Annotated in this window: 63 protein-coding genes and 1 other RNA gene (2 of these 64 only partly in view); 35 read left to right on the forward strand and 29 right to left on the reverse strand. The window is 36.7% G+C overall.

Features of this window, described 5'->3' with window-relative positions; all coding sequences use genetic code 11:
- The 3 genes in view from N9Y32_01955 to N9Y32_01965 are tightly spaced (each overlapping or abutting the next) and all read left to right on the forward strand, a layout consistent with a single transcriptional unit that may run on beyond the window.
- Positions 1-373, forward strand: the final stretch of a protein-coding gene (locus N9Y32_01955; protein ID MDB2589773.1) for a 2-isopropylmalate synthase. 1,160 nt of this gene lie to the left of the window's left edge; 373 of the gene's 1,533 nt are visible here — the last part of the coding sequence; its start codon lies off the left edge, out of view; the stop codon is at positions 371-373.
- The gene (locus N9Y32_01960) at positions 373-789 is read left to right on the forward strand and encodes a hypothetical protein (protein MDB2589774.1); all 417 of its coding nucleotides are present in this window, start codon (positions 373-375) and stop codon (positions 787-789) included. Before N9Y32_01955 ends, N9Y32_01960 begins: the two co-directional genes overlap by 1 nt.
- Positions 777-1,466 (forward strand): epoxyqueuosine reductase QueH, encoded by a 690-nt coding sequence (locus N9Y32_01965; protein ID MDB2589775.1) that lies wholly within the window; start codon positions 777-779, stop codon positions 1,464-1,466. The genes N9Y32_01960 and N9Y32_01965 overlap by 13 nt, the downstream gene beginning before the upstream one ends.
- A gap of 3 nt (positions 1,467-1,469) precedes the next feature.
- On the opposite strand, the gene argF is transcribed toward N9Y32_01965, so the two are convergent.
- From argF to N9Y32_01980, 3 genes are all read right to left on the reverse strand, one after another.
- Entirely contained in the window at positions 1,470-2,366 is an 897-nt protein-coding gene (gene argF, locus N9Y32_01970; protein ID MDB2589776.1) for an ornithine carbamoyltransferase, read from the reverse strand.
- Between the two features lie 16 nt (positions 2,367-2,382).
- Positions 2,383-3,540 (reverse strand): aspartate aminotransferase family protein, encoded by a 1,158-nt coding sequence (locus N9Y32_01975; protein ID MDB2589777.1) that lies wholly within the window; start codon positions 3,538-3,540, stop codon positions 2,383-2,385.
- A 65-nt stretch (positions 3,541-3,605) separates the two neighbouring features.
- On the reverse strand, positions 3,606-3,800 hold the full coding sequence (locus N9Y32_01980; GenBank protein ID MDB2589778.1) for a hypothetical protein: 195 nt from the start codon (positions 3,798-3,800) through the stop codon (positions 3,606-3,608).
- A 163-nt stretch (positions 3,801-3,963) separates the two neighbouring features.
- Here N9Y32_01980 and raiA point away from each other — a divergent pair, with 163 nt between their 5' ends.
- From raiA to N9Y32_01995, 3 genes are read left to right on the forward strand one after another with little or no spacing between them, the layout of a single operon-like run.
- A complete protein-coding gene (gene raiA / locus N9Y32_01985) occupies positions 3,964-4,260 on the forward strand; it encodes a ribosome-associated translation inhibitor RaiA (protein MDB2589779.1) in 297 nt (98 codons plus the stop codon).
- 58 nt (positions 4,261-4,318) lie between these two features.
- On the forward strand, positions 4,319-5,671 hold the full coding sequence (mgtE, locus tag N9Y32_01990) for a magnesium transporter (GenBank protein MDB2589780.1): 1,353 nt from the start codon (positions 4,319-4,321) through the stop codon (positions 5,669-5,671).
- 23 nt (positions 5,672-5,694) lie between these two features.
- On the forward strand, positions 5,695-6,585 hold the full coding sequence (locus N9Y32_01995) for an RluA family pseudouridine synthase (GenBank protein ID MDB2589781.1): 891 nt from the start codon (positions 5,695-5,697) through the stop codon (positions 6,583-6,585).
- A 181-nt stretch (positions 6,586-6,766) separates the two neighbouring features.
- Here N9Y32_01995 and N9Y32_02000 read toward each other — a convergent pair whose 3' ends face one another.
- A complete protein-coding gene (locus N9Y32_02000; protein MDB2589782.1) occupies positions 6,767-8,140 on the reverse strand; it encodes a phosphomannomutase/phosphoglucomutase in 1,374 nt (457 codons plus the stop codon).
- Between the two features lie 44 nt (positions 8,141-8,184).
- Between N9Y32_02000 and N9Y32_02005 the strand changes: the two genes are divergently transcribed.
- The 3 genes from N9Y32_02005 to N9Y32_02015 are packed head-to-tail and all read left to right on the forward strand — an operon-like array spanning position 8,185 to position 11,640.
- Positions 8,185-8,562 (forward strand): SoxR reducing system RseC family protein, encoded by a 378-nt coding sequence (locus tag N9Y32_02005; GenBank protein ID MDB2589783.1) that lies wholly within the window; start codon positions 8,185-8,187, stop codon positions 8,560-8,562.
- A gap of 57 nt (positions 8,563-8,619) precedes the next feature.
- Positions 8,620-11,268: a pyruvate dehydrogenase (acetyl-transferring), homodimeric type gene (gene aceE, locus N9Y32_02010; protein ID MDB2589784.1), complete on the forward strand. Its 2,649-nt coding sequence runs from the start codon at positions 8,620-8,622 to the stop codon at positions 11,266-11,268.
- Positions 11,269-11,301: 33 nt separating this feature from the next.
- A complete protein-coding gene (locus N9Y32_02015; GenBank protein MDB2589785.1) occupies positions 11,302-11,640 on the forward strand; it encodes a HopJ type III effector protein in 339 nt (112 codons plus the stop codon).
- Between the two features lie 4 nt (positions 11,641-11,644).
- Here N9Y32_02015 and N9Y32_02020 read toward each other — a convergent pair whose 3' ends face one another.
- The 3 genes from N9Y32_02020 to N9Y32_02030 all read right to left on the reverse strand — a co-directional run bounded on the left by N9Y32_02020 (position 11,645) and on the right by N9Y32_02030 (position 14,357).
- Positions 11,645-12,562 carry a DMT family transporter gene (locus N9Y32_02020; protein MDB2589786.1) on the reverse strand — a complete coding sequence of 306 codons (918 nt, stop codon included), beginning with the start codon at positions 12,560-12,562 and terminating at the stop codon, positions 11,645-11,647.
- Positions 12,552-13,640, reverse strand: a complete 1,089-nt coding sequence (locus tag N9Y32_02025) for a cupin domain-containing protein (protein ID MDB2589787.1) — start codon at positions 13,638-13,640, stop codon at positions 12,552-12,554. The genes N9Y32_02020 and N9Y32_02025 overlap by 11 nt, the downstream gene beginning before the upstream one ends.
- 90 nt (positions 13,641-13,730) lie before the next feature.
- Positions 13,731-14,357, reverse strand: a complete 627-nt coding sequence (locus tag N9Y32_02030; protein MDB2589788.1) for a 2OG-Fe(II) oxygenase — start codon at positions 14,355-14,357, stop codon at positions 13,731-13,733.
- Between the two features lie 343 nt (positions 14,358-14,700).
- Here N9Y32_02030 and N9Y32_02035 point away from each other — a divergent pair, with 343 nt between their 5' ends.
- On the forward strand, positions 14,701-15,480 hold the full coding sequence (locus tag N9Y32_02035) for a DUF3050 domain-containing protein (protein ID MDB2589789.1): 780 nt from the start codon (positions 14,701-14,703) through the stop codon (positions 15,478-15,480).
- A 48-nt stretch (positions 15,481-15,528) separates the two neighbouring features.
- On the opposite strand, the gene guaB is transcribed toward N9Y32_02035, so the two are convergent.
- The 3 genes from guaB to N9Y32_02050 are packed head-to-tail and all read right to left on the reverse strand — an operon-like array spanning position 15,529 to position 20,386.
- Entirely contained in the window at positions 15,529-16,989 is a 1,461-nt protein-coding gene (guaB, locus tag N9Y32_02040; protein ID MDB2589790.1) for an IMP dehydrogenase, read from the reverse strand.
- Complete coding sequence (locus N9Y32_02045; GenBank protein MDB2589791.1) at positions 16,990-17,637, reverse strand: TIGR04211 family SH3 domain-containing protein; 648 nt, start codon at positions 17,635-17,637, stop codon at positions 16,990-16,992.
- Between the two features lies 1 nt (position 17,638).
- Complete coding sequence (locus N9Y32_02050; GenBank protein ID MDB2589792.1) at positions 17,639-20,386, reverse strand: valine--tRNA ligase; 2,748 nt, start codon at positions 20,384-20,386, stop codon at positions 17,639-17,641.
- 54 nt (positions 20,387-20,440) lie between these two features.
- Between N9Y32_02050 and N9Y32_02055 the strand changes: the two genes are divergently transcribed.
- Together N9Y32_02055 and N9Y32_02060 are read left to right on the forward strand one after the other, a co-directional pair.
- The gene (locus tag N9Y32_02055) at positions 20,441-20,701 is read left to right on the forward strand and encodes a GIY-YIG nuclease family protein (protein MDB2589793.1); all 261 of its coding nucleotides are present in this window, start codon (positions 20,441-20,443) and stop codon (positions 20,699-20,701) included.
- Positions 20,698-20,913, forward strand: a complete 216-nt coding sequence (locus N9Y32_02060) for a transcriptional antiterminator, Rof (GenBank protein MDB2589794.1) — start codon at positions 20,698-20,700, stop codon at positions 20,911-20,913. The genes N9Y32_02055 and N9Y32_02060 overlap by 4 nt, the downstream gene beginning before the upstream one ends.
- 28 nt (positions 20,914-20,941) lie before the next feature.
- Here N9Y32_02060 and N9Y32_02065 read toward each other — a convergent pair whose 3' ends face one another.
- Positions 20,942-21,562, reverse strand: coding sequence for a class I SAM-dependent methyltransferase (locus N9Y32_02065; protein MDB2589795.1), 621 nt, complete (start codon positions 21,560-21,562; stop codon positions 20,942-20,944).
- 48 nt (positions 21,563-21,610) lie between these two features.
- Between N9Y32_02065 and gloA the strand changes: the two genes are divergently transcribed.
- A complete protein-coding gene (gloA, locus tag N9Y32_02070) occupies positions 21,611-21,997 on the forward strand; it encodes a lactoylglutathione lyase (GenBank protein MDB2589796.1) in 387 nt (128 codons plus the stop codon).
- Positions 21,998-22,018: 21 nt separating this feature from the next.
- Here gloA and recR read toward each other — a convergent pair whose 3' ends face one another.
- The 4 genes from recR to ffs form a co-directional block, all read right to left on the reverse strand.
- Positions 22,019-22,603 carry a recombination mediator RecR gene (recR, locus tag N9Y32_02075; GenBank protein MDB2589797.1) on the reverse strand — a complete coding sequence of 195 codons (585 nt, stop codon included), beginning with the start codon at positions 22,601-22,603 and terminating at the stop codon, positions 22,019-22,021.
- A 17-nt stretch (positions 22,604-22,620) separates the two neighbouring features.
- Entirely contained in the window at positions 22,621-22,944 is a 324-nt protein-coding gene (locus N9Y32_02080) for a YbaB/EbfC family nucleoid-associated protein (protein MDB2589798.1), read from the reverse strand.
- A gap of 15 nt (positions 22,945-22,959) precedes the next feature.
- Positions 22,960-24,564 (reverse strand): DNA polymerase III subunit gamma/tau, encoded by a 1,605-nt coding sequence (dnaX, locus tag N9Y32_02085; GenBank protein ID MDB2589799.1) that lies wholly within the window; start codon positions 24,562-24,564, stop codon positions 22,960-22,962.
- Between the two features lie 28 nt (positions 24,565-24,592).
- Positions 24,593-24,688: signal recognition particle sRNA small type (gene ffs, locus N9Y32_02090), an RNA gene on the reverse strand.
- 196 nt (positions 24,689-24,884) lie between these two features.
- On the opposite strand from ffs, the gene N9Y32_02095 reads away from it, so the two are divergent.
- Positions 24,885-25,505, forward strand: a complete 621-nt coding sequence (locus N9Y32_02095) for a LysE family transporter (GenBank protein ID MDB2589800.1) — start codon at positions 24,885-24,887, stop codon at positions 25,503-25,505.
- Between the two features lie 232 nt (positions 25,506-25,737).
- On the opposite strand, the gene N9Y32_02100 is transcribed toward N9Y32_02095, so the two are convergent.
- From N9Y32_02100 to N9Y32_02130, 7 genes are read right to left on the reverse strand one after another with little or no spacing between them, the layout of a single operon-like run.
- A complete protein-coding gene (locus N9Y32_02100; protein MDB2589801.1) occupies positions 25,738-26,400 on the reverse strand; it encodes a nucleotidyltransferase family protein in 663 nt (220 codons plus the stop codon).
- Positions 26,397-27,350 carry a phosphotransferase gene (locus N9Y32_02105; protein ID MDB2589802.1) on the reverse strand — a complete coding sequence of 318 codons (954 nt, stop codon included), beginning with the start codon at positions 27,348-27,350 and terminating at the stop codon, positions 26,397-26,399. The genes N9Y32_02100 and N9Y32_02105 overlap by 4 nt, the downstream gene beginning before the upstream one ends.
- Complete coding sequence (locus tag N9Y32_02110; GenBank protein ID MDB2589803.1) at positions 27,343-28,176, reverse strand: aminotransferase class IV; 834 nt, start codon at positions 28,174-28,176, stop codon at positions 27,343-27,345. The genes N9Y32_02105 and N9Y32_02110 overlap by 8 nt, the downstream gene beginning before the upstream one ends.
- A complete protein-coding gene (locus N9Y32_02115) occupies positions 28,176-29,303 on the reverse strand; it encodes a D-alanyl-D-alanine carboxypeptidase (protein MDB2589804.1) in 1,128 nt (375 codons plus the stop codon). The genes N9Y32_02110 and N9Y32_02115 overlap by 1 nt, the downstream gene beginning before the upstream one ends.
- Before the next feature lie 4 nt (positions 29,304-29,307).
- Positions 29,308-30,273 (reverse strand): lytic murein transglycosylase B, encoded by a 966-nt coding sequence (gene mltB / locus N9Y32_02120; protein MDB2589805.1) that lies wholly within the window; start codon positions 30,271-30,273, stop codon positions 29,308-29,310.
- A 29-nt stretch (positions 30,274-30,302) separates the two neighbouring features.
- Positions 30,303-31,442 carry a rod shape-determining protein RodA gene (gene rodA / locus N9Y32_02125; GenBank protein ID MDB2589806.1) on the reverse strand — a complete coding sequence of 380 codons (1,140 nt, stop codon included), beginning with the start codon at positions 31,440-31,442 and terminating at the stop codon, positions 30,303-30,305.
- Positions 31,439-31,801: an Mth938-like domain-containing protein gene (locus N9Y32_02130; GenBank protein ID MDB2589807.1), complete on the reverse strand. Its 363-nt coding sequence runs from the start codon at positions 31,799-31,801 to the stop codon at positions 31,439-31,441. Before N9Y32_02130 ends, rodA begins: the two co-directional genes overlap by 4 nt.
- 87 nt (positions 31,802-31,888) lie before the next feature.
- Here N9Y32_02130 and N9Y32_02135 point away from each other — a divergent pair, with 87 nt between their 5' ends.
- From N9Y32_02135 to N9Y32_02185, 11 genes are all read left to right on the forward strand, one after another.
- Positions 31,889-32,353 carry a sel1 repeat family protein gene (locus N9Y32_02135; GenBank protein ID MDB2589808.1) on the forward strand — a complete coding sequence of 155 codons (465 nt, stop codon included), beginning with the start codon at positions 31,889-31,891 and terminating at the stop codon, positions 32,351-32,353.
- A complete protein-coding gene (gltX, locus tag N9Y32_02140; GenBank protein ID MDB2589809.1) occupies positions 32,350-33,732 on the forward strand; it encodes a glutamate--tRNA ligase in 1,383 nt (460 codons plus the stop codon). Before N9Y32_02135 ends, gltX begins: the two co-directional genes overlap by 4 nt.
- Before the next feature lie 17 nt (positions 33,733-33,749).
- A complete protein-coding gene (glnD, locus tag N9Y32_02145) occupies positions 33,750-36,266 on the forward strand; it encodes a [protein-PII] uridylyltransferase (GenBank protein ID MDB2589810.1) in 2,517 nt (838 codons plus the stop codon).
- Between the two features lie 92 nt (positions 36,267-36,358).
- Positions 36,359-36,685 carry a thioredoxin TrxA gene (gene trxA / locus N9Y32_02150; protein MDB2589811.1) on the forward strand — a complete coding sequence of 109 codons (327 nt, stop codon included), beginning with the start codon at positions 36,359-36,361 and terminating at the stop codon, positions 36,683-36,685.
- Between the two features lie 111 nt (positions 36,686-36,796).
- Complete coding sequence (gene rho / locus N9Y32_02155; protein ID MDB2589812.1) at positions 36,797-38,059, forward strand: transcription termination factor Rho; 1,263 nt, start codon at positions 36,797-36,799, stop codon at positions 38,057-38,059.
- A 29-nt stretch (positions 38,060-38,088) separates the two neighbouring features.
- Positions 38,089-39,240: an LPS export ABC transporter permease LptF gene (gene lptF, locus N9Y32_02160; protein ID MDB2589813.1), complete on the forward strand. Its 1,152-nt coding sequence runs from the start codon at positions 38,089-38,091 to the stop codon at positions 39,238-39,240.
- A 63-nt stretch (positions 39,241-39,303) separates the two neighbouring features.
- A complete protein-coding gene (queF, locus tag N9Y32_02165) occupies positions 39,304-39,702 on the forward strand; it encodes a preQ(1) synthase (protein ID MDB2589814.1) in 399 nt (132 codons plus the stop codon).
- Positions 39,656-40,852, forward strand: coding sequence for a polynucleotide adenylyltransferase PcnB (gene pcnB, locus N9Y32_02170; GenBank protein ID MDB2589815.1), 1,197 nt, complete (start codon positions 39,656-39,658; stop codon positions 40,850-40,852). The genes queF and pcnB overlap by 47 nt, the downstream gene beginning before the upstream one ends.
- On the forward strand, positions 40,852-41,685 hold the full coding sequence (locus N9Y32_02175) for an SDR family NAD(P)-dependent oxidoreductase (protein MDB2589816.1): 834 nt from the start codon (positions 40,852-40,854) through the stop codon (positions 41,683-41,685). Before pcnB ends, N9Y32_02175 begins: the two co-directional genes overlap by 1 nt.
- 3 nt (positions 41,686-41,688) lie before the next feature.
- Positions 41,689-41,913: an exodeoxyribonuclease VII small subunit gene (locus N9Y32_02180; GenBank protein ID MDB2589817.1), complete on the forward strand. Its 225-nt coding sequence runs from the start codon at positions 41,689-41,691 to the stop codon at positions 41,911-41,913.
- Between the two features lie 9 nt (positions 41,914-41,922).
- The gene (locus tag N9Y32_02185) at positions 41,923-42,774 is read left to right on the forward strand and encodes a polyprenyl synthetase family protein (GenBank protein ID MDB2589818.1); all 852 of its coding nucleotides are present in this window, start codon (positions 41,923-41,925) and stop codon (positions 42,772-42,774) included.
- Here N9Y32_02185 and N9Y32_02190 read toward each other — a convergent pair.
- From N9Y32_02190 to N9Y32_02205, 4 genes are read right to left on the reverse strand one after another with little or no spacing between them, the layout of a single operon-like run.
- Positions 42,771-43,715 carry a ketoacyl-ACP synthase III gene (locus tag N9Y32_02190; GenBank protein MDB2589819.1) on the reverse strand — a complete coding sequence of 315 codons (945 nt, stop codon included), beginning with the start codon at positions 43,713-43,715 and terminating at the stop codon, positions 42,771-42,773. The two genes, N9Y32_02185 and N9Y32_02190, sit on opposite strands and share 4 nt — an antisense overlap.
- Positions 43,708-44,730, reverse strand: a complete 1,023-nt coding sequence (plsX, locus tag N9Y32_02195; protein ID MDB2589820.1) for a phosphate acyltransferase PlsX — start codon at positions 44,728-44,730, stop codon at positions 43,708-43,710. The genes N9Y32_02190 and plsX overlap by 8 nt, the downstream gene beginning before the upstream one ends.
- 6 nt (positions 44,731-44,736) lie before the next feature.
- Positions 44,737-44,931: a 50S ribosomal protein L32 gene (rpmF, locus tag N9Y32_02200; GenBank protein ID MDB2589821.1), complete on the reverse strand. Its 195-nt coding sequence runs from the start codon at positions 44,929-44,931 to the stop codon at positions 44,737-44,739.
- 3 nt (positions 44,932-44,934) lie between these two features.
- Positions 44,935-45,441 (reverse strand): YceD family protein, encoded by a 507-nt coding sequence (locus N9Y32_02205; protein ID MDB2589822.1) that lies wholly within the window; start codon positions 45,439-45,441, stop codon positions 44,935-44,937.
- A gap of 108 nt (positions 45,442-45,549) precedes the next feature.
- Here N9Y32_02205 and N9Y32_02210 point away from each other — a divergent pair, with 108 nt between their 5' ends.
- Positions 45,550-46,974 (forward strand): TolC family protein, encoded by a 1,425-nt coding sequence (locus N9Y32_02210; GenBank protein MDB2589823.1) that lies wholly within the window; start codon positions 45,550-45,552, stop codon positions 46,972-46,974.
- 5 nt (positions 46,975-46,979) lie between these two features.
- Here N9Y32_02210 and N9Y32_02215 read toward each other — a convergent pair whose 3' ends face one another.
- Positions 46,980-47,681, reverse strand: coding sequence for a 1-acyl-sn-glycerol-3-phosphate acyltransferase (locus N9Y32_02215; protein MDB2589824.1), 702 nt, complete (start codon positions 47,679-47,681; stop codon positions 46,980-46,982).
- Positions 47,682-47,737: 56 nt separating this feature from the next.
- Here N9Y32_02215 and N9Y32_02220 point away from each other — a divergent pair, with 56 nt between their 5' ends.
- From N9Y32_02220 to N9Y32_02230, 3 genes are read left to right on the forward strand one after another with little or no spacing between them, the layout of a single operon-like run.
- Entirely contained in the window at positions 47,738-48,373 is a 636-nt protein-coding gene (locus tag N9Y32_02220; GenBank protein ID MDB2589825.1) for an HAD-IA family hydrolase, read from the forward strand.
- Complete coding sequence (locus N9Y32_02225; GenBank protein ID MDB2589826.1) at positions 48,373-49,509, forward strand: DNA recombination protein RmuC; 1,137 nt, start codon at positions 48,373-48,375, stop codon at positions 49,507-49,509. The genes N9Y32_02220 and N9Y32_02225 overlap by 1 nt, the downstream gene beginning before the upstream one ends.
- Positions 49,509-50,258 (forward strand): YciK family oxidoreductase, encoded by a 750-nt coding sequence (locus tag N9Y32_02230; protein MDB2589827.1) that lies wholly within the window; start codon positions 49,509-49,511, stop codon positions 50,256-50,258. The genes N9Y32_02225 and N9Y32_02230 overlap by 1 nt, the downstream gene beginning before the upstream one ends.
- On the opposite strand, the gene N9Y32_02235 is transcribed toward N9Y32_02230, so the two are convergent.
- Entirely contained in the window at positions 50,255-51,058 is an 804-nt protein-coding gene (locus tag N9Y32_02235) for an inositol monophosphatase (GenBank protein MDB2589828.1), read from the reverse strand. The two genes, N9Y32_02230 and N9Y32_02235, sit on opposite strands and share 4 nt — an antisense overlap.
- 25 nt (positions 51,059-51,083) lie before the next feature.
- Between N9Y32_02235 and N9Y32_02240 the strand changes: the two genes are divergently transcribed.
- The gene (locus N9Y32_02240; GenBank protein MDB2589829.1) at positions 51,084-51,812 is read left to right on the forward strand and encodes an RNA methyltransferase; all 729 of its coding nucleotides are present in this window, start codon (positions 51,084-51,086) and stop codon (positions 51,810-51,812) included.
- A 188-nt stretch (positions 51,813-52,000) separates the two neighbouring features.
- Here the strand turns inward: N9Y32_02240 and htpG are convergent, their stop codons facing one another.
- The gene (gene htpG / locus N9Y32_02245; protein ID MDB2589830.1) at positions 52,001-53,854 is read right to left on the reverse strand and encodes a molecular chaperone HtpG; all 1,854 of its coding nucleotides are present in this window, start codon (positions 53,852-53,854) and stop codon (positions 52,001-52,003) included.
- A 63-nt stretch (positions 53,855-53,917) separates the two neighbouring features.
- Here htpG and N9Y32_02250 point away from each other — a divergent pair, with 63 nt between their 5' ends.
- The 5 genes from N9Y32_02250 to glnA all read left to right on the forward strand — a co-directional run.
- Positions 53,918-54,787, forward strand: a complete 870-nt coding sequence (locus N9Y32_02250) for a tyrosine recombinase XerC (protein MDB2589831.1) — start codon at positions 53,918-53,920, stop codon at positions 54,785-54,787.
- Positions 54,784-55,323 carry an L-threonylcarbamoyladenylate synthase gene (locus tag N9Y32_02255; GenBank protein MDB2589832.1) on the forward strand — a complete coding sequence of 180 codons (540 nt, stop codon included), beginning with the start codon at positions 54,784-54,786 and terminating at the stop codon, positions 55,321-55,323. Before N9Y32_02250 ends, N9Y32_02255 begins: the two co-directional genes overlap by 4 nt.
- On the forward strand, positions 55,320-56,228 hold the full coding sequence (hemF, locus tag N9Y32_02260; protein MDB2589833.1) for an oxygen-dependent coproporphyrinogen oxidase: 909 nt from the start codon (positions 55,320-55,322) through the stop codon (positions 56,226-56,228). The genes N9Y32_02255 and hemF overlap by 4 nt, the downstream gene beginning before the upstream one ends.
- Before the next feature lie 4 nt (positions 56,229-56,232).
- Positions 56,233-56,457: a sulfurtransferase TusA family protein gene (locus N9Y32_02265; protein ID MDB2589834.1), complete on the forward strand. Its 225-nt coding sequence runs from the start codon at positions 56,233-56,235 to the stop codon at positions 56,455-56,457.
- Positions 56,458-56,575: 118 nt separating this feature from the next.
- On the forward strand, positions 56,576-57,316 hold the 5' portion of the coding sequence (gene glnA, locus N9Y32_02270; GenBank protein MDB2589835.1) for a type I glutamate--ammonia ligase. It continues 675 nt past the right edge of the window; the window shows 741 of its 1,416 coding nt (coding positions 1-741); its start codon is at positions 56,576-56,578; the stop codon falls past the right edge of the window.

Genomic DNA, 57,316 nt, shown 5'->3' on the forward strand with positions numbered 1-57,316 from the left:
AAGCGAGCATATTAAATTAGTCTCATTAAAAGTAACATGTGAAACAGGTGAGAAAAATCAAGCAACGGTTGTATTGTCAGTTGATGGTAATGAAAAAAGCATGACAGCAGAAACTTCAGGCTCTGTTGACGCGACCTTTGGTGCAATTAATAAATTACTTGATATGCAAGTTAATCTTCAATTGTACTCTGTATCAAATGTCACTCAAGGAACAGATTCATTGGGTGAAGTTAATGTGCGTTTGGAGCATAATGGTAAGATTATTAATGGTCAAGGTGCAGACACAGATATTGTTATTGCAAGCGCCAAAGCTTATCTTCATGCACTTAATAAAGTTTTGGCTGATACAGATAGGGCTCACCCTCAAATCTAGTGTCAACACTTAGAGCGCGTTATCTAAATGCATTGGATATTCCTGAGTATTTATATACTCCTAAAAGAGTAGATACTGCAAATACTCAGTTAATCCAAACCCGTTGTTTGGTGGTTGAGACCCAATGCTCTAAGTCTATTTGTGAGCCTGGAGAGGTGCAAGATTTTTTATATAAAATGCTTTCAGCAGTAGGGTTAGCAAAAAAATATGTTGTTTGTATTAAGTCTAAACCTGATGCAGTATTACAAGAAATTAGCAAATATAATGCCCAAACTATTTTATTATTAGATACTAAGGTTTCTTTAGTAAAAGATAAGGTTTTTTCTATGCAACATCCTAGTAATATTTTAAAAAACGAACAACTTAAGCGTGAAGCGTGGGAAGTTTTAAAGCAAGTTAAAGTATGTCTAAAATAGATTACAGTCTTGGTGGTTTTGAACGCCCAAAATTACAAACACCCAATGGTGAAAAAAAATTGCTCATGCATTCTTGTTGCGCACCATGTGCTGGTGAAATTATGGAAGCTTTAGCGGCTTCTGAAATTGAAACAACTATCTTTTTTTACAATCCTAATATTCATCCTAGAGAAGAGTATGAGCTGCGCAAAGAAGAAAACATTCGCTTTGCACAAAAATTAGGCATGCCTTTTGTTGATGCGGACTATGATAAAGATGTTTGGTTTGATCGAATTAAAGGCCAGGAAGATGAACCAGAACGAGGAGCGCGCTGCACAACGTGTTTTGATATGCGTTTTGAAGTGACTGCTCAATATGCAAAAGCACAGGGGTTTGATTTAATTTCTTCAACATTGGGTATTTCTCGCTGGAAAGACATGGGTCAAATTAATGGTTGTGGTGCTCGCGCAACAAATCCCTATGAGGGAATTTCATATTGGGATTTTAATTGGCGTAAACAGGGTGGCTCATCAAGAATGTTGGAGCTATCAAAGCGTGAAGAATTCTATCAGCAAGAGTATTGCGGATGTGTGTACTCTTTAAGAGATACTAATCGTTGGAGAGAATCTCGCGGTCGAGATAAGATTGAGCGCGGGGTAAATTTTTATCAAGAAGCCATGAAAAGTCTTGATAAATAAAGCCTAGTCTAATAAATATAGTAGTAAAGATTTCTGAGCATGTAAACGGTTTTCAGCCTCATCCCACACCAAGCTTTGCTCACCATCAATCACCTCAGCCGCTACTTCTTCTCCGCGGTGAGCAGGTAAACAATGCATAAAACTCGCATCAGCATCAGCATTTTTCATTAGATTTTGATCAACTTGAAATTCTTTAAAGGCAAGCTTACGTTTGTTTTGCTCTGCTTCTTGGCCCATGGAGGCCCATACGTCAGTAACGACTAAATCAGCTTTATTACAAGCTTTTTCAGCATCGTTAAACAACGAGATATGATCTGCATAATTATCGATAAATACTTGATTAGGTTCATAGCCTTTTGGCGTTGCAATATTAAGCTTAAATTTAAAGGCTTTGGCAGCTTGAATATAAGTATGGCACATATTATTACCATCACCAATCCAAGCGACAGTTTTACCTTGTATCGAGCCTTTATGCTCCTTATAAGTCATCATATCAGCCAATAGTTGGCATGGATGAGACTCGTCACTAAGTGCATTGATAATTGGCACAGAGCCATTCTTTGCAAAGGTATTAATATCTTCATGAGAAGAGACTCTCATCATAATAGCATCAACCATAGAACTAATCACAATAGCCGTATCTTTAATAGGTTCACCACGTCCAAGTTGAATATCTCGATCTGATAAAAATAAAGCATGACCACCTAATTGGGTCATGCCTGTTTCAAAAGATACGCGAGTTCGTGTTGAAGATTTATCAAAAATCATAGCTAGAGTTTTATTCTTTAGCATTTGATTAATCTCCCCAGCCTTATGTTGTTTCTTTAAGCCAATAGCAGTGTCAATAATGCCATTTAAATCTTGGGTTGATAGGTCGTCTAAATTAATAAAATGCTTCATTGTTATTCTCCAGAGCCTAAAGTTGGCCCACTATTTCGCAAATGATATCAATCATTTCATCCGCTTGCTCTTTGTTAATAATAAGCGGTGGCAATAATCGAATAGATTGGCCAGTAATATTTATTAATAGTTTTTTATCCAATGCTTGTTGTAATAGTTGAGTGCACGCTTTGTTTAGTTCAATGGCAATCATTAAACCTTTTGCGCGAATTTCAACTACGGTATCAATAGTTTTTAATTTTTTTGTAAAGCTAGAAACAATGTAATCACTCATGACATTAACATTGTTTAAGAGGTCATCTTGTTTAATAACTTCCAATACTGTTGAGGCTACACGACAGACTAGTGGATTACCACCAAAGGTTGAGCCATGAGTACCAGGTGTCAATAGTTTGGCAGCATTACCTTTGGCGATACAAGCGCCAATTGGAACCCCATTACCTAGGCCTTTAGCAAGTGTTAAGACATCAGGTGTTATCTGGTTATATTGATGTGCAAACATCTTGCCAGTTCGACCAATGCCAGTTTGAACTTCATCAAGTATTAGTAGCCAATTATTTTTTTGACAAATTTCTTGAACATGATTTAGATAATCAGCATCTGGCACTATTACACCACTCTCTCCTTGAATAGGTTCAAGCATTACAGCTACAATTTGAGGATTATTTTCGTGTTTTTGAATAGCCTCAACATCGTTAAAGTTCACATGAATAAACTCACTAACGAGTGGTGAAAAACCTGCCTGAACTTTTGCATTACCTGTTGCTGACAGCGTTGCCATGGTACGACCATGGAAACCTTGCTGGGCAGTTAAGATTATAGGTTCATTGATTTGGTTGGCATGTGCATGAAGCCTAGCTATCTTGATGGCTGCCTCATTCGCCTCAGCACCTGAATTACAAAAAAATACAGCATCCATATCAGCAAGCTTGCACAGTGTTTCTGCAAGTGTTTCTTGGTGCTGTATATGGTACCAATTACTGGTATGCAAGAGCTGCTGAGCTTGTGATTGAATAGCTTCAGAGATTTTTGGATGAGAATGCCCAAGTCCAGTGACTGCTACACCACAAAGGGCATCTAAATAAACTAGACCATTATTGTCTGTTAAATAGCAGCCATTACCTTTTGTAAAGGTAACTGGAAGTGGCGCATAATTTGACATTAAATAAGACATGATGATTTTTCCTTTAAAAGCAAAAAAGCCCCTAGCGGGGCTTTTGTACCAATCAGAAATTTAAATTACGACTGGTATTGTAGTGGTGGAGCCATTTCGTTATCAACTTCAGCTAAATCTTTCTTGTAGCTTTCGTAGAAAGATCCTGCTGGTGGATTAATCCATTCTTCATATGAAAAACCATTTACTGCTGTATGCTGCTTAAAGTTTTCCTGTAAAGCGATTTTTTTTGCAACTAATTCATTAGTCTGTTCATCCATTTTGATCTCCTAAATATTTAAATATGTAAAACATAATATTATATATGAAAAAGTGATTCTGTAAGCCTTTTTATTTACCTATAAAACTAATAAATATACCAATACCATTGGGAAAGTTGTGACACAATATGAGTGCATTTTATAACTAAATAAAGGAGTACACATGCAATTGAACATTTCTGGCCACCATCTTGATATAACTGATGCGATCAAGCAACATTCTGAAGAAAAGCTCGCTAAAATTAAACATCATTTTGATCATGTTATTAACATTAATATGATTTTAGGTGTTGAAAAAGACGTGCAAAAAGCAGAAGCAACTCTTCATGTTAGTGGGGCAGATATATTTGCAAAAGCAGAAAGCGACAACCTATACATTTCAATTGATCAGATGGTAAATAAGCTTGATGCCCAAATCGTAAAACACAAAGATAAATTAAATAATCATAGGAAAAACTAAAAAATTTGATACTCAAAGTGTAATGCTTTAGATTTAATAAATAAGGAATATAAGGTCAATGTCAGAAGTTGAAAAGACTTCTTTTGAAGAGTGCCTCCAAAGATTGATGATATCTTTGGAGGCTTCTTTGTATGAAGAAGCTACCTCCCAATTATCCGAATTACATTCAGCTGAAATTGCTCGTCTATTGGAAAGTGTTCCGCCAAAAGACAGGATTAAGCTTTGGTTAAATATTGACAGTGCAACTCAAGGCGATATTTTAAAAGACTTAAATGAAGATGTCTTATCTCAATTATTCAGTGAAATGAGTGTTGAAGGTATTGTTAAGGCTACTGAAGGTCTAGACATGGATGACTTGGCAGATATTGTGCCCGAGCTGCCCGAATCCGCATTACATAATTTGTTGCTAACGCTTGATCATAAGCATCGAAAAAATCTTAGACATGTTTTGTCTTATCCTGAAGATTCAGCTGGCGGACTTATGAATATCGATATGATCACTGTTCGTGATGATGTTAATGTTCGAACAGTCATTAGATATTTACGCCTTCTTAAAGAAATGCCAATTGACACAGATCAGATTTTTGTGGTGGATAGGGCGTACAAATACATTGGCTCTATTTATATCTCTACTTTGTTGACCAATGAGGCTGAACAAAGTATCAAACCTTTGATAAATACTGATCATAAGCCAGTTTTAGCAAGCTCATCTGATAGTGATGTTGCTAGTTTATTTGAACAACGAGATCTCATCTCTGCGCCTGTTGTTGATAGCCACAATCAGTTAATTGGTCGAATTACTATTGACGACGTGGTTGATGTTATTCGTGATGAAGCTGAGCACTCGGTTATGTCAATGGCTGGACTTGATGAAGAAGATGACGTCTTTGCACCGGTTATTAAAAGTACCAAAAGTCGTAGTATTTGGCTAGGCGTTAATCTGATTACTGTTTTTGTTGCGGTGTTTTTCATTGGACTGTTTGAAGCCACTTTGCAAGACAAAATTGCTCTAGCTATTTTGATGCCAGTGGTCGCTTCAATGGGTGGAATCGCTGGCACACAAACTCTTATTTTGGTTACTAGAGGTATTGCAACTGGCAGAGTAACTACGTCAAATCTTAAGGTTTTAATGAGTAAAGAAGTTGCTATTGGGTTTTTAAATGGCATACTTTGGTCATCAGTAATCGGCCTAGCTACTTACGTTTGGTTCGAAGATTTAATATTAAGCTTAGTTATCTCTATCGCCATTGTCGTTAATCTAATATTTGCTGCTTTTTCTGGTGCATTCTTACCATCTTTATTAATAAGATTTAAGATCGACCCAGCATTAGCAGGTGGTGTAATCTTAACGACTATTACAGATGTGATTGGTTTTGTCGCGTTCTTGGGTTTGGCTTCATTGGTTATTTAAAAAACCATTGAAGCTGTATAAATATGCCCTTTGTACTTAAAAAATATCAGGCAATTCAAGGTAAAAAAATTCAACAATTTTTACTTGATGAGGCTGGATTATCCTCTTCTATTTCTCAAAAACTTTTATCCAAAAAAAGAGTTTTTGACGATCAGAATAACCCTCTGGAAAATGGCCATATCCTAAATTGTGAGTATGTGCAAGTTGCAGTTTTTGAAGGTCATACCAGAGGGTTAAACCCTGTTTTTGAAACCCAAGATTTTGCTGTGTTTGACAAGCCTTCTGGCGTAATGGTTCATCCCACTAGAAAAACAACCGCTTATTGCCTATTAGATGAAATTAGGTATCATTTTGGTGAGCAAGCAGATTTAGCGCATAGAATTGACGCCGAAACTTCTGGATTAGTCCTTGTGGCTAAAAATAAACCAGCCAGTACACTCTTAAAAACTATGTTTGAAAAAAGAGAGTTCGCCAAAGAATATCTGGCCTTAGTTAAGGGTCATGTGAAAGAATTGATTACTATTGATAAGTTAATATCTAAAGCGAACAGCACGATTGATGTCAAAATGACGTGTGAAAAACCACAAGGCAAAGTCTCTGTTACGCATATACAGCCTTTAAAATTTAACAAAAATAATAACACCACTCTGGTTAAAGCAGTTCCAGTAACAGGTAGGCAACATCAAATTCGAGTACATCTTGATTCAATAAATCATAATATTTTAGGAGATCCGATTTACGGGGTAGATGAGTCCGTTGCTAATGATTATTTATGTAAAAATTTATCAATTGAGAAAAGAGTGGAGCTAACAGGCGCTAATCGTTTAATGCTTCATGCAAATCATTTATCGTTTACTTATAAAGAGGTTAAATACAGCATTACTTCAAAATTATCAAAAGAAATTTTTGGATAATTTTGAGAATTAGCCATAAAAACTCTAATTAATTCTTATAAATCGAGTTTTTGTAAGTTTTAATGCCTAAAAATAGACAAAAATATGATTTTTAGAGTGAAAAAAAGCTATTTTTAGTTAATTATTAAGCTAAATCAGCTAATTTTTCGTAGTAATGTAAAAATTTAAGAAATAATGATAATTAAAAGTCTTTAGTTGAAATATCGTTACTTTCTAGCCAAATTCTAAATTTTTCTTGAATTTCTTTCAAGGTTTTTTCGTCATCTGCCTCAAATCGCAATACCAAACAAGGCGTTGTATTGGAAGGGCGAACCAAGCCCCAGCCATTAGGGTAATCGACACGTACACCGTCAATAGTCGTAATTTTGGCGCCATCAAAACTTACGTGTTTAGACAATTTATCCATTGCACTAAACTGCTGACCTTGCTCATCAAAGTGAATGTTAATCTCTGGCGTGTTAACACTATCAGGCAAATTAGAAAAAACTTGTTCACAAGTTTGATCTGTTTTTGATAATATTTCTAATAATCTTGCACCGGTATAAAGTGCATCATCAAAACCGTACCAGCGTTCTTTAAAGAAAACATGTCCACTCATTTCACCACCTAGCGCAGCACCAGTTTCTTTAAGTTTGGCTTTAATGAAGCTGTGCCCTGTGCGAGACATGATAGGCTCACCACCATGTTCACTAATATCTTTTGGTAGTAGTGATGAGCACTTGACGTCAAAGACGATTTTGGCGCCTGGGTTGCGCTTAAGTATATCTCTTGAATATAAAATCATTTGCCTATCAGCCCAGATCACATTGCCTTTATTGTCAATGAGTCCAAGTCTATCACCATCACCATCAAAGGCAAAACCCATATCTGCACCCGTATCAATAACCTCTTTGATAATATCTTCTAGGTTATGAAGCTTGGAGGGATCTGGATGGTGATTAGGGAAATTACCATCAATCAAACAAAACAATTTATTTACCTTAACACCTAATTGTTCAAATAATTTTGGTGCGATATTGCCAGCAACGCCATTGCCACAATCTACTACAATATTAAGTGGTTTGCTAAGTTTAATATCGGACTTAATACGATCAATATAATCACTTTCAATGTCAACCTTGGTAGAGGTTCCGTGTCCTGAGGTGAAATCGGCATTTTTAATGCGTTGATATAATTCTTGAATGCGTTCACCTGAAAGCGCCTCTCCAGCAATCATAATTTTAAAGCCATTGTATTCTGGCGGATTGTGAGAGCCAGTAATCATTACTCCAGAGGTGGCAGCTTTTGTGTATGTTGCAAAATAGACTAATGGTGTAGGAACCATGCCAATATCGACCACGTGACAACCACTCTGTTTAAGTCCTGCTTTTAAAGATTCCATGAGACTTGGACCGCTTAATCGTCCATCTCGACCAACTACAACGCCTCTCTCGCCTTTTTCAATAGATTCACTACCAATGGCAAGGCCAATCAATTTAACGATTTCAGGAGTTAATTCTTGCTCAACAATGCCGCGAATATCGTAAGCCTTGAAGATTGATGGTGAGATGCTCATAAGGGGCTAAAATAGTGAAAGTTAAGTTGTCTATTTTAAGCGCAATGAAAGAAAAATTTGAAGTAATCGAAATTGAAAATACAACCATGGTGCTCAAGATTAATCGATCTGGTGGGTGTCATAGTTGCTCTGCTAGTGCTGGATGTGGTACAGGTATTCTCGCGAATGCTTTTGGTCATGCCACGACATTTAATAAGCCACTAGAGAAAGGTGTCGCTGTTGGAGATTTTGTCACCATGCAAATTTCTTCTTCAGAATTATTCTACAGAGCGTTTCAATTATATATGCTTCCATTGTTGGCGCTTTTTATGGGTGCCTTGATTGGTGCAGAGCTATTTCCTAAGAATGAATTATGGCAAATTGGTTTTGGATCTATTGGCTTTATTGGTGCATTGTTGTTTACAAAGTATTTTCTAAAGTAAATTTTTACTGACATATAAGTTTGGGATAATTAATCAATTTTTAAAAAATATCATATTATGAATAATCAAGACATAGATCCAATTGAAACCCTAGAATGGTTAGAAGCCTTTAGATCTGTTGCCCGTTTTGAGGGGCAAGATAGAGCTAAGTTCATCCTTAATCAACTGACAGACATGGCACACCATGACGGCATGGAATTGCCAACAGGTGTTAACACAGCGTATTTAAACAGTATTGCTAAAGATAAAGAAATTGCTACAGATATTAAAGTAGATGTTGAGGCAAGAATCTCAGCTATGGTTCGATGGAATGCAATGGTAATGGTAGTTAAAGCTAATCAATTACCGTATGAATTAGGCGGACATCTTGCCTCATTTGCATCCAGTGCAACCTTATATGAAGTAGGCTTTAACCATTTTTATCGTGGTCCTGATGCAGAACAAGGCGCAGATTTAATCTTTTTCCAAGGACATATTTCTCCAGGTATTTATTCGCGTGCTTTTTTAGAGGGGCGCATTACTGAAGACCAAATGTTGAAGTTCCGTCAAGAGACTGGTGAAGGTGGATTGAGTTCTTACCCACACCCATGGTTAATGCCAGATTTCTGGCAATTCCCTACGGTTTCTATGGGTCTTGGGCCGATTATGGCAATCTATCAAGCGCGTTTTATGAAGTATTTACATCATCGTGAAATCAAGCAAACAGATAAACGTACCGTTTGGGCTTATTTGGGCGATGGTGAAACAGATGAGCCAGAGTCATTAGGCGCTATTTCTATGGCTGGTCGTGAAAAATTAGACAATCTTATTTTTGTTGTTAACTGTAATCTTCAACGCCTTGATGGACCGGTGCGTGGTAATGGCAAGATTATTCAAGAATTAGAAGGCATGTTCCGTGGCGCAGGTTGGAATGTTATTAAAGTAGTTTGGGGTGGTAGATGGGATGAATTGCTTGCTAAAGATACTGACGGACTTCTTAGAAAACGCATGGAAGAAGTGGTTGACGGAGAATATCAAGCTTATAAAGCAAAAGATGGCGCTTATGTACGTAAGCACTTTTTTGGAAAATATCCTGAGTTGTTAGCTATGGTAGAGCATATGACTGACGATGAGATTTATGGTCTTGATCGCGGTGGCCATGATCCATATAAAGTGTTCCAGGCTTATCATGCTGCTAAGGCTTGTAGTGACAAACCAACCGTTATTTTAGCTAAAACAGTCAAAGGTTATGGTATGGGCGAAGCTGGTGAAGGTCAAAACACAACCCACTCACAGAAAAAATTAGGCCTTAAGCAGGTTGAACGTTTTGCTCAGCGTTTTCATGTACCAGTCACAGAAGATGATGTTAAAGAGCTTAACTTTTATAAGCCAGCAGAAGATAGTGAAGAGATGCTGTATATGAAAGCAAGACGCCAGAAATTAGGTGGTTCTTTACCAGTAAGGTCTTTTAATTTAGAAGATATTAAAGCGCCAGAATTAAGTGCCTTTGATGCATTATTAAAATCTAGTGGCGATCGAGAGATGTCAACTACAATGGCACTAAATCGTATCATGACTCTTTTAGTTCGTGACAAGCAACTAGGTCCTAAAATTGTACCAATTGTGCCAGATGAAGCGCGTACATTTGGCATGGAGGGTTTATTTAGACAGCTAGGTATTTATTCAGCTTCTGGGCAGTTGTATCAGCCAGAAGATTCTGACAAAGTTATGTGGTATAAGGAAGATAAAAAAGGCCAAGTGTTGCAAGAAGGTATTAATGAAGCGGGCGCAATCTCTGATTGGATCGCCGCTGCAACTTGTTATGCAACGCATGACGTTACGATGATTCCATTTTATATTTACTACTCTAAGTTTGGATTCCAGCGTGTCGGTGATTTGGCTTGGGCAGCAGGTGACATGCAAGCTAAGGGGTTCTTAATAGGTGGTACAGCAGGGCGTACAACACTAAATGGTGAAGGTTTGCAGCATCAAGATGGTGATTCTCACTTAGTGGCAAACACCATTCCAAACTGTGTTTCGTATGATCCTACTTATGCCTTCGAGCTTGCTGTTATTGTGCGTAGTGGCTTAGAAAGAATGTATGAAAAGAATGAAAATATTTTCTATTACATTACAACCATGAACGAGCTTTACACTCATCCTGAAATGCCAACAAACTCTGAACAAGGTATTATAAAAGGCATGTATGCACTTAAAACAGTGGGTACAGGGGATTTACAAGTTCAGCTAATGGGTTCTGGAACGATTTTGAGAGAAGTTGAAGCTGCTGCACAAATGTTGGCAGATGATTGGGGTGTGAAATCAGACGTTTGGTCAGTTACGAGCTTTAACGAACTCACTCGTGAAGCACAAGCCATTGATCGTGTTAATCGTTTTAGTACAGATACACCAAAAGTACCTTACATCACGCAATGTCTAGAAAATGCAAAAGGCCCAATTATTGTTGCAACTGATTACATGCGAAATTATGCTGAGCAAGTGCGTAAATATGTACCAAATCGCTATGAAGTTTTAGGCACAGATGGTTTTGGTCGTTCTGATTCCCGAGCAGCACTCAGAACCTTTTTTGAGGTAGATGCCAGTTATGTTGTGTTAGCATCTTTAAAGGCATTAGTTGATGAAGGTCAAATGAATGCTTCAGTTATTGCACAGGCAGTTGAAAAATACGGTATAAATATCAACAAGCCAAATCCAATGACGGTGTAATTAAAAAGGGCTAATTAAAAGAGGAGAGTAGGGGTGACACAAGAAGAATATTTAGAAGAGTTAAGATCTGGTGCAAGAATGAGGTTTGAAGATCTAATCAAGTTGATTGATGATGATTATGATTACACACCAGTAAGCTTTAGTAATGGTGAAACTGAAAATTCTGCTGATGAAAATCAAGGTAGTGCTAAATTGTTTTGTTTTGCCGCTATTCACCAATTATCCCAACTAGAAACGCTACATTGTTTTGGACAATATTATCAAGATGTCCTTAATACACCTGAAAGTAACTCTCATGCAAATATTCGAAACTTCATGACCTATGGTTGGGAGGGGTTGAAATTTGATTCACCCGTGTTAAGTCGCAAGTAAATTTTTATTTTATACCGCTTTTATAAGCGGTTTTTTTTAAAATTTTTTCGCCATATTCATAGATAGCAAGACCAAATAAAACCAGGCTAATGCCAATTATTTGGGCAATACTTAACTGCTCATTATTAAGTGATGAGCCTAGTAATAGCGCAAATATTGGTGTAATTAGAGGAACAATACCAACCACTCTAACACTGGCATTTTTAATTAAATAATAATAAGACATAAAACCAATAACGGAACCAAAAAAAGCTAAATATCCAATCGATAGTGCCGCTTTCAAGCTAGTTTCAGGAATTTCACCACCAAGTACAAGCCAACTAATAATAAACAGAGGTACGCTAACAATAAGTGCACCGGTTGTCGTTTCTAAAGCAGATATTTGTGAATTAATTTTTTTAAGTTTAACGGAAATAAATGCTTGAAAAGTCATTGCTAAAGTAACACTTATAAGACCGGTTAATAATGTTTCTGCAAAAACAAAGGAATGTTTAAAAATCATAAAAAGACCTGCAAGGCCTAATAAAAGACCGATCATTTTTCCCAATGAGAAAAAACTATCTTTAAGAAGTATTAGTGCAAATACGCCCGTAATAATGGGTGTTAGTCCAAAAACAACAGATATTAGCCCTGATGGAATACTAAGAGCTGAGTAATAAACCAGGCTCATGGTTATAAAAATACCCGCTCCGGCATAAAAGTAATTAGCCAGGGATTGTTTATCTAATGATAGTTTTTGTTGTTTGAAAAGTAATATCAGTATGCAAAATATCAAACCAAGAAGCATTCTACTGGCAACACTAAAACTAAAACTTGAGCCTATAGTTGACCACTGAATTGCTAACGGTGTGGTTGACCAAATAGCAACTACAGATATAAAGATGCCATAAACAGGCTTTATATATTTTTGTTTAAATTTCATACACCATGTTTAAATTAAATAGCTGCTGTGCTAATGTAGGAAGGCTTTTAGCACTTAGCGTTCTCTTGTTACAAAAATCAATTAAGCTTTTTACATCAGTTTCTCTGACATTGATTGGCAGACCATTTAGAAAGATTTGAATCTCTTTATCTGATAATAAATAAGCAATTTTGCATGCTGAATGTAGTTGATATATTTGACCAGGTTCGAATTCGATACCTTGCTGAGTATATTCAAATTGCTGCAAAATTTGAACATCTAAGGTATCAAGCTTGGTTACAAATTTAGCAAAATCAATGGCGCTAATTTCAGAAGTTTTATTAGCCATTTGTATAGCGGAATCTGGAATGAGTGCAGGGGTGTTAGTGTTGACCCATATTGGGTCTTGATAGTATTGATTGTGCGTATTATGAGTGTCAGAATGACCAAACATTTCCTGATTACTATAAGATCGATAGCCAAAAGAAAGCGTGATGCAGTCATCGCTCATGCTTTCGCCATGATGTGCTATTTTGGGCGGTACATATAAAACATCACCAGGCTCAGCGATAAGAATTTGCTCTGGCACGAACTTATCCATAATCCTTAGTGGCATACCTTCTAAGTAATTATCAAGTGTGCAAAACTGTGAGCTTAGTGCCCAGTGGCGCTGACCACTGCCTTGGAGTAGAAATACATCATAATAATCAAAATGAGGGCCGACACTCCCATCTTGAGCGGCGTAAGAGATCATGACATCATCAAAACGCCAACGTGGGATGAAATCAAAATGTTTAATCAAATCATGCACTTCATCAAGTTGACGATCAACTCCTTGAACTAGAAGCGTCCATTCTTTCTTTGGCAATGTTTCAAAAGTAGTTTCTGAAAATGGGCCTTGAGTTAGAGACCACTGCTGATTAATAGTAGATCCTGTAATGAGGCGTGATTCAAATTCCTCCTCTAGTGAGAGACCTGCTAACTCATCAGGTGAAATTGGAGAAATGAAATTTGGCAAAGCATGTTTAATAAGCAAAGGTTTTTTTTGCCAATAATCAGTTAAAAATTCTTGCTCAGATATTTTTCCAAAATGTATCAAGATGTTTTATTGTTAATCATAATGCTTGTAAATGGTTACATGTAATAACTAGGATTGTTAATTTTAAAAAATTAGATTATTTCAGCTTTATTAACGATCCAGACGTTTTAAGAAGTTATCACGAGACCCGGCATTGATCCAGCCAGTGGCAATCGTTTTGCTTAGTTCATTATTCACCCGTCCACGATGAATATGAGAGGGGGAGGCTGGAAAAATCAGAAGCTTTCCACGCTCTGCCAACTCATGATGCTTTTGCCAGTGAAATTCGGTACCAGCTTCTGTTACAGAGTCACAATATAGGATCCAGGCCAGTACTCGATGCTCTGGCTCAGTGACTTCGTCACTAATTGTCCAGTCGCAGTGCCACTGACGAAAACCCTCACCGGGAGCATAGCGCTGTAAGTTAAATATAGGCATTACAAATAATTCCTGGTCTGGACAAACCTGGCGAAAAAAAGGTCGTTCTTGTAAGTATCGCTCTAGTCCTGCTGACACGCCACGAACGATTAGATCTCCAAGTGCGAATGCCTCAGGGTCAGAGCGACTGATAGAAACGAGACTAATATCTGTTGAGACTTTAGCTGGCTCTGTGTCATTGCCACCTGCTCCAAAAACTACACCGGGACGCTGTAGATCTTTACGTCGATCAAAAAAGTCCATGATAGCGTCAGCAACAGCTTCGTAGCCAGAATTCTGGTAGTGTTCGATCAGTTGCATATTGAGACCAGCTGAGATTTTAAAAAGATGATTATACTTTGTTTTATATTATGCTGAATTTTACTAATAATCACTACCATCTCCATTCTTTGCCTAGATTAATTACTTATCATTTTATTATACTTCGCTTAAAGGCGTGAGTGTTAGACCCTTGGTTTTTCTAATAATATCACTTTAAATTAGCGGGTTAAAAAGAGATTAGGCTCATAAAAATCAAGGCAAAATAGAAAAAAATATGTTGATTGCTTGCATCTATAAATAAGCAGTATATTGGTGGTTTAATTTATAAATCTAGTCTTAGATTTTTTAGACCACTGTGTTTCATATTAACGATAAAAAACTTATGTCAAAAAAAATCAATAGCAATATCATCGCCTCTTTTAAAAGTCAGCTAGAAGATCATCCAATATATGATGCCGTTTCTACGATTGAAGATCTTCAATGCTTTATGGAGCATCATATTTATTCTGTTTGGGATTTTATGTCTCTTATAAAATATCTGCAATACACCATTGCACCTACTCAGTATCCATGGACTCCTAGAGGAGAGGGTGATGTTAGAAGGTTTATTAATGAATTGGTACTCGAAGAGGAGTCTGATGAAACTAATATTCCTGGTGAATACTCAAGCCATTTTGAGCTTTACCATAAAGCTATGGAGGAAATCGGTGCTGATACATCTGCCTCTAAAGCTTTTATTAAAACCGTTAGAGACAAAGGTGTTGATATAGCGCTTGAATCTCACGATATTCCAAAACCTTCTAAAATATTTACATCAACAACATTTCAATTTATACAAAGTGATAAGTCCCATCAAGTGGCGGCTGCTTTGGCATTAGGTAGAGAGCATATAATTCCTTGCATGTTTCGCTCAATTTTGGAAAAAATTGGCGTATCTGAGACTCAGGCGCCAATTTTTCATTATTATCTAAACAGGCATATTCATCTAGATGAAGATTTCCACGCACCACTTTCGTTAAGATTGCTTAATGGATTATGTGACAGCAATGAGGAGAAAGTGCAAGAGTCAATAGACGCTGCACAGGAAGCTGTAATAGCTAGAGTGGAATTTTGGGATGGTGTTTTAGAGGCAATAAAAACACCAAGTGACAAAACAGCATGATAAAGATTTTCTTTATCTAAAAATTCTTATTCTATAAATATCTAAGAATTATTGATGATAGTTTGGCGCTTCTTTAGTGATGCTCACATCATGAACATGTGATTCAACCATGCCTGCTGAAGTTACTTGTACAAAGGTAGAGTTAGTTCGCATTTTTTCAAGTGTTTCACAACCTGTATAACCCATAGAAGATCTAACACCACCAATCATTTGATGGATGATAGGGCGAATAGAGCCTTTAAATGCAACGCGTCCTTCAATACCTTCAGGAACTAGTTTATCTGCTTTAGAGTCTGATTGGAAGTAACGATCAGATGAGCCGTGTGCTTGATTCATGGCGCCAATAGAGCCCATACCGCGGTAAGATTTGTAAGCACGACCTTGGTAAAGTTCAATTTCACCTGGAGATTCTTCAGTACCTGCAAGCATTGAGCCAAGCATAACGCTATAAGCACCAGCAGCAAAAGCCTTGGCGATATCACCCGAGTAACGAATACCGCCATCAGCAATCAAAGGAATACCTGTGCCTTTAAGTGCGTCTGCAACATCAGAAATAGCTGTTATTTGTGGAACGCCAACACCCGATACAATTCTGGTTGTACAAATACTACCTGGGCCAATACCAACTTTAACACAGTCTGCGCCTGCTTTTACAAGATCAAGTGCAGCGGCACCCGTGGCAATATTACCCGCAATGATGTTTAAATTTGGGTGTTTGATCTTGGTTTTTTTAACGCGATCAAGTACACCTTGAGAATGGCCATGAGCCGTATCGATAACAATAACATCAACACCAGCTTCCACCAATGCATCGATACGAGAACCTGTGCCTGAAGCCACACCAACTGCAGCGCCAACACGTAATTGTTCTTGTTCATCTTTACAAGCATTTGGATGATCGGTTGAATTTTGAATGTCACGAACCGTGATCATACCTTGAAGATCAAAAGTATTGTTAGTGATAACAACGCGCTCAATACGATGTTGTTGCAGTAGTGCGCGAACTTCAGACATGTCCGTGCCTTCCGTAACTGTAACCAACTTGTCCTGAGGCGTCATTAAGTTGGCAACCGTTTCATTAAGGTTGGTTTCAAAACGAACATCACGACCTGTAATCATGCCGACAATCGTGTTGCCTTTAACAACAGGAAGGGCGGAGATTTTGTGTTTCTTTTGCTTGTCTAATACATCTCTAATACTCGCTTCAGCATTAATTGTAATTGGCTCACGAATAATGCCAGATTCAAAACGCTTGACCTTGCGAACCTCATTGGCTTGTTCTTCACTAGACATGTTCTTATGAATAATGCCAATACCACCTTCTTGAGCCATGGTGATAGCTAACTTTGCCTCGGTAACCGTATCCATTGCCGCTGATAAAATTGGCGTATTTAAGGTGATATTTTTAGTGAGCTTTGTTGACATGCTAACCTCTTTAGGCATAGTAGTCGAGTGTGCTGGTACTAACAATACATCGTCAAATGTTAGTGCGGTTTTTAATAAGTTCATTTAATATCTCCTGCGGTTGGCAAAGTTTGGAAAAATAAAGCCAATTAAGATTCCAAAAAATAAAACAAAGCTACCCACAATAAACCAGTTTCTAGAGCTGGAATCTTGCGTAGCAGTGTTGTTGTTTGTAAGTAATTGAATTTCAGATTTTAGCTGTAGATTTTTAGTAATCAGCTTTTCATTAGAATGTTCTAGCTTTAAGGCATCTTTATAGACTTCTTCAATATGCTCTTTTTCAGCTATAGATTTACTGGTTTTAATTGATAGCTTAGTATTTTCCACTTTTAATGATTGCACTTCAGACTCAAGCTCAGTTTTACTTTTAGAAAGCTTAATCAAGAGTAACTTATTAGCGTTATAAGTTTGTCTAAGTTTTTCTAATTGAGCTCTTGCAGGTGGATTATTAGACAAGTAGCGAGAGATAATCCAACCAGTTGACCCTTCAAATTTGACTTGAGTCCAACCATCTTCAGTCGCCTGAAGAATTGACATTTTAGATCCAGATGGAAGTGAACGCACAATGTTGTCACCAAAAACTTTCTCAGAGCGCATTGGGATATCCACCTGATCCGTAATATAAATAAATGACTGTGCACCCACTAGTGAACTTAGTAGTAATAAGGTGACGCTCAGATATTTAATTCTCATATTATAATTTTGATATTTTATCTAATTGTTCGTTTAAATCGCCAATAGCAACAAGTGTGGCGTTAAGTCTTTCACGTTCAACATCTACAATGGCTTTTGGCGCTCCAGAAACAAATTTTTCATTGTTTAATTTACCTTCAAACTGCACCTTTTGCTTTTCTAATTTTTCAATTTCTTTACTGAGTCGAATAATCTCTTGGTCTTTATCGATTAATCCGGCCAATGGGATTAAAATTTTCATTTCTCCTACTAATGCCGTTGCCGATTCTGGCGCCTCTTCATTAGTGTTAAGTTTATCAATACTTTGCATCTTAGCAAGAGCATTTAAGATATTTGCATTATTTTGTAAATATAGCTCATCAGATTGACTGAAATTTTGTACAAAACAAGGTAGTGGCTTAGAAGGTGGAATATTCATTTCACCACGAATTTTACGAATACCTAGAATGAAAGTTTGCAGCCATTTAATTTCTGCTTCAGAGTCTTTAGAGTTTAATGATTGATCAACTTCTGGATATGACTGCGTCATAAGACTGATACTGTCGCCACCTGAAATGGTATCGCACTGCTCAAAGATTTCTTCGGTAATAAATGGAATGATTGGGTGTAGTAAGGTAACCATTTCATCTAACACTTTGATCAAAGTTGCTTGTGTGCCAGCTTTAGTTTTATCATCTTGTAATAGTGGCTTAGATAACTCTAAATACCAATCACAATAATCATGCCAAACAAATTCATACAATTCTTGGCTCATTAAGTCAAGTCGATAACTATCTAGGTGTTTTTTAACATTAGCCTTGGTATCTTGCAAGCGAGATAAAATCCATTTATCGGCAGTTGAAAGTTGTGCTGATGGATTAATAGTTTCCCCTTCAAGATTCATTAAAACAAAACGAGAAGCATTCCAAAGCTTATTACAAAAGTTACGATATCCTTCAACTCGCTTTAAATCAAACTTAATATCACGGCCAAATGAAGCTAGTGCAGCAAATGTAAATCTAAGGGCATCGGTACCAAAAGCAGGAATTCCATCAGCAAATTCTTGCTGAGTTTGCTTCTTAATTTGTTTAGCCATCTTTGGCTGCATCATACCTTGGGTTCTTTTTGTTAGTAAATCTTCTAAAGAGATACCATCAATAAGATCAATTGGATCAAGCACGTTACCTTTAGATTTGGACATCTTTTGCCCTTGTCCATCTCGAATAAGACCAGTAATGTAAATATCTTTAAAAGGCACTTCGTCTGTAAATTTAAGCCCAAACATAATCATTCTGGCTACCCAGAAGAAGATAATGTCAAAGCCAGTGACTAATACATTGGTGGGATAAAATCTAGCAAGATCTGGTGTTTTTTCTGGCCATCCTAGCGTTGAAAAAGGCCAAAGTGCAGAAGAGAACCAAGTATCTAGTACATCGTTGTCCTGGGTAAGATTAACACCTTCTCCAGCTTGGGTTTGAGCCTCTTCTTCAGAGTTGGCAACAAAAATGTTACCGTCAGCATCATACCAAGCAGGGATGCGATGACCCCACCAAATTTGCCTAGAGATACACCAGTCTTGAATGTTATCCATCCAATTAAAATAGGTTTTATTCCAGTTTTCTGGAATGAAGCGAATGTCTCCGTTTTTAACCGCGTCAATAGCAGGTTTTGCTAATGGGGCTACCTTAACAAACCATTGGTCTGTCATATAAGGCTCAATCACTGCATTAGTTCTATCACCACGAGGTACCATAAGTTTATGTGGCTCGATTTTTTCCAATAAACCTTGCTCATCTAAATCTTTAATAATTTGCTTGCGTGCATCAAATCTATCCATGCCAATGTATGGCGTATCAACAGCATCGTTAATTTTGGCATCATCTGTTAGGATGTTGATAATTTCAAGATTATGGCGCTGACCCATTTCATAGTCATTAAAGTCATGAGCAGGGGTGATCTTTACACAACCCGTACCAAACTCCATGTCTACATAATCATCAGCAATAATACTAATTTTTCTATCAGTTAATGGCAGATCAATAGTCTGACCAATCAGATGTTTATAACGAGAGTCTTCTGGATGAACTGCTACAGCACTATCACCTAGCATGGTTTCCGGGCGAGTTGTTGCCACCACCATTGTTTCATCAGAGTTGGTAAGAGGGTAGCGCATATGCCATAAAGAGCCCTGCTCTTCAACACTAATAACTTCAAGATCAGAGACGGCAGTATGCAAAACAGGATCCCAATTTACCAGGCGCTTGCCTCGATAAATCAAACCTTCTTGATGCAGTTGTACAAATACCTTTTTAACAGCGTCAGATAGGCCTTCGTCCATGGTGAAACGTTCTTTTTCCCAATCAACTGATGAGCCGAGTCTGCGCATTTGAGAGGTAATAGTGTCACCAGACTGTTCTTTCCAGTCCCAGATTTTTTCAATAAATTTTTCACGACCTACATCGTGACGAGTAATATCTTTAGCAGCTAGTTGGCGTTCAACCACCATTTGTGTTGCAATGCCTGCATGATCTGTGCCAGGCTGCCAAAGGGTTTGCTCACCTTTGCCTCGATGGTATCGGGTGAGTACATCCATGATGGTGTGTTGAAAAGCGTGCCCCATGTGCAATGAGCCAGTAACATTTGGCGGCGGTAACATGATTGAATAGGCATTCTCACTGGTAGAATTTGCATCAGACGAGAATAGATTTTTATCTTCCCAAAGAGCTCGATATTTCGCTTCAATTTGTTCAGGGTTGTAGGTTTTTTCCATTAATTTATAAAGATGGATTAAACTTTGCAATTATACTATAAAGGGATTAATAAATTGGATAATAAAACTTGGTTGGTGTATTTATTAAAGTGTGCTAATAACTCGTTATATTGCGGAATTACCAACGATTTATCTAGGCGTTTACGCCAGCATAATGGCGATATTAAGGGTGGGGCGAAATACACTCGAGCCAACGCACCTTGTCGGCTGGTTTATCAAGAGGTAATGAAGGATAGGTCTGAGGCATCAAAACGCGAGTATGAAATCAAACAAATGGACAGAAGTGTCAAATTAGCACTGATCAAGTCAAAATGAGCATATATCAAAAAATCTCTTGTGAAGATCATAGTATTTTTGAGCTGGTTATTATGCGCGCTCAATCGATGATGGTTGTTATTGAAGGTAAATTAGTTAGAATCAAGCCGATTGATCTTGTTACTCAAAAAGGTGCTGAATTCTTAATATTTGTTGATGAATATGGTCAAAAGCAGCGGTTTCGAGCTGATTTAATCAATATTCAAAAATAAAAAAACATGCTGTATATAAATAAATTTATTATTTAATTACTTTTTTTTGCAATAAAAAATAATTAAATTTTTGAAAGCTGCCATTAGGATGAGGGTGTGATTCAGTAGTAGTTTTGATAAGTTTAAAACTTTGACCTAATAATTGTGTAATTTTCTTTTCATCATATTGCATAACCTTTAATTCAGAGCACTCTGTAGGCCCATCTAGAGAGAAGGTTGCTAGTAAGAAATAACCATCTTTTTGAAGATAATCATAAAGTTTTTGAATGTAAATCTGTTGATCATCTGGATTAGTTAGAAAATGAAAAACAGCTCGATCATGCCAAAGTTTAAATCGCTTTTTTGAAGAAAATTCCAAGATATCTTGATTATAAAAACTCACTTGGTCTTTTTCAGACTCCAATCTTTTTTGGATGGCCTCTATGGCATTTTTAGAAATCTCTAGCAATGATAGCTTACTATAACCTTCACTAAGTAAATTATCTGCCAATCTTGAAACGCCACACCCTATATCAATAATATCATCATCTTGCTGAGTGTATTTTAAAATCCAATCCAGTGAGATAGTTGAGCGATCTTGATGCCAACTAACCTGGTCGTGTTTTTTAGTGGTATAAACTTTGTCCCAGTGGGAGAAGCTGTCTGTCATTGATTTGGCGATTATAATAATGAGTCTTTGGATTATAAACGAGTTATTATGAGAATTTTGCACACAATGCTTAGAGTTGGCGATCTAGATAAATCAATTGGATTCTATACGCATGTTTTAGGCATGAGTTTGTTACGTCAAAAAGAATATTCCAAGGGAGAGTTTACATTGGCTTTTTTAGGTTACGGACCTGAATCTGTTCATCCTGCTCTTGAGCTAACATACAATTGGGGTAAGCATGATTATGAAATTGGTACTGGATTTGGCCATATTGCCATTAATGTTGATGATGTTTACGAAGCGGTAGCTAAAGCCAAAGAGCAGGGCGCAAAGGTTATTAGAGAAGCGGGGCCGATGAATGCAGGTGATACGATTGTAGGTTTTTTACAAGACCCAGACGGCTACGAAATCGAGCTACTATCTAAAAAATTCTAACAGGTATTAGATGAAATAAATTTAGTCGTAGTTTTTTCGACCAGATAAAGCATGGGCGATGGTATTAATATCCGCATATTCCAGCTCTCCACCAATAGGAATACCGTGAGCAATGCGTGTAATTTGCACATCAAATTGTTTAGCCATGTTGCTAATATAATGCGCGGTTACCTCGCCTTCAACGGTTGCATTGGTCGCTAAGATAATTTCCTCCACTTTTTGATCTTGTAATTTTTGTTCAAGTTCATTTAGGCCAAGCTCACTAGCACCAATACCGTCAATAGGGGAAAGATAGCCACTTAGTACAAAATACTTTCCCTTGTAAACGCCACTTTGTTCAATAGCATGGATATCAGCTGGAGTTTCCACCACGCAAAGCTGAGTATCATCACGCACTGTATTGGCACAGATATTACACAGAGTTTTTTCACTTAAAGTTCTGCAAGAATGACAATGCTGAACATGTTCCATTGCATCAACCAAAGCTTTAGCAAGCTCAAAGCCACCATCTCGATTGCGCTCTAATAGGTGGTAAACAAAACGCTGTGCAGTTTTACTTCCAACGCCTGGTAAGGCGCAAAAAGCTTTATTGAGGGATTCAATCATAAGTTAAGAATAAACCTTTAAAACGGCAAATTCATGCCACCAGGTAGATTCATTCCACCGGTTGCACCTTTCATTTTTGCCTCAGATGCACTAGAGATTTGTTGGGCGGCATCGTTCATTGCGGTCAGAATTAAATCCTCGAGCATATCTTTATCATCCATCACCATTTCATCAATTTTAATATTTGTAGCCGTATGTTCGCCATTTATCGTGATTTGAACTGCGCCGCCGGCTGCTTGCCCAGTTGCACTTAAGGTTTTAATTTCATCTTGTGCTTTTTGCATATTGTCCTGCATTTGCTGGGCTTTTTTCATCATTCCAGCCATTCCACCTTTAAACATAAGTAACTCCTTTGATTAGTGTTTGGTTATCTCTTTAATTGAATTAATGTCAACTTTTGCGTTAAACGCTTGCTCTAATTTTTGCACTATTTCGTTATTTAAAAACTCTTGCTGAATATTAGTTAAATATTGATTATGAGCTTGTGTTTCTTTTTGTGCAAGGGTTTGTTCTGTGAGCTTATTCAAGTCAATCGCTAAAGTTAGGCTTGGGTATTGAGCTTGAAGACTTGTAAGTATGTTTTTTTGTACGTGTTCGCTGAGTAGATTAGCAAACTGTTCGTCAAGTGCAAGTGTTAGTGTATTGTTGGCAAAAGAAGTAAACAAGGTGTTTTTAACTAACATTTTTGCACCACCAGAAAGATTAAGCGATTGACTAAGAGTCTCCCATTCTTGCTGATTGCTAATTTCGGAAATTTCACTAGAAGCTTTGGATTTTGAAGACTTTTCTTTGGTTATCGGAGTTACTAACGCTTCAGTGATGTTATTATCAGATTGGCGTTTAGGCTCGATTTTTAGAGTTTTTTTTTCTATAGGATTTTGGTTATCAATATCACTATGGAAAGCAATCATTCTTAAAAGAGTCATTTCAAAGCCAATTTGTTCGCTTGGTGCCAGAGGCATATTTTGTCCGCCATCAATGGCCATTTGATAAAAAATCTGTAAATCTTGATTAGAGATATGAGCAGCTAGCTCCTGAATGTCATCACTTACTCCGTCATTAATAATTTGGGCTAATGAGATTTGATGAAATAAAGAACTTAGATCTTTTAAAGCATTAGTTAGATTTTCACCACGATGAGCTAAATCTCTAATAAATTTAATCACCGCTTTTGCATCTTGATTAAACAAATGTTTGGCTAATGTAAGGATATCATCATGATGAACCAAGCCAAGCATTGCTTTAATGTCTTTGCTAGTTACTGTGCCATTTCCATATGAAATCGATTGATCAAGTAAGCTAAGTGCATCACGCATTGAGCCATTACCAAAATCAGCAATTTGATTAAGCGCAGCTTCTTCGAAACTCAAACCCTCAGTATTCATGATAAATTTTAGTTGACCTAAGATCTCATCATGGGTTAGTTGTTGTAGGGTAAATTGCAAGCAACGAGATAAAACAGTGACTGGAAGCTTTTGCGGGTCTGTTGTTGCTAGTAAGAATTTAACATGTTCTGGCGGCTCCTCAAGCGTTTTAAGTAGGGCGTTAAAACTACTTTTAGAGAGCATGTGAACCTCGTCGATCAAGTAAATCTTGTATCGATTTTTAGTTGGCATATATTGCGCATTTTCTAACAATTCGCGCATGTTATCGACACCAGTATGCGAAGCTGCATCCAGCTCGATTAAATCAACTGATTGACCTTTGTCAATTTCGATACAAGTTGCACATTGGCCACAAGGCGAAGAACTAACACCTACTTCACAATTGATGGATTTGGCAAAGATGCGTGCAATGGTAGTTTTTCCGACACCACGAGTACCAGTAAATAAAAAACCGTGGTGTAAGTTATTAGCATCTAGCGCGTTGACTAGGGTTTTTTTAGCATGAGTTTGCCCAACTAATTCGCCAAACGTATGCGGGCGGTATTTGCGGGCTAGGACTTGATAATGCTCACTCATGCTTAAAAGGATAATTTAAAAGTGGCAGCACCAAGAATAACATCCAACACCTGAAAAAATTATTACCGTTGCTTCCTTCCGGACCTGGCGGAGTTCATAACCATTCATTGTCGGCGCACCCTTAGTGCTACCAAAATTTATTTTACGCGAAATAAATGACTAGGTTTTTGATAAAAAGAGTGACGCCGTTATTTAATTTGAAAAGCGCTTTTATGAAAGAAACTTAACAACAATTTATCCAGTATGTTTTTGTTTTAAAATTAATCAAATTTTGATTATTTCACAAGCATGCAGCAATCTTTTAGAAGCGTTAAAAACATATGAGTATCGAAACTTGGGTTAGTCTAATCGTTGCATCCTTTTTTATCAGTCTTTCCCCAGGCCCTGGCGCTATTACAACCATTAATCAGAGTATTCGCTATGGCTTTAAAAAATCACTTTATACGATTATAGGTTTACAGATTGGCTATGGTGTGCAAATTGTATTTGTGTCAATCGGCATAGGGCTTTTCATTACTTCCAATGAGTTTTTATTTGCAGCGATTAAATGGGTAGGTGTTGTATATCTTGTAGTACTTGGACTTCAACAGTGGTTAGCTAAGCCTGAATATGTTGATTTGGCTTACAACCAAACGGGTGAAAAATTTACTGCTTATAAGCATTTTTTAAAAGCAAGCTTTATTAACTTGTTAAATCTTAAAGCGACCGTGTTTTTAATTATATTCATTCCTCTATTTATTCAGCCAGAGTTAGATCAATCCAGCCAAATCAGCATCATAGTTGTCACTTTACTGGTGGTTGATATATTTATTATGCTCGGTTATGCCACTTTATCAAACTATATTAGAAAGTGGGTTGATAACGATAAAGTTAAGTATTTAAATAGATTTACCGGAGCCGTGCTGATATTGGTTGGATTGTCTATTGGCTATCAGCTTTAGTAAGTCAAATTCATTTTTAAAATTTCCAAAATAATGCAAATGACTTAACAGCTGGCTAAATTCTACTATTTTTGTGATTTTGATCCTCTTTAAAAGACATTAAAAGCGGTTTTTTAGCTTAAATAGGACTAAAAACAACTTGTTCTATGAATTTTTTAAATACAAAAAGCGAGTTATTGAGATATTGATAAAAAATTTGGCAAATTTTCAAAACGCCGGATTTTTCTTAATTCTAGCGAAAATTAGCCTGCTCTAAGCGCTCTGGCGTTCCAATATCTTGCCAATGGCCATCATAATGCTCTGCACTGAGTTTATTGTTAGCAATAGCGTCCTTAAGCAATGGATAAAGCGCTAGCTGACCTGGAGTAGATGTATATGGTTTGAAAAAATTAGGATGATAGATGCCAACGCCAGAGAATGTCAGATCGTTAGATTGATTGATTGACACCTGGTGATCATCTGTTAGAGAAAAATCACCAGTTGTATTATGCTCAGGATTGTCTACTAATATCAAATGAGCAAGTGAATCAACTGGAAGGGCAAGTTTGGATAAATCATAATCACATAACACATCAGAATTAATAACAACAAACGGCTCTTTTCCTAATAGTGGCAATGCTTTGATAATGCCACCAGCAGTATCAAGTGCACCAGAAAATTCATCACTATAAGTAACCTTGACACCAAGCCTTGATCCATTACCAATATAAGCCTTAATTTGCCACCCCAAATAAGCAACATTTACAATAATATTGCTTATTTTAGCTTTTTTAAGTGCCATAATTGAGTGCTCGATTAACGTTAAGCCTCTAACTTTCAAAAGGGGCTTAGGGGTGGTTTTAGTGAGTGGCATCATGCGCTCACCTCTGCCTGCGGCTAAAATCATGGCTTTCATTGGTCTACCTTTGTTAAGTTGATAATGTCTTTTAAGTAAATAAAATTTGGATATTTGTCAGCTATCTGTAGGACATATTTTTCAATTAATGGAATGTCTTTTAAATATTGATGCTTGCCATCACGTATTGAGAGACGTTTGAAAATTCCTAAAATTTTCAAATGGCGCTGTAAGCCCATTAAGTCAAATTGCTTTTCAAATTCATTAAAGCTAATGGCGATTTTTGCCTGAGTATGATAGTCAGTCAGCAAAGTATGTAATTCACTAGTTTCAAGTTCATAATAAGCATCTTTTAATAAAGAAACTAGATCATAACTATTGGAGCCGACAACTGCATCTTGAAAATCAATAACTGAAAGTTTATTGTTAGTTATCATTAAATTTCTGCAATGATAGTCTCGATGAACAAAAACTTGCGGAGAATTGAGAGAATTTTGTACCAATTCATTAAATAGCTGATGTAATTGATTAAGCAAAGGTTGCTCAATATTTTTCGGCAAATACCATTCTACTAAAAGTTGTAATTCAGCTTTTAGTAGTGATTCATCATAATGATTAAGCGCTTGTTTATGCCAATCTATGGTTTGTAATTTGATAAGCTCATCAATTGCCATTCGATATAAATTAAGAGTATTTGACTTGTCGAGCGCTTGCAGAAAAGTTATAGAACCTAGATCTTCAATAAGTAAAAAACCTTGTTGTAAATCTTGATCAATAATTTTAGGCGCATAAATGCCGTTGAGTCTTAATAGTTTGGCAATTTTTACAAAAATCTCAGAGTTTTCCTTGTCTGGAGGCGCATCCATGGCAATAAATGATAGGTTGCTGCGCTCAATGCGAAAGTATCGACGAAAGCTCGCATCATCACTAGCTTTAGAGATGGTGAAATTAGCATCATCAAAGAAAATTTCCAACCAATCTTCAAGTTGATCTAAGCGCGTGTCAAACACTTTTAATAATTTGATAATGGTCGTAAACTTGTGACCAATGATGGCCAATTTTGCCTTTATTAATGGGTTTTGAATCTACATTGGTAATAGGCATAACTTCGCGAGTTGAGCTGGAAATCCAAACCTCATCAGCACTAAACAAGTCATCGATTTTCGTTGCAGCTTCTTTAATGTTTAACCCGCAATGATGAGCGCTTTCAATTACTAGATCTCGGGTAATGCCAGATAAAATATGCTGGCCAGTAGGGTGTGTAAATAACGTATTGCCTTTAACTGTAAAGACATTAGAGGTTGCACCTTCAGTCATAATTTGGTCACGATGTAGGATGACTTCCTCTACCTGACTTTGTTTTGCTTGGTGAGAGTATATGATATTCGCTAAAAGTGAGGTCGCCTTGATGTCACATCTTTCCCAGCGGAAATCTGGCTGAGTAATAGCGTGAAAACCATTCTCTAATTCAGTTTTTGTTCTTGGAGTTATAGGATTTAATTCTATGAATACAGTGGGTGTTAGCTCATTAAAACTATGCTTTCTAACCGTATCTGCGCCCCGAGTAATTTGCAAATAAATGGCTTGATTGGAGTTTGGTGATTGTTCAAGTAGCTGCTCAAAAATACTTTGATATTTCTCAGGCGTATAAGGATTACTAATTTGAATTGAATCTAGGCTGTTTTGTAAGCGGGCAAGATGATCAGATAAGCGAAAAATTTTGCCAGCATAAACAGGGATAACTTCATAAACACCGTCTCCAAATAAAAAGCCTCTATCCATAACAGAGATACAGGCTTGATCTTTAGGGGTGAATTCTCCGTTAAGAAAGACCATTAAAGCCCAACTTTCTCCAGCATGCGAGAGAAAAACCCAGCTTGCTCGGCATCTTCTAGAGCAACTAATGGAACACTTGCGATGGTTTTGCCTTCAAACTGAATTAACAATTTACCAATTGATTCACCCTTTTTGACGGGAGCTGATAGCTCGCTATTAAGCTGAATAACTTGGTCAGATAGTTTAAATTGACCACGTGCTAGGGTGAAGCTTGCTTGGCTAGTTGTGCCCACTTTAAGTGAATCTTTAGTAGCACTTTTAATAGGAACTTCTTTATTGATATCTTTTAGTCGCTGAGTTTCAAAGAAACGGAATCCATAATCCAGAATTTTTTGTGTTTGCGCTGTTCGCGCTTCGACACCTGTTGAGCCAAGCACAACTGAAATTAGACGCATTCCAACACGATTGGCACTTGCAACGAGATTGTAACCTGCTTTTTTAGTATGGCCAGTTTTAAGTCCATCAACCGTATGATCGCTCCAAAGTAGTTTGTTGCGATTACGTTGCTTAATACCATGATAGGTAAATTCCTTTTGAGAATACCATGGGTAGAATTGAGGGAAATCACGAATAATTGCAGCTGACAAAATCGCCATATCAGCAGCGGTAGTGTATTGATCTTTGTTAGGCAAACCCGAGGCATTTTCAAAACGAGAATTTTTCATACCTAGTTCGCGAGCATATTCGTTCATATAAGTTGCAAAAGTACCCTCTGTACCAGCAATATGTTCTGCCAATGCAACAGAAGAATCATTACCTGACTGGATAATCATGCCTTTTAAAAGAGTTTCTAGTTTAATATTTTTTCCAACTTCAATAAAACTTTTTGATCCACCTGTTTTCCAAGCTTTTTTGCTAATTCGAACCTCATCTTCAAGACTTGCACGTCCATCATTAATAAGCTGAAAAACGACATAAGAAGTCATCAGTTTAGTTAGACTAGCAGGTGAGCGCTTTACATCTGCATTATGACTAGCAAGTGTTTTTCCAGAGTTGAAATCTAATACTGTGTATGCAGCAGCACCAATATCTGGCGCTTTAGGTGTTATAAAAATTGCTGCTTGCGCATTAAATGCAAGACTAGCAACAGAAAGAATTAGAAGTTTTGATAAGTTTGGAAAGTGCATAATTTTATGGATTGGTTTGATTAAATCGTTGCGTTAGTTTGTCAGATAATTGGAAAGCAGTCATTGCATATCTATTGTCATGATTATAACGGGTTAATATATAAAAATTCCAAAAAGTCAACCAGGTTTCTGACTTATTGTCTTGTGGTAGTTTGATAAAGGAAATTTTGGTTTCATCGCCAATGTCGCCATCTATATCAAAGCCATTGCTACGCCAATATTGAGCATTTTTTTTAGGCTTATTAGTGCTAGATTTTGCATATTTTAATTGTGAATCTGTCAGTGTGATTGGACGAGCATAAGGGCCAAAATCATGCCAATGATGCTTGTCAAAATAATTAGCAATTGAACCGATCGCATCAACAGGATTGGAAAATAGATCTGTTTTTCCATCAAAATCAAAATCCACAGCATAATAACGATAAGAGCTAGAGATAAATTGTCCATAGCCCATGGCACCTGCATAAGAACCTTTGATTAAAAGTGGTGGTAGTGTATTTTCGCGTGACATTAATAAAAATTCTTTAAGTTCTCTTTGATAGAATTTTTTACGACGATGATTTCCAAAAGATAGTCTGGCCAAGGTTTCTAAGGCAAAATGCTGGCCTTGATTTTCACCATAGTTAGTTTCAATACCTAAAATAGCCACAATAATTTCTTGAGGAACGTTATATTTCTTTTCAGCTCGTTTTAAAGCTTTAAGATTATTTTTCCAAAATTCAACACCATTTTCTATACGACTATCAGTGATAAATAATGAGCGATATTTATCCCAAGACATAGTTTTAGCTTTAGGTTTTTTGATAGTGGATTTAGGTTTTTTTTCTGCAACGATTAAATTAACTTGAGAGAAAATTGAAACCAACTCAGTTTTACTAAAATGATGCTCTTTAACCATCTTGTTAATGAAATCATGTGTCACTTGAAAATTTGTAGCTGGTAGGGTTTTGGCAAAAATAGATTGCGACAAAAATACAAGAAATATTAAGAATATAGGCATTATCGCTGTAAGTATCTTGGAGTCTTATGTTTGCGAATAGACATAATAATGCCGAAGCTAGACATAAGAGTAATGAGTGATGAGCCACCATAGCTAATAAATGGTAATGGAACACCAACAACAGGTAGCAGTCCAGATACCATGCCAATATTGACAAAAATATAGGTAAAGAAGGTCAGAGTAAGGCTAGCACCTAAAAGCTTAGAAAAATTGTCTTCTGATTGAAATGAAATAACAAAAGCTCTGAAGATAATCAAACCATATAAGGTGAATAAAAATAGTACCCCCATTAGTCCTAACTCTTCAGCAATCACAGAAAAGATAAAGTCAGTGGAATGTTCTGGAAGGAAATCTAGCTGTGATTGCGAGCCTTGCTCAAAACCTTTACCAAAGATACCGCCAGAACCAATTGCGATTTTAGATTGTAAAATATGATAGCCCGACCCCAAAGGATCCGAGCTTGGATCGATTAATGTCATGATGCGTTTTTTTTGATATGCCAGTAATAAATAATTCCAGGCAATATAGCCAATACTAGCAATAAATGAGCTTATTACACCAAAATTAAGCCAATGATTTTTAAGAATTTGAATACGAATGCCAGAGAAAAAAAGTACATAAAATCCTGAGGCACCAATTAATAATGAAGTACCAAGGTCAGGCTGCTTTGCGATTAAAAAAACAATAACAAAAATAGAGGAGATAGATAAAAAAATTGGCAAAGGTTTCGGAGGTAGTGTTTTTTCACTAAGGATCGAGGCGATGGCAATAGGCACAATAACTTTCATAATTTCAGAAGGCTGAAAACGCATAAAACCAAGATCTAACCATCGTTGTGCGCCACCACTACTGGAGCCAAATAGTAAAACTAAAATTAATAAAAAAATACCAAATAGCATCAAATAGGGGGAGAAGCGCTGTAACAAATAAGGCGGAATTTGCGCAATAATAAGCATAGCGCTAAAAGCTAATGCAAAATGAAAAATTTGCTTGTAAAGAGTCGATATTGATTCAGAAGAGGCTGAATAAAGAATGACAAGACCAAAGCAGCTTAGTGCCATAATCATTAAGAATAAAGGTGTGTCCATTTTAAAGTAATGCCAATAATGACGCAATTGTGCAATACTAAAAAGCTTCATAATAACAATAAACCAATGTTTCTAGCATCTGACAATAGAAGATTAAAGCTTCTACAGGCTGATTCACTGTTCATACTTTCAGTGCCAATGTTCATTTGTTGAATATCGACCTGTTGTTTAGCTGTTAAAAATTTAGGAGATGCGCCTGTGCCAATAATCAATATATCGATATCATCTTGATTAGATAACGAAAAAAGTGAAATTTTATTAATATCTTCAATTGTGTTAATTTTTGTTTCAGTAAAAAAACTTCTAGAAATAAAACATGGTATTTTTATCTGTGTATGGCCTAGCTGAACTAACCCTTGTTCTATTGATATAACACTATTTTGATTGTTTTCTTGCTGGTTAAATTCCACGTAAAGAGTAGGTAGTTTTCTAATTATTAGCCATTATAACAACAGTCTCGGTGTAAAATTATTGTCTTTTTATATTAGAGAAAACTTGTGAAAAATTCTAATTCTGATTCTAATTCTACAGATATTTACGACGCAGATCTAACCAGTGGTGTTACAGCTTTTGACACTAAAAACTTTACTATGGCATACCAATTATTAGCACCACTTGCAACGCAAGGTAATGCTGAGAGCCAGTGGAGACTTGGGATGATGCAAATGAATGGTTTAGGTATGGTTGAAAACCAACCTTTAGGCTTTGAAAATTTCATGAAAGCAGCTGAACAAGGTCATAATTTTGCACATCATATGATTGGCGTAGCTTATATGATGGGTGAAGGTGTTGAGAAAGACATTAATAAGGCTGTTGAATGGTTTGAAAAAGCTGCTGAATTTGGTATTCCTGGCCCTATGTATACTTTAGGTATGCTGTTCGAGGATGGTAAAGAGGTTGAGAAAGATCTTGAAAAAGCCAAGCATTGGTATGATAAAGCGGCAGAAGTTAGCGAAGCATGAAGTCAAGATTTGCACCTTCGCCAACGGGCTACTTACATATAGGCGGTGCTAGAACAGCACTTTTTGCTTGGGCTTGGGCTAAAAAGCAAAAAGGACAGTTTGTACTTCGTATTGAAGATACAGATCGTGAGCGCTCAACTCAGGCATCAGTTGATGCTATATTAGATGGTATGGCATGGCTGGGATTGACGCATGATGAGGGGCCTTTTTATCAAACAGATCGCTTTAATCGTTATAAAGAAATTATTGAGCAATTATTAATTGAAGATAAAGCCTACTATTGCGAATGTTCAAAAGAGCGTTTACAAGTATTACGTGATGAACTCACTGAAAAAGGCGAAAAAGCTAAATATGATGGTTGTTGTCGAGATAAAAATCTTAGTGCTGGCGTGGTTCGCTTTAAGAATCCTTTAGAAGGTTTTGTGACTTTTGATGATGCAGTTAAAGGTCAAATTTCAATTGGAAATAAAGAGCTGGATGACTTGATTATTGCCCGGAGTGACACTACCCCAACTTACAATTTAACAGTTGTTGTAGATGATCATGATATGGATATTGATACAGTGATTCGTGGCGATGATCATATTAACAATACTCCTAGACAGATTAATTTATATAAAGCTCTAGGCTGGGATTTGCCAAAATTTGCACATTTACCTATGATTTTAGGTAGTGATGGTGCAAGGCTTTCAAAGCGCCATGGTGCCGTCAGTGTTATGGCTTATCGTGATGAAGGATTTTTACCAGAAGCATTATTGAACTATTTGGTACGCCTAGGCTGGTCATATGGCGACCAAGAGGTGTTCTCATTGAAAGAAATGGTAGAATTATTTGAGTTAAAAAATATCAATAAAGCGCCGGCTAGTTTTAATCAAGAAAAGCTTATTTGGCTCAATCAAGAGTATATTAAATCTTCCAGTATTAAGCATTTGCTTGAAAACTTAGCATGGCATTTGGAAAATCAGTCGGTTAATGTTTCAAATGGTCCGGCTATTGAGACAGTCGTTAAGCATTTGCAAGAGCGCTCAAAAACCTTGGTAGAAATGGTTGATGGGTTAAAAATGTTTTATCAAGACTTTGACAAATTTGATGAAAAATTATCCGCCAAGCAATTTAAAGATAGCCAATCTATTGAGTTATTATTGACAAAACTTAGCGCACTAGACGATTGGGTTGCTACTAATATTAAAGAGCAAATTAAACAGGTTTGTGATGAGCTTGATATCGGCTTTGGAAAAATAGGTCAACCGTTTCGCTTGGCTCTAAGTGGTAATGGTAATGCTGGTAATATTGATGTCGTGGCGCAACTAGTTGGCAAAAAGCGGACTTTGGTTAGGCTGCAAATGGCACTTGATTATATTACTCAAAATTCTCATTAATAAGTTATCATCTAACTATGAAGCTAGGTGATTATAAAACTCGATATCAAGACCTACAAAACTCTCTACAAGAGGGTTTTTTAAATTCTACCATTGCCGTTGAAGGTTTTGTTCTTGCAAGGGCAAACGGGGTTGATGAATTATTAAAAGATATTTGGCAAGGTTTTGATATGCCTAGTCAAATTTCATTGATTGCTGTTGGTGGTTATGGACGCAGTGAGCTACATTTATATTCAGATATCGATCTACTTATTTTAATTCCAAACGACTCACATCAAACTCATCAAGAGAAGATCTCTCAGTTTCTAACCTTTTTATGGGATGTTGGGCTTGAAGTGGGTCATGCAACAAGAGACATTAAAGATTGTGTGAGAGTTATAGATGACCTAACCATTGTCACCAATCTGTTAGAGTCTCGTCTAATTGTTGGTCTTGATAGCGCTTTAGATAAAATGAAAAGTGTCATCAAGGCGAGTGATTGGTCTTCGCAATCATTTTTAGTTGAAAAACAAAAAGAGCAACGAGCTAGACATGCCAAGTTTTCAGATACAGCTTACAATTTAGAGCCTAACATCAAAGAAAGCCCTGGAGGTTTGCGTGATATTCAAACCGTTGCTTGGGTTGCTAAATGGTATTTTGGCGTAAATACTTTATTTGATCTAGTTAAAGCAAAATATTTAAGCAATGACGAATATGAACTCTTAAAAACAACCCAGTTATTTTTATGGCGCGTGAGATTTGCACTGCATATTGTTGCTTCTCGTCGAGAAGATCGTTTGGCATTTCAATATCAAAAACAAGTAGCTGATATGCTTGGTTATATAGATGGCGACTCAATGGCAGTTGAGCGCTTTATGAAAGATTATTATCAAACGGTAACTAAAGTTTCCCGCTTGAATGATATTCTACTGCAACTTCTTGAAGATAAGGTGATTAATACGCAATATCTGAACAGTCAATTTAGAATTTCATATGGCTATATTCATGCTAACCATGACCAGGTGTTTAGTCAAAACCCTTCTGCATTTATTGAGGTGTTTTTGTTAATTGCTAAGCATAATTATGTTCGTGGCATTAGCGCCGGAACTTTAAGGCAAATGCAAGACAATCTTGATTTAATTGATCAAAACTATTATAAAAAACGTAACAACAATCGTCTTTTTATTGAGCTTTTGCAACAGAATCAAGGCGTTAATAAGGCACTCAAGCTCATGAACAGATTCGGCGTTCTTGAGCTTTATATTCCTGCATTTGGTAAGATTGTAGGCTTAATGCAATATGATTTATTTCATGCATTTACCGTTGATCAACATACATTGTTTGTCATTCGCAATTTGCGACGATTTTTTATCAATGAATTTGCTCATGAATTTAGCTTATGTAGTGAAATTTCAAATAATATTAAAAAGCCGGAGTTGCTGTTATTGGCAGGTCTTTTCCATGATATAGCCAAAGGAAGGGGTGGAGATCATGCAAAATTAGGCATGCAAGATGCGCAGGTTTTTTGCAAGAGCCATCAACTTAATATTGATGATACAAGCTTGGTTATAAATCTGGTGGAAAAACATCTATTGATGTCAAGTGTGGCACAAAAACAAGATATTGATGACCCATTGGTAATTAAAAACTTTTGTGATGAAGTTGGCTCTTTAGAATTTTTAGAGTATTTATATTTATTAACTGTGGCAGATATCCGAGCCACTAAAGATGATCTTTGGAATGACTGGAAAGACGCCTTATTAAAAAAGCTTTTTAGGCATTCCAAGCAATATTTGAATAGTGATACAGAAACTTTACTGAGTAATAGTCAGAGAGTTGACAATAACAAGCAGGCATTAATCGAAGCTTGTATTGCCCAAGGTTTTGAAATGAATTTTGTTCATAAAATACTAGAATGCCTCCCTAAGGATTATTATTTGCGTTATGAGCTTGACGATATGTTATGGCATTTATCCTTGCAATTTAGTAATAATGCGTCGTTAATTACCATTAGTTCAAAAATTTCAGAAAATAATGTCGTTGATATTTTTGTATTATGCGATGATTTTAAAGGTTTATTCTTTAACCTGGTAAGTGTGGTAGAGCGTGCTGGATTGGATATTGTTGATGCCAAAATACTAACCACCAAAGATAACAAGGCTTATAACACTATTAGTATTTTGCAAGATAAAAATTTGGAAGGACTAGACTTAAATGAACTTATTTCAAGAGCATTAAGAAATCCTGAAGTTGATGTTGCCAAGCCACAATCAAATTATTCGCATCGATACTTCGACAATAAAACTCATATTAATCTTAGTGAAAAGAAAAAATGGCATTTAACCAAATTAGAGATTAGCACTCTGGATAGAGTGGGTGTGCTGTCTAATATTGCTTATGTATTTTATGAGATGGACATTTCATTAATTAATGCAAGAGTTTCAACTATGGGTGAGCGTGTTGAAGATGTATTTTTTGTTAGTGATATTAATAACAAGCCTCTGGATAAATTACAGCAATCTAGCTTAAAAATAGCACTAGAAGAAAGACTATAAAAGCTTGTTTATCAAATAAATACTGATATAATATGTTGTATTGCAACAGTTCTGTTGTATCTTTTTCATTTCAAAATAATTTCAAAAAACTTATGAACGACAAAATTTTAGCAGTTACAGATGCCAGCTTTGAAGCTGACGTTATTAATTCATCGCAAGCCGTATTGGTTGATTTTTGGGCCGAATGGTGTGGACCTTGTAAAGCATTAGCGCCAGTATTGGATGAAATTGCCGATGAATATGATGGCAAAATTATTATTGCCAAAGTAAATGTTGATGAAAACGACCAAACGCCGCCTAAATATGGCATTAGAGGTATTCCAACAATGCTTTTATTTAAAGATGGGGCAGTTGCTGCAACTAAAATGGGCGCTTTATCAAAAGCAGAATTAAGTACATTTATTGATACTAATATTTAATCAGTTTGAATCAGCTATTTTTTCTTATTAAATGGCTTATATCTAAAATCACTTGCAATTTAATTGCAGCATCTATTTGGTAAATTCTTACCAAATCATAACGGAAATTCCATGAAATTATCAGAGTTAAAAAAATCCACCCCAGAAAAATTACTAGAGCTAGCCCAATCATTGGGTGCTGAAAATATCTCACGTGCAAAAAAGCAAACCCTTATTTTTATTATTCTTAAAGCTAAAGCAGCTAACAATGAAGAAGTAATCGGTGACGGCGTTTTAGATATTTTGCAAGATGGCTATGGATTTTTAAGATCTAGTGATGATTCTTATACTTCAGGTGCTGATGACATTTATATCTCTCCAAATCAAATTAAGCGTTTTAATCTATCAATAGGTGATTTGGTTGCAGGTAAGATTCGTGCACCTAAAAAAGGTGAGAAATATTTCGCTTTAGTTCAAGTGTCTGAAGTGAATGGTGAAAATCCTGAAAATGTTCGTAATCGAGTACCTTTCGCCTCATTAACGCCAATCCATCCAAATGAAAGACTTAGCTTGGAAGTGGGCAATGGTGGTACTGAGGATATTACAGCGAGAGTAATTGATCTAATTGCTCCTTTTGGAAAGGGCCAGAGGGGTTTATTAGTTGCACCGCCAAAAGCTGGTAAGACGATGATCATGCAAAATATTGCCTCTTCAATCTCTCACAACCATCCAGAGTGTGAATTGATTGTATTATTAATTGATGAGCGCCCAGAAGAGGTTACGGAAATGGCAAGGACTGTGCGTGGTGAAGTGGTTGCTTCAACTTTTGATGAGCCTGCTAAAAGACATGTTCAGGTAGCTGAAATAGTTATTCAAAAAGCAAAAAGGCGTGCAGAACAGGGTAAAGATGTCATTATTTTACTAGATTCTATCACTCGTCTTGCTAGGGCATACAATACTGTTGCCCCTTCTTCAGGCAAGGTTTTAACAGGTGGTGTGGATGCAAATGCTCTACAGCGACCTAAACGTTTTTTTGGTGCAGCTAGAAACATCGAAAATGGCGGCAGTATAACGATTATTGCAACTGCATTAATTGATACAGGCTCTAAGATGGATGAAGTGATTTATCAAGAATTCAAAGGTACAGGTAATATGGAGCTTCATTTAGAGAAGCGCCTAAGTGAAAAGCGTATTTTCCCTGCAATTAATATTAATGCCTCTGGTACGCGTCGTGAAGAGTTGATCACTGATGAAAAAGAACTACAGAAGCTATGGATTTTAAGGAAAATCCTACACCCTATGGATACTGTAGAGGCTGCAGAGTTCTTGATAGATAGATTAAAGCTAACCAAAACCAACGATGAATTCTTTGCCTCAATGTCACAAAAGAAGTAATCTTTCTTTGCTTTAAGTATACTTAAAGCATGCAAATGTCATCTGCCATTACACAGGCACTTAAACTACAAAACAGCATTCTTGCTAAATATTTAATACGTAATGTGTTAATGATAATGGCTGCTGTTTTTATAATTCTTGATTTAGTGATTTTTGGCAATCAATTAGTTTCAGTTATTAAGGAAAGTCTAGAAAAAGGAATTCCAATTGCTGATCTATTGCCATTAGTTGGTTTTAAAATGATTCGAGATGTACCCTTAGTACTATCTTTATCTTTATTTTTAGCAATTATTTTAGCAATCAGTAAGTCTTACAAAGATTCTGAAGCGGTCGTGATGAACTCGCTAGGTATTGGCGATAAGCATCTGATGGTTTTTATTCAGCCAGTCGTTATTGTTATTTTTATCTTTATTTTATTTTTGACCACGATTGCTGTTCCCTGGTCAAAACAACAGCGCAGTATGATAATGGATCGCAGTGAAAATTCATCAAAATTTTCTTTTATTAAAGAAGGTGAATTTCAAGAGTTTAAGGACGGTGATATTGTTTTTTATGCGTCAAAAGTAAAAAATATTGATGGTGAATCAACTCAAGATATGGAAGAAATTTTTATCTATACTTTGGTTGATAATCAGCCAATTATTACACTTGCTGCAAAGGCTCAAAAATATACTGACATTAATACTAAGAGTGTTTATTTACGCCTTAAAGACGGCAACAGATATCATGGATTCCCATCAGAAATGAACAAAAAAATTCTGAATTTCGGACAATATGATATGCAAATTATTGATGGTGAAAAACGTCAAAGCAATAATATTGAGACTAAAACTGAATCAAAATCAACACTAGATATTATATTTTCAAGTGATGCAAGAGAGATTGCAGAATGGCAATGGCGACTCTCTCAGCCTATAAGTGTGCTAATTTTATCTATTTTTGCGATTTTACTGGGAAAAACCTCACCACGTGGCGGTAAAAATCTGGGAGTTCTAGTGGGTGTTATAGTGTTTATTATTTACAATAATGCATTATTGATAGCTAAATCCAGTCTGGAGAGGGGTGATACGTTGCCAGTAATAGGGCTGTGGTGGGTGCATTTACTAGTCTTGCTAATTATTTTTGTTTTTTATGCTTATCGCCATGGAAAAATAGGTCAACTAATAAAAAAACCTTTTTAGCATCGCTATTTCAACAGTCTATATAGGCGTGTAAAATAACATAATTTTTAACATAGAGAAACCATGTCTTCACATCCTACTAAAGAACTTGAAGTTTTTGATAATCCTAATCCTGAGCGTGATTTTGTTATTCAAATCGATATGCCAGAATTTTCTTGTCTATGCCCTAAAACAGGTCAACCAGATTTCGCGACTCTGCATTTGGAATATATTGCGGATCAAGCTTGTGTTGAGCTTAAATCATTAAAAATGTATATTTGGTCATTTCGTGATGAAGGTGCTTTTCATGAGGCAGTCACTAATGAAATTTTAAATGATTTAGTGAAAGCAACTAATCCAAGATTCATGCGTTTAAAAGCTATTTTTAATGTGCGTGGCGGTGTTTATACAACTGTTGTTGCAGAACATCAAAAAAATGGGTGGAGTCCTAAGCCGATTGTCGATCTTCAACATATTTCGTAAAAAGAAAAATACTGCCATCGTTCGTCAGTCTGTTGATTTTGATCAAAGACTGCTTGATAGGGATGCAATTAAAGTAGTTCAGACTATTACCAAAGCTGGTTTTGAAGTTTACCTAGTTGGCGGTTGTGTACGTGATTTATTATTGGGGCTTAAGCCAAAAGATTTTGACATTGCTACCAACGCCAAACCTGAGCAAGTAAATAAGCTATTTAAACGTTCTCGTTTAATTGGTAGGCGTTTTCGCTTAGTACATGTCATGTTTTCTGCAAGAAAATTTTTAGAGGTAGCAACGTTTAGATCTGGTCAAGTTAAAACGGCTAAAAGCGGTGTCATTGTGCGTGATAACTGCTATGGAAAAATTGAAGAAGACGTGGTTCGTCGTGATTTTAGAGTTAACGCGCTATATTATGATATCAACACAAAAGAGGTGATTGATTATATTGGTGGCCTGCAAGATATTGAATCTCAGACTATTCATATCATTGGAGAACCAATGGTACGTTTTGAAGAGGATCCAGTTCGTATGATTAGAGCTGTTAGATTTCAAACAAAGCTTAATTTTCAATTGAGTGAAGAAATTAAAGACGCCATTCACCAGCAAGCCTCATTACTTAGCAATATTTCACCTGCCCGCTTATATGAAGAGTGTATTAAATTATTTCACAATGAATATGGTTTTTCAGTTTTTGAACGTTTAGAAAAATACGATCTTTTGAAGCATTTATTCAGACAAACACATAAGAATGAATTTATTAAAATCGCCCTTAATAATACTTCTAATAGAATCAAGAGAAATAAACCGGTAACACCTGCTTTTTTGTTTGCAGTGTTTTTGTGGCAAGCTCAAAATGAGCGTTTTGAAATCGTAAAGAAAAAGCAGAAAAGTACTTATTTGGCTATGAGCCAGGCCTCTGAGGAAGTGATTATTAATCAAATTAAGCAGGTCTCACTACCAAGATGGTTAACAGCTCGCATTAAAGATACATGGATGATGCAAAACCGTCTTGAGAAAATGGATCCTAAAAAAGTTGAAGATATTTTATTAGGTAAAGGTTTTCGAATGGCCTATGACTTCTTAGTGCTGCGTTCACAAAGCATTAATCCTGAGCTTAAATCTATTGCTGACTTTTGGACTAAAGCACAGAAATAATGCGTTCAGTCTTAATTACAGGCTGCTCTAGTGGGATTGGGCTTTGTCTTGCTCTTGGTTTAAAAAAAGCTGGATATCAAGTTTTTGCAACGGCTAGAAAGTTAAATGATGTGGAAAAGCTTAAGCAATTAGGGCTTAAATCTCATCAGCTAGATCTTACCTCTTCTGAATCTATTAAGCTTGCTATGAATCAGATTTACTCACAAACAGATACTTTATATGGATTGATACATAATGGTGCGTATGGACAAGTTGGCGCTTTAGAGGACATATCTAGAGAGGTGCTTGAGGATCAATTCCAGGCAAATTTTTTTGGTTGGCATGAATTAACTAATTTAGTCTTGCCAGTAATGAAAAAAAATAACTCTGGAAGAATTATTTACTTAAGCTCAGTATTGGGATTTGTGGCAATGCCTTTTAGAGGGCCGTATAATGCTTCAAAATTTGCTATAGAAGGTCTTGTAGATACTCTAAGGCTTGAGCTTATTAATACGAATATTCAATTATCTCTGATTCAACCAGGCCCTATTGATTCCCAGTTTAGAGCAAATGCTTATCTGGCATTTAAAGATAATGTTAATATGGAGAAAAGCGCATATCAGGTGAATTATCAAGGCATGATTAAACGATTAAAATCAAGTCAGTTAGCTACTTACACATTAGCACCTGAATCAATTCTTAGCTGTGCATTGCATGCTTTAGAAGCGCCTAGAGCAAAAATTCACTATCGAGTGACTTTTCCAACTAAATTATTCGCACTATTGAAAAGGATATTGCCTAGTCGAATAATGGATAAAATACTCTCTAAAGCAGGCGGCGGAGGCAAGCGATAAATTATGACTAAAAAATTCGATTTTAATAAAGGCTTAACTGAATTAGAGGACATTGTAAAAACCATGGAGTCTGGTGATTTAAGTTTAGAAGATTCTTTAGCTTTTTTTTCTAAAGGTGTTGAGCTAACTAAATCTTGTCAGTCGGCACTTAACGATGCTAGTCAAAAAATTTCAAAACTTACCGAACAAGATGGGTTTGTCAATGAAGTCCCACTAGATGATTCGTAACTAATTTATATGAAATTTGACCAATATGTCACTAGGGTTAATGCGAGACTTGATCAGTATTTAACAACCCAAGGTCAGCTAACTGAAGCAATGCGATATAGTGTTCTAGCAGGTGGTAAGCGCTTTAGACCTATACTTTCTTATTGTGTAGCTGATATGTTCGGCTCTAACTTAGATTTGGTGGATTCTAGTAGTTGCGCGGTGGAATTTATTCACGCATATTCACTCATCCATGATGATCTTCCAGCAATGGATGATGACGATATTCGCCATAACCAGCCATCTTGTCATAAGCGCTTTGATGAAGCTCAGGCAATCTTAGCAGGTGACGGGCTTCAAGCGCTTGCTTTTGAGGTACTGGTAAATGATCCTTTATTGGATAATCAAGTAAAAATAGACTTATTGTCATCTCTTACGCATGCTGCTTTTGAGATGGCTGAAGGGCAAGCAATTGACTTATCAATTGTTGATCAAACTGTTAGTATTGATTTACTTGAAAGCATGCATCGTAAAAAAACTGGAGAATTACTCAGTTGTGCAGTTGATCTAGGTGCGATAGTTGCTCAGTGCAGTGAGCAAGATCGAGCTACGTTAAAGATATTTTCCCAAGCTATTGGTTTGGCCTATCAAATACAAGACGATGTGCTCGACATTGAGATACCAGTTGGCATTTTAGGTAAGCGACAACATTCAGACAGTGAAAAAAATAAACCAACTTATCCTGCTATTATTGGGTTACAAGAATCCAAAGATGCTTATCAAGCATTGTATTTACAAGCTAATGATTGTTTGAGTGATTTGAGTTTAGATGCTCAGGTGTTGCAGCGACTTATTGAAAAGCTGCAAACTAGAGAGTTTTAGAATTTTACTAAAACACTGCCCCAACTAAAGCCTCCGCCAATACCTTCCATTAAAAGGTTGTCACCTTTTTTAATCCTACCATCTCTTACAGCCACGTCAAGAGCCAATGGAATAGAGGCAGCAGAAGTATTACCATGGTTTTCCAAAGTGACAATTACCTTGTCCATTGGTGTTTTAATACGTTTGGCAACGCTTGAGATAATGCGAATGTTGGCTTGATGTGGTACCATCCAATCAAGCTCTTCTGAGTTCATTCCTACATCATTTAATGTCTCTTCAGCGAGCTCAGATAGGCGATTTACGGCAATTTTATAAACTTCATTACCCGCCATTTCAATAAAACCAGTTTCATTAATAAAGTTGTTATTAACGTGTAAAGATGATAAGTAGTCACCATCGCTAAATAATTTAGAATGTAGAATGCCAGTTTCTTCACTACCACTTAGAATGACAGCGCCAGCTCCATCGCCAAAAAGAATAGCTGTTGAGCGATCATTCCAGTCAACAATTCTTGACATGGTTTCACTACCAACTACTAAAACATTCTTAGCGGCACCAGTTTTAACATATTGCTCTGCTGTTGTTAGTGCAAAAATAAAGCCAGAGCAAACAGATTGCAAGTCAAAAGCAGGGCATGAAGCGCCAATAGCTTTTTGTAACATGGTTGCGGTTGCTGGAAAAATCTTATCAGGTGTGGTGGTAGCAAGGATGATAAGATCAAGTTCAGAAGCGTCTATACCAGCCATCTCTAAAGCTTTTTTCGAAGCATTCTCGGCTAAATCACAAGTGCTTTCATCGGTAACGATGTGACGTTGCTTGATACCAGTTCTTGTAACAATCCATTCATCGGTTGTATCGATGGTTTTAGAAAGGTCATCATTAGTAACAACGGTTGGCGGAAGGTAGCTTCCAGTGCCTATAATTCGAGCAAATTTATTCATTTTTTTCTAATTCTATTGATACTTGAGAAGATATCTTATCAATAATTTTAGCATTAACTTCGGTGTAAGCCTCAGAGATTGCCATAAAGAATGAGTCGCTATCAGCGCCACCATGACTTTTAACTACAATACCACGAAGGCCTAATAAGCTAGCACCATTGTACTTTCCAGGATCTAGGCTTGATTTAAAATCTTTAAGGACTGGAATAGCAATTAGTGCGACAATTTTAGTTAGCCAGTTGCGCGTGAAAGCACGCTTTAAATAATGACTCATCATACTAGCAACACCTTCGCTAGCTTTAAGGGCTATATTACCTTCAAAGCCGTCACATACAACTAAATCTACTGTGCCTTTATAAATATCGTCGCCTTCAACAAAGCCATGATAGTTTAGATTTGAGGCTTTAAGTAACTCAGAGGTTTTTTTAATCTTGTCATTACCCTTCATCTCCTCTTCGCCAATATTTAAAAGACCAACAGTTGGATTCAAAATGTCTTCTGTTTGCTCAACAGCAATCGAACCCATAGTAGCAAATTCAAGAAGTGCTTGTGGACTAGAGTCAACATTTGCACCTAAATCTAGCATATGCGTATGACCTTTAATCGTTGGCATACGTCCCATGATGGCAGGTCTATCAATACCTTTGATGGTTTTAAGTACAAAACGAGAGATTGCCATTAGGGCGCCAGTATTGCCCGCGCTAACACAAGCATCTACTATATTTGAGTCAACCAGATTGATAGCAACACGCATCGAAGAATCTTTCTTCTTGCGAAGTGCAATGGCAGGAGATTCATTCATTAATACTACTTCTGTAGCATGAACAATTTGAATTCTAGACATAGTTTTCTTAGAAGGAGAATGGCTGTTAATTTCAGATTCAATACTAGATTGATCACCTACAAAAGTTAATTGTAGGTCTTGAAATTTGCCCAGAGCTTTAATACCTGCTTCAATTGTAACCGGTATGCCATGATCTCCCCCTGAGGCATCAATTGATACCTTAATAGTCATGGACTACTAGGCTTCTACTTCTTGAACATCTGATGTGTTGATTACTTTTTTACCACGGTAGTAACCATCTGCAGTAATGTGGTGACGTAAGTGAGTTTCACCAGTTTCTTGATCTTCTGATAATGCAGGACTTGTTAATGCATTATGTGAACGACGCATGCCTCTTTTTGAAGGGGTTTTTCTACTTTTTTGTACAGCCATCTTTTATTCCTTGTTTGAGTTTTTTAATTGTTCTAACACTGCAAAAGGGTTTCTACGCTTTTGCAGTGTTACCGGGCTTTCATCCTTGTACGATTGGCATTCATGTGAATGCATCGGTATCATAGGAACGGATATTAGCACCTCATCCGTTATAAATTCTATTGTTGAAAATTCCTCATCCGCGTTCAAAATTGTCTCAAAACTCGGATCTAAATCTTCAGCTTGATTTTCATGAATAATAAAAGCTAATTTGAAGGCTGGATTTAGATGAAGCTTAACTTCTTTTAAGCAGCGCTGACAATCAAGTGCCACATCTAATTTCACATTACCTTCAATGCAAGGAATTTTGTTGTTCTCAATATAAAAATTCAATTTAACTTCAACCGAATCATCGACATTAGAAACAATATCTTTAATTCTTGGAAAGTCTTTCACCGTATAAGTCTGTGAAAAGATCAATCCTTTTTTAGCAAAGCTTAAAAGTTTTATATTGGTCGGTATTCCCTGCATCTTTTATTATAAAAAAATAACGAGACAATTTTACCAAAAATAGTTGACCAAATGAATTTTTATATGAAATTAATCTTATCTATAATTAGTTAATTTAAATGGTTCATAATGAAGCAGTTATTATTAGCATTAATTTTGTTTATAAGCTCATCTGTTAAAGCTTATACGCAAAATAATTTTATAGATCAATTATTGATTAGTCACGAATTTTTTGAAAAGGAGATGATCAATCTTAAGATTAAAAAATTAGAGATGGATGGTGATCAAGCAAATTATGGAAATTGGTCGTGGGATGTGGGTGCTCAGATTGGACGTATTCATAAAGATAAGCAAAAGTATGACTACATTTCAAGTACCGATTATGCTCGTGAAACAGCCCAAAACATAAGAAAGGTTTCATCAGATTTATCTAAGAAATTTTTCTCAAATGGATCTGAATTAAGCCTATCTTTTGATCGATCTTTACCCGTTAAAGATGAACAAATGCATGATAAAAACGGCTATCAAAAAGGCAAAAATACGACTGAATATTTGAATGATGCGAGCATTAGCTGGACGCTACCCCTACTTAAAAATAAAGACGGCGTGGTTGACCAAAAAACCTATGATTTATCAGTACTAGATTATAAAGATGAAAAACTACTTTTAGCCGAGATTCAAGAAGATTTTATTGAAGATAAAGTATTTGAATTTATTGATTGGGTAGGATTTAAATGGCAAATTGATGTCATCAATAAAGCTATTAATAAATTACAGAATATACGAATACAAATTACAAAAAATCAATTAAGAGATACTAAAGTATTGGTAAGATTTATCGATAAGAAAAAGCGCCTATTATTGAGTTTAAAATCAAAATTAAAAGCACAATCAGGCTTGTTGTTATCCTCAGTTAAATCAATAAATCTATCTAAGAATCCACCAACATTGCCCTCTATTTTTTATGTTGATTTAGTCGATAATGTTAAGCGTTATTGTCGGTCCAATATTAGAGACCTTCAGCGAATTGATCTTGAGCTGCAAAAAAATAATAGAGCCATTGAAACGTATAAAAATTTACAATTAGCTGACTTTGATTTCACAATTAGCGCCTCTAAAGAAAACAATAAAGGAAATTACACTAGTTACTCGAAGTCTAGTGAAGCGATTGTTGAGACTAAACTGGTGTTCTCATATCCTTTAAGTGGTGATATCTCTAATCAAGTTTATTTGGATAAGTATCGATATAAGCAAAGGCAAATTGAGCTTAAATATGAAAACAAATTAAAAGATGTTGTCTCTGCTATTAATAAGTTAAAAACTGATATTAAACAAGGTTTAATTCAACTCAAGCTCACCCAAAGACAAATTAAACAGCACAAGGTTGATAACGAATTAGATCTATATTTTTCAGGGCGGGGCGATATTAGGTTTGCCATTATTGAGCAAGATGATTATCAAGAGCTACAATTGGAAAAAATTGAAATTTTGATTAATTTATATAAAAACAAACTCAAATATAATAGCTTGTTAGATCGCCTATTGCCTTATTAGTTCATTTAATAAGTTTTTTGCATCTCTAGCGTCCAATCTCGCACTTCTTTGGTTAGTGCTGAGGCGTTCTTGCCAGTTGATTGAATGGGTTTTCCAATAATTAATGTTATGGTACCTGGTTGTTTAACAAAACTGCCTTTTGGCCAAAGTTTGCCCGCATTGTGATAAACCGGCACAACGTCACAATTAGTTTTTTTAGCAATGGCGACGCCACCATTTTGATATTCACCCAATTTTTCATACGATTGGCGCGTACCTTCAGGAAATACAACCACAAATATGCCTTCTTTAATTCTAGCGGCTCCTTGTTTCATCACTTTTTTGATAGCCTTTAGTTTTTCACCACGGTTAATAATAATTGGCTTTAATAGCATTAAACCCCAGCCAAAAATTGGGATCCATTGAAGTTCTTGTTTAAGTACCCAAGTTTGGTGTGGGAAGATTGTTTGTAAGGCGAGCGTTTCCCAGGTTGACTGATGATTAGAGACAATGACGCTAGCCTGACTGGGAATATTCTCTTTACCAATAACGTTAAGCTTTATATTAAGCGTTACACCTAACCACCACATACAAAATGACGCCCATTGTGACAATATTCCATAGCGAACTTTCATCGGCAAAAAAAACAAAGACAATGATAAGGCTACTAAAAAACTAAGCACCAAGGTTGAACCTAAAAAATACAGTAATGATCTTAAAAACAGCATGAGAGGGGGTAAGTGTAAACGTTATAATTTGTAGAGTTAAATTTTAACGGTTTTATATGGATATTAATACCATTCTTTTCGATTTAGACGGTACCCTCATCGATACCGCGCCAGACTTGGCTTATGCGCTAAATACCTTACTTGAAGAGGTGGGTCTCGAAGCTAAGCCTTATGACAAAATTAAGCCTTTAGTTGCGTTTGGTGGTAAGGCCCTTATTAAATTTGGATTTAATTGTGATGAAGAGCATTCAGAATTTTCCAAGCGTCATCAAAAGCTGCTTAAGATTTATACTAACAATATTGATCTAAATTCAAAACCTTTTGAGGGTGTCAATGCACTCATAAAAACCCTTGAAGATCGGCAAATAAACTGGGGAATTGTCACCAATAAGCCCGAGTATTTAACTCATTTATTACTGCAAAAATTAAATATTAATGTGGACGTAGTGGTTTGTGGAGATACTTTAGAGTTTAGTAAGCCTCATCCTGCGCCCTTGTTATATGCATGTGCTCAATTTGCTATTGATCCAAAGCGCTGTATCTTTGTTGGAGACGATAAAAATGATATGCTAGCAGGGAATAATGCTGGGATTAAAACAGTAGCAGTGACTTATGGTTACGGCAACGTTGAACAAGATTGGAATTATGATTATAAAATTAATCATGCACAAGAATTATTGGAGTTAATTTAATGGATATATTGAGTTTGATATTGGGTTTATTGGTTGGTGGAATTGCTATATATATTTATTTAGGTAAGCAATTGCAAGTCGTAAGTAAAGAAAAAATTCATCTGGAAGTGAGTCTTGATGAGAAGATTAAATCTTATGAAAATCAGATTGATATGATCAATATTGCCAGAGAGCAAATGAGCAAAGATTTTAAAGAGGTTGCCAGTCATATTTTGGAAAAAGATCGCCATGATTTAAGTCTTAAAAACTCTGAATTACTCACACCTTTGCAATCCCAGTTAAAAGAATTTCGAGACAAAATTGAAGTTATTACAACTGAGCAAATCAAAGAGCGTGCAACGCTTTCAGTACAAATTGACAACCTTAAAAAGACCAGTATTGAAGCACAAGAAACTACCCAAAATCTTACCAATGCATTGACTTATGACAATAAGCAGCAAGGTGATTGGGGGGAGATGATTTTAAGCTCTATTTTGTCTAGCTCTGGGCTAAGAGAAGGTCATGAATTTGACACTCAAAAGCAGCTTAAAAATGAGCAGGGTGAATCTTTTAAGCCAGATGTAATTTTGCATTTGCCTGATGAAAAAGATATTATTATTGATTCTAAGGTTTCCTTAAAAGCTTATAAAGACTACATTGCTGACCAAACTAACGCAGCACTCTTAAAATCACATGTTAGTTCAGTTGAAGCGCATATTAATGGAATTAGTATTAAAGAGTATGAAAATTTAGAAGGTGTATTAACTCTTGACTTTATTTTTGTCTTTATTCCTATTGAGTCAGCTTTGCTAGTCGCACTTGATCAAAAGCCTGATTTATTTACCCTTGCATTGAAAAAGAACATAGTCTTGGTTTCTCCCTCAACCTTAATGATGAGCTTAAAAACGGTACATCATATTTGGCAAACCGAACGACAAAACCAAAACTCTGAAGAAATTGCACGCCAAGCGGGCGCTATGTATGACAAACTATTTGGCTTCATGAAATCTATGGATGAGATTGAAAAGAGCCTAGATAAGGCACAAAAAAGCTACAGAGATGCTCGGGGCAAGCTTTCTGATGGTAAGGGTAATTTAATTGGCCGCGCTGAAAAATTAAAAGAACTCGGCGTGCAAAGCAAAAAGGAGCTAGATTAATGCAAATTTCAACCAATTATTCAATCACACAAGATGAGTTAAAAGGTAAAGTAATTTTGGTCACAGGCGCTAACCGTGGCTTTGGCAAGGCAATGACACTTGATTTAGCCAAAGCAGGTGCTACTGTTATTATGTTGGGCCGTGACTTAGGTTCTCTTGAGACAGCTTATGATGAAGTTGTAGATAGTGGGTTTGAGGAGCCTATTTTGTACCCATTAGATCTTGAAGGTGCAACGCCTAAAAACTATGAACAATTACAAAGAGACATCTTGGATAACTTTGGTCAGCTTGATGGTTTGATTCATAATGCCAGTATTATTGGCACCATGATGCCTATTGAACAGTACGATTTAAAGCTTTGGTATTCAACCATGCAAATTAATGTTAATGCCCCTTTTATGCTAACGCAATTTTTAATTCCTGCACTAAGTAAGTCTGAAGATGCGCGAATCTTGTTTTTATCGTCGTCAGTAGGGCGAACGGCACGTGCCTATTGGGGTGCTTATGGGGTGAGTAAATTTGCTATTGAAGGTTTGAGTAAGACCCTATCAGAAGAGCTTGAAAAGACATCTATTAGAGTTAATTCGCTTAATCCAAAACGCATGCGTACAAAAATGCGCCAAATGGCTTATCCAGCTGAAAATATTGAAAAAAATCCAACACCAGAGAGCGTTTCTCCAGCGATTGTTTATCTAATGAGTAAGCAAACTAAATCGCTCAATGGCGAGCAGTTAACGCTTGAAAATTAGCGCTGTAAGTCAGCTGTTAAATGTGGGTGAATGGTTTTTAAAAGAGCCTTAAAAACTTTTTCATTGCCCGCAACCACGTTGCCGGTTTCTAAGAATTTGTCACGACCAGAGAAATCACCAATATATCCACCTGCTTCTTTAACTAAAAGAGCGCCTGCTGCTATGTCCCAGATATTAAGTTCAATTTCCCAGAAGCCATCTAATCGGCCAGCAGCTAAATAAGCTAAATCAAGTGCGGCAGAGCCTGCGCGACGAATGCCGGCTACCTTTGGATGAACAGCCTTAAACATGTCAAGGTAGGCATCTAGGTGTTGAGGTGCTTTAAATGGAAAGCCAGTGCCAATTAAGGTGTCTTCAAAGCCATTCGTATTAGTAACACGAATTCTTTGCTCATTTAAATAAGCGCCATCACCCTTTGAAGCGGTAAACAACTCTTCTTTAAAAGGGTCGTAAACCACTGCATGAGTAGCTTCATCGTTTTCATATAAAGCAATAGAGACTGAATATTGTGGAAAGCCATGTAGATAGTTAGTAGTTCCATCTAGTGGATCCAAGATCCAAACAAAGCGCTTGTCTTTGCCGACAATTTCTCCGTTTTCTTCGCCCAAGATTGAATGATCCGGAAAGGCATATTTCAACTCGTTTATAATAGCGTCTTCAGCGGCTTTATCCACTTCAGAGACGAAGTCGTTAGTTGCTTTATTTTCAATCGTTAATAAATCAATTTGATTGTGATATCTGAGAATGATATCGCCCGCTTTTCGAGCGGCTTTAACGGCAATATTAAGCGTAGGATGCATAATTAAAAGACAAATGGAAAAAGAAATGAATTATACCTTTGATAACGTTCGTATAGTTATGGTTAATACCACGGAGCCAGGTAATATTGGTGCGGCAGCCAGAGCGATGAAAAACATGAATCTTTCAAAGCTGTATTTGGTTAACCCAAGAGGCTACCCTTCTGCTGTAGCAACTGCTCGCGCTAGTGGTGCGGATGATGTCTTGTCTAGTGCTGTGGTTTGTGAAACGCTTGAAGAGGCTTTGGTTGGAGCGCAGTTAGTGATTGGCGCAAGTGCACGTCAGCGTAGTATCAAATGGAAGCAAATGGATGTAGTGGGTGCTTGCGAGCAAATTAAGAAAGCCACGGGTGTTGAAGGACAAGAAGTGGCGGTAGTATTTGGTACAGAAAATTTTGGTCTCACTAATGAAGAACTAGATTTATGCCAAATTTTGATGACCATTCCTGGCAATCCTAATTATTTCTCTTTAAATATAGCCGCCGCCATTCAAGTCTTTGCTTATCAAAATTATGTCTATAACACAACCACAGAATTTGAAAAGAGTAGTAATGAATATGCCAGTTTTGATGAGTTAGAGGGTTTTTACGCACATTTAGCCCAAGTGCTTGAGCATATTGAGTACTTTGAAGATAAACGCCCTAAAGAGCTTCTAATGCGCCGCATGCGCCGTTTTTTTGGGCGTGCAGATCCTGAAAAAGAAGAAGTAGCTATCTTTAGAGGTATTTTAAGAAACATTCAACCCTTTAAAAAATAGGAAATTATGGGAATGGATGGTTTATAACCGTTAAAAGCTCTTAAAAAGCCTTGTATTGCTTGTTTTTAAGGCGAAAATAGTCCTTTTCTCGTATTTTTATCACTTAATTTCATAAATATTAGAAATTTTAACAATGCAATAAAAAAGCCCGAATAATCGGGCTTTTTTAATCAAACAACTCAGTTGAGTTATTTAATAAGCTTGTTCATACGCTTAACAAACTCAGCAGGATCTTTAAGCTGTCCGCCTTCTGATAAAACTGCCTGATCAAACAAAACATTCACCAGGTTTTCATCAACTTTAGTTTTAAGTTTTTTAACCAATGGATGAGTTGGGTTAATTTCAAGAATAGGCTTGGTTTCGGGCACGTCCTGGCCAAGAGACGCCATAATTCTTTCCATGTTGCCGCCCATTTCATTTTCATCAGCTACTAAACAAGAAGGGGACTCGCTAAGTCGATTAGAAATTTTCACTTCTTTAACTTTATTTTCAAGAATCTTTTGCATTTCTTCTAGAGTCTTTTTAAAGCCTTTAGCAGTTTTTTCTTTTTCCTTTTTTTCCTCTTTAGAGTCTAAATCTTCTAAATCACCTTTAGCGATCGACTTAAGAGTTTTACCTTCAAATTCAGTAAAGTTACTTACCATCCATTCATCAACACGATCAGATAGTAGGAGCACTTCAATGTTCTTTTCTTTAAAGATTTCTAAATGTGGAGAGCCTTTAGCTGCACCAAAAGTTTCTGCTGTTACGTAGTAGATGTCTTTTTGTTCAGCATCCATACGCCCGATGTAATCGGCCAAAGATACAGTTTGATCTTCGCTATCAGTTTTGGTAGTGGCAAAGCGTAATAAGCTTGCAATTTTGTCTTTATTAGTCGGATCTTCAACGACACCTTCTTTCATTACCATGCCAAATTCTTTCCAGAAATCGGCATATTTTTTTGGCTTATTTTTAGCCATTTTTTCAAGCTCTTTAAGGATTCGACTCACAGAAGCTTTACGAATGGTATCAACCACTTTGTTTCCTTGTAGGATCTCACGAGAAACGTTTAACGATAAATCAGCCGTATCAATAACACCTTTAATAAAGCGTAAGTACATTGGCATTAATTCTTCATTGTCTTCCATGATGAAAACGCGTTTGGCGTATAACTTAATACCACCTTTGCGTTTTGGCTCCCACATATCAAAAGGTGCTTTTGATGGAATAAATAATAATGAGGTGTAATCTAGCTTGCCTTCGACACGGTTGTGAAGTTGTGCAAGTGGTGCAGCAAAATCATAAGTCAATGACTTGTAAAATTCATCGTAATCTTCTTGTTTAAGACTGCGTTTGTCTTGTGTCCAAAATGCATTGGCCTTGTTGACCATTTCATATTCAATGGCGTCAGAATCTTCTTCAGCTGGTTTGATCATCATGATAGGCACTGTAATATGATCAGAGTACTTAGAGATAATGCCGCGCAAGCGATAATCATCTAAAAATTCTTTTTCTTCTTTTTTAATATGTAGTGTGATTTTGGTACCAAAGTCTTCTACTGCAGTGGTTTCTAATGAATACTCACCTTCACCTTTAGAGGTCCAAATAGTACCGTTTGACTTATCATCACCAGCTTTTCTAGTGGTTAAAACAACTTCATCTGCCACAATAAATGCAGCATAAAAACCCACGCCAAATTGGCCGATTAGGTTTGAATCTTCGGCTTGTTTTTCATCCAGACTTTCTAAGAATTTTTTAGTGCCTGAGTTGGCAATAGTACCAATGTTTTCCATGACTTCAGATTCAGTCATACCAATACCATTGTCGGTGATCGTAATAGTGCCCGCATCTTTGTCTACATCGATGTGAACTTGTAAAGCTTCTTTACCCTCAACCAAAGCATCGTTTGATAAAGATTCAAATTTAAGCTTGTCAACTGCATCTGAGGCGTTTGATACCAGCTCTCGCAAGAATATTTCTTTGTTGGAGTACAAAGAGTGAATCATTAAATGTAGGAGTTGAGAAACCTCTGTTTGGAATGAGTGCGTCTGTTTAGTGGTCATTTACTGGTAGCCTTTATTATTATGCGTAAAATGTATTGATATGGTCAAGCTTAAAAAATTCAAGTGAAAAAGCAAATAATTGATTTTATTTTGTATTTAAAAGTAGAGCGACATTATGCGCTTAATACTCAGCAGGCGTATGAGCGTGATTTAAATCAATTGCTTAATTTTTTAAAAACTCAAGATATATCAAGCTGGGCAGCGCTTAATGCGCAAACACTTAATTTGTTTATTATGCAGTTGCGCCATAAAAATATCTCAGCTAGAAGTATTCGTCGCTATCTATCTTCTATTAAAGGCATGTTGACTTATTTGGTTAATCAAGATCAATTAAAAGATAATTGTGCGGTTCAACTACGTACGCCAAAAATTTCGAAAACCTTGCCAGGCATATTAAATTATGAGCAAGTATTGCAAATATTAAAGACAAAAAGAGCCTCTCGATTTGAGAGTCGAGATGTGGCCATTATTGAGGTTATTTATTCTTGTGGCTTGCGAGTGTCTGAATTGGTCGGTTTAAATGTTATAGATGTAGACATATCTCAAGGGTTTTTAACCGTTTTAGGAAAGGGCGGTAAAGCCAGGCACACGCCATTGGGCAGTTCAGCACAAGAGGCAATTACTAAGCATTTAGAAGTACATCATTCAGGTGCACTTTTTGTGAATAAAAATGGTGATAGGATTGGTGTGAGATCAATACAAAATATGATTAAAAAACGAGCATTGGATTCTGGCATTAAAATTAATGTTTATCCGCACATGTTGCGCCATGCAGCGGCAACACACTTTTTACAATCAAGCCACGATCTGCGCTCTACACAAGAGTTTTTAGGCCATACTAGTATTAAATCTACCCAAGTGTATACGCACTTAGATTTTTTAGAATTATCCCAGGTCTATGACCGCTGTCATCCAAGGGCTAAAAAGTCATGAACATTAAAACTAGAATAGCAGTTAATGTTTTAAATGATGGTGGCATTATTAGCATACCAACTGACACCATTCAGGGGTTGAGTTGCCTGCCCAGATTTGACGACTCTTTGCAAAAATTGGTTGATCTTAAAAAGCGCTCTGTTGAAAAAGGGTTAATCTTATTGGCCAGTGATCCGGTTTATTTTCAAGATTATGTTGAGGATATATCTCTACTCGCACAACTAACCAGTTCAGTCAATGAGCCAATTACCTACTTATTAAAAGCAAGCGATACTGCACCTCAAATTTTACTAGGTGGGCATGATACAATCGCTATTAGGCTCACTACTAATCCACTAATTATGGATCTATGTAAGCACACCCAGAGTGCCTTGGTTTCAACTAGTGCGAATATTTCTGGCTTAAAAACAGCCAAAACCACACTGGAATTACGCATATATTTTAAAGATCAATTAGACTATATAATAGCGCCCAATAAAGCTGAAAACAGCCCTTCAAGTATTATCAATTTACAAACTGGAGAAAGATTGAGATGATCGACCAGATTAAGCAATATTTATTATCATTACAAGCAGATATTTGTACCCAGTTAGAGCAAGTTGATGGCCAAGCAACTTTCATTAAAGATGAATGGGAAAAGCCAAATAACGCTGGTAATGGGCTCACGCGAGTACTAACAAAAGGTAGTGCTTTTGAGCAAGCAGGGGTTAATTTTTCTATTGTTCATGGTGATAACATGCCGGCTTCGGCCACAGCGCTAAGGCCAGAATTAGCAGGGCGTAGCTTTAGTGCGTTAGGGGTATCGTTAGTGATTCATCCTAATAATCCTTATGCACCTACTTCACATGCTAACGTACGCTTTTTTATAGCTGAGAAAGCCGGTGAAGATCCTATTTGGTGGTTTGGCGGTGGATTTGATTTAACACCATACTACGGCTTTGATGAAGACGCTATTTTATGGCACCAAACCGCTAAAGAAGCCTGCGATCCTTTTGGTGCAGAGCTGTATCCAAAGTATAAAAAATGGTGTGATGATTATTTTTATATGAAGCACCGTGATGAGCAGCGAGGGATTGGTGGTTTGTTTTTTGATGATTTAAACGAAGGCGGTTTTGATCAATGTTTTGCTTTTGTGCGTAGTGTGGGTGATAGCTATATTAATGCCTATAGACCTATTATTGAAAAGCGAAAAGATATGCCGTTTACAGATCATGAGCGACAGTTTCAACTCTATCGTCGCGGACGCTATGTTGAGTTTAACTTGGTTTATGACCGAGGCACTTTGTTTGGCTTGCAAACAGGTGGAAGAACAGAGTCAATTTTAATGTCACTACCACCACTAGTACGCTGGGAATATCAATATGAGCCTAAGCCAAATACGCCAGAAGCGCAGCTTTATGATAAATTCTTAAAGCCACAAGACTGGGTGGGAGGCGAATAGCAAAATGAAAACTCAATTAGATGTTAAGAGGTTGCTCTGCCCCATGCCAGTTATTCGACTCGGTGAAATGATTGACAAAGTAGCTGTTGGGGACACTATTGAAATGTTGGCGACTGATCCAGGTGTGCTACATGATATTCCTGCCTGGTGCAAGGTCCATGCTCATAAGGTGTTAGAAATCGAAGAAAAAACCGATGAGATTGTCCTTATTGTTGAGAAAATAGGGTAGAATAATTCGCTGTTTTTGCTATAAAAATAATAGCTAAATAAGAATTATGCTTGTAACGGCGCAAGCTTCTTGACAAAGTTGGTCAGTTAATGCAAATACTTAAATTAAAGGAGAAAATATGTCTGCACAAGATGTAATGAAGATGATTGAAGATAACGAGGTTAAATTCGTTGATTTTCGTTTTACAGATACTCACGGTAAGGAGCACCACGTAAGTGTTCCTTCCCATACGGTTGATGAAGATAAATTTGAAGAAGGTCAAATGTTTGATGGTTCTTCAATCACAGGTTGGAAGGATATTAACGAATCCGACATGATTTTAAAGCCAGACACAACTGCATGCGTTATGGATCCGTTTACACAACAGCCAACGTTAATTGTACGTTGTGACATTGTTGAGCCAAGTGATATGCAGGGTTACGAAAAAGACCCTCGCTCTCTTGCTAAGCGTGCTGAGCAATTCATGCAAGATTCAGGTGTTGGTGATACAGCTTACTTTGGTAACGAAAATGAGTTTTTCGTATTTGACAGTGTTAAGTGGGATACAGGATTTGGCATGGGTAAGGCGTTTTATGAAATCCATTCTGAAGAAGCAGACTGGGAGTCTGGCTCTGATTTAGAGGGCGGAAATAAAGGCCATCGTCCAAATGTTAAGGGCGGTTATTTTCCGGTTCCTCCAGTAGATTCACTTCACGACCTTAGGTCAGAAATGTGTCTTGCTATCGAGGAAATGGGTGTTACTACTGAAGTGCATCACCATGAAGTAGGCACAGCTGGCCAATGTGAAATTGGTGCAAAATTTAACACATTAGTGAGAAAAGCTGACGAAACTCAAATCCTTAAATACTGTATTCATAAT

The sequence above is a fragment of the Candidatus Thioglobus sp. genome (genome assembly GCA_028228555.1).
Classification (GTDB): Bacteria; Pseudomonadota; Gammaproteobacteria; order PS1; family Pseudothioglobaceae; genus Thioglobus_A.

Coding starts and splice junctions, on each gene's coding strand:
- N9Y32_01965 (MDB2589775.1), top strand. CDS start 777: ATGTCTAAAATAGATTACAGTCTTGGTGGTTTTGAACGCCCAAAATTA.
- argF (MDB2589776.1), bottom strand. CDS start 2,366: ATGAAGCATTTTATTAATTTAGACGACCTATCAACCCAAGATTTAAAT.
- N9Y32_01975 (MDB2589777.1), bottom strand. CDS start 3,540: ATGTCTTATTTAATGTCAAATTATGCGCCACTTCCAGTTACCTTTACA.
- N9Y32_01980 (MDB2589778.1), bottom strand. CDS start 3,800: ATGGATGAACAGACTAATGAATTAGTTGCAAAAAAAATCGCTTTACAG.
- raiA (MDB2589779.1), top strand. CDS start 3,964: ATGCAATTGAACATTTCTGGCCACCATCTTGATATAACTGATGCGATC.
- mgtE (MDB2589780.1), top strand. CDS start 4,319: ATGTCAGAAGTTGAAAAGACTTCTTTTGAAGAGTGCCTCCAAAGATTG.
- N9Y32_01995 (MDB2589781.1), top strand. CDS start 5,695: ATGCCCTTTGTACTTAAAAAATATCAGGCAATTCAAGGTAAAAAAATT.
- N9Y32_02000 (MDB2589782.1), bottom strand. CDS start 8,140: ATGAGCATCTCACCATCAATCTTCAAGGCTTACGATATTCGCGGCATT.
- N9Y32_02005 (MDB2589783.1), top strand. CDS start 8,185: ATGAAAGAAAAATTTGAAGTAATCGAAATTGAAAATACAACCATGGTG.
- aceE (MDB2589784.1), top strand. CDS start 8,620: ATGAATAATCAAGACATAGATCCAATTGAAACCCTAGAATGGTTAGAA.
- N9Y32_02020 (MDB2589786.1), bottom strand. CDS start 12,562: ATGAAATTTAAACAAAAATATATAAAGCCTGTTTATGGCATCTTTATA.
- N9Y32_02030 (MDB2589788.1), bottom strand. CDS start 14,357: ATGCAACTGATCGAACACTACCAGAATTCTGGCTACGAAGCTGTTGCT.
- N9Y32_02035 (MDB2589789.1), top strand. CDS start 14,701: ATGTCAAAAAAAATCAATAGCAATATCATCGCCTCTTTTAAAAGTCAG.
- guaB (MDB2589790.1), bottom strand. CDS start 16,989: ATGAACTTATTAAAAACCGCACTAACATTTGACGATGTATTGTTAGTA.
- N9Y32_02045 (MDB2589791.1), bottom strand. CDS start 17,637: ATGAGAATTAAATATCTGAGCGTCACCTTATTACTACTAAGTTCACTA.
- N9Y32_02050 (MDB2589792.1), bottom strand. CDS start 20,386: ATGGAAAAAACCTACAACCCTGAACAAATTGAAGCGAAATATCGAGCT.
- N9Y32_02060 (MDB2589794.1), top strand. CDS start 20,698: ATGAGCATATATCAAAAAATCTCTTGTGAAGATCATAGTATTTTTGAG.
- N9Y32_02065 (MDB2589795.1), bottom strand. CDS start 21,562: ATGACAGACAGCTTCTCCCACTGGGACAAAGTTTATACCACTAAAAAA.
- gloA (MDB2589796.1), top strand. CDS start 21,611: ATGAGAATTTTGCACACAATGCTTAGAGTTGGCGATCTAGATAAATCA.
- recR (MDB2589797.1), bottom strand. CDS start 22,603: ATGATTGAATCCCTCAATAAAGCTTTTTGCGCCTTACCAGGCGTTGGA.
- N9Y32_02080 (MDB2589798.1), bottom strand. CDS start 22,944: ATGTTTAAAGGTGGAATGGCTGGAATGATGAAAAAAGCCCAGCAAATG.
- dnaX (MDB2589799.1), bottom strand. CDS start 24,564: ATGAGTGAGCATTATCAAGTCCTAGCCCGCAAATACCGCCCGCATACG.
- N9Y32_02095 (MDB2589800.1), top strand. CDS start 24,885: ATGAGTATCGAAACTTGGGTTAGTCTAATCGTTGCATCCTTTTTTATC.
- N9Y32_02100 (MDB2589801.1), bottom strand. CDS start 26,400: ATGAAAGCCATGATTTTAGCCGCAGGCAGAGGTGAGCGCATGATGCCA.
- N9Y32_02110 (MDB2589803.1), bottom strand. CDS start 28,176: ATGGTCTTTCTTAACGGAGAATTCACCCCTAAAGATCAAGCCTGTATC.
- N9Y32_02115 (MDB2589804.1), bottom strand. CDS start 29,303: ATGCACTTTCCAAACTTATCAAAACTTCTAATTCTTTCTGTTGCTAGT.
- rodA (MDB2589806.1), bottom strand. CDS start 31,442: ATGAAGCTTTTTAGTATTGCACAATTGCGTCATTATTGGCATTACTTT.
- gltX (MDB2589809.1), top strand. CDS start 32,350: ATGAAGTCAAGATTTGCACCTTCGCCAACGGGCTACTTACATATAGGC.
- glnD (MDB2589810.1), top strand. CDS start 33,750: ATGAAGCTAGGTGATTATAAAACTCGATATCAAGACCTACAAAACTCT.
- trxA (MDB2589811.1), top strand. CDS start 36,359: ATGAACGACAAAATTTTAGCAGTTACAGATGCCAGCTTTGAAGCTGAC.
- rho (MDB2589812.1), top strand. CDS start 36,797: ATGAAATTATCAGAGTTAAAAAAATCCACCCCAGAAAAATTACTAGAG.
- lptF (MDB2589813.1), top strand. CDS start 38,089: ATGCAAATGTCATCTGCCATTACACAGGCACTTAAACTACAAAACAGC.
- queF (MDB2589814.1), top strand. CDS start 39,304: ATGTCTTCACATCCTACTAAAGAACTTGAAGTTTTTGATAATCCTAAT.
- pcnB (MDB2589815.1), top strand. CDS start 39,656: ATGGGTGGAGTCCTAAGCCGATTGTCGATCTTCAACATATTTCGTAAA.
- N9Y32_02175 (MDB2589816.1), top strand. CDS start 40,852: ATGCGTTCAGTCTTAATTACAGGCTGCTCTAGTGGGATTGGGCTTTGT.
- N9Y32_02180 (MDB2589817.1), top strand. CDS start 41,689: ATGACTAAAAAATTCGATTTTAATAAAGGCTTAACTGAATTAGAGGAC.
- N9Y32_02185 (MDB2589818.1), top strand. CDS start 41,923: ATGAAATTTGACCAATATGTCACTAGGGTTAATGCGAGACTTGATCAG.
- N9Y32_02190 (MDB2589819.1), bottom strand. CDS start 43,715: ATGAATAAATTTGCTCGAATTATAGGCACTGGAAGCTACCTTCCGCCA.
- plsX (MDB2589820.1), bottom strand. CDS start 44,730: ATGACTATTAAGGTATCAATTGATGCCTCAGGGGGAGATCATGGCATA.
- rpmF (MDB2589821.1), bottom strand. CDS start 44,931: ATGGCTGTACAAAAAAGTAGAAAAACCCCTTCAAAAAGAGGCATGCGT.
- N9Y32_02205 (MDB2589822.1), bottom strand. CDS start 45,441: ATGCAGGGAATACCGACCAATATAAAACTTTTAAGCTTTGCTAAAAAA.
- N9Y32_02210 (MDB2589823.1), top strand. CDS start 45,550: ATGAAGCAGTTATTATTAGCATTAATTTTGTTTATAAGCTCATCTGTT.
- N9Y32_02215 (MDB2589824.1), bottom strand. CDS start 47,681: ATGCTGTTTTTAAGATCATTACTGTATTTTTTAGGTTCAACCTTGGTG.
- N9Y32_02220 (MDB2589825.1), top strand. CDS start 47,738: ATGGATATTAATACCATTCTTTTCGATTTAGACGGTACCCTCATCGAT.
- N9Y32_02225 (MDB2589826.1), top strand. CDS start 48,373: ATGGATATATTGAGTTTGATATTGGGTTTATTGGTTGGTGGAATTGCT.
- N9Y32_02230 (MDB2589827.1), top strand. CDS start 49,509: ATGCAAATTTCAACCAATTATTCAATCACACAAGATGAGTTAAAAGGT.
- N9Y32_02235 (MDB2589828.1), bottom strand. CDS start 51,058: ATGCATCCTACGCTTAATATTGCCGTTAAAGCCGCTCGAAAAGCGGGC.
- N9Y32_02240 (MDB2589829.1), top strand. CDS start 51,084: ATGAATTATACCTTTGATAACGTTCGTATAGTTATGGTTAATACCACG.
- htpG (MDB2589830.1), bottom strand. CDS start 53,854: ATGACCACTAAACAGACGCACTCATTCCAAACAGAGGTTTCTCAACTC.
- N9Y32_02255 (MDB2589832.1), top strand. CDS start 54,784: ATGAACATTAAAACTAGAATAGCAGTTAATGTTTTAAATGATGGTGGC.
- hemF (MDB2589833.1), top strand. CDS start 55,320: ATGATCGACCAGATTAAGCAATATTTATTATCATTACAAGCAGATATT.
- N9Y32_02265 (MDB2589834.1), top strand. CDS start 56,233: ATGAAAACTCAATTAGATGTTAAGAGGTTGCTCTGCCCCATGCCAGTT.